Annotated in this window: 58 protein-coding genes and 1 pseudogene (2 of these 59 running past the window's edge); 37 read left to right on the top strand and 22 right to left on the bottom strand. The window is 70.1% G+C overall.

Annotated features, from left to right (window positions below; translation table 11 throughout):
- From ABZU76_RS39960 to ABZU76_RS39935, 6 genes are all read right to left on the bottom strand, one after another.
- Nucleotides 1-436: the 5' portion of a hypothetical protein gene (locus ABZU76_RS39960; protein ID WP_354879936.1), read on the bottom strand. Its footprint begins 368 nt before the window's first position; the window shows 436 of its 804 coding nt (coding positions 1-436); it begins with the start codon at nt 434-436; the stop codon falls past the left edge of the window.
- A gap of 46 nt (nt 437-482) precedes the next feature.
- Complete coding sequence (locus ABZU76_RS39955) at nt 483-737, bottom strand: hypothetical protein (protein WP_354879934.1); 255 nt, start codon at nt 735-737, stop codon at nt 483-485.
- 400 nt (nt 738-1,137) lie between these two features.
- Nucleotides 1,138-1,416 (bottom strand): hypothetical protein, encoded by a 279-nt coding sequence (locus ABZU76_RS39950; protein WP_354879932.1) that lies wholly within the window; start codon nt 1,414-1,416, stop codon nt 1,138-1,140.
- 56 nt (nt 1,417-1,472) lie between these two features.
- Nucleotides 1,473-1,985, bottom strand: a complete 513-nt coding sequence (locus ABZU76_RS39945; protein WP_354879929.1) for a PaaI family thioesterase — start codon at nt 1,983-1,985, stop codon at nt 1,473-1,475.
- Nucleotides 1,982-2,917, bottom strand: a complete 936-nt coding sequence (locus tag ABZU76_RS39940) for a patatin family protein (protein WP_354879926.1) — start codon at nt 2,915-2,917, stop codon at nt 1,982-1,984. The genes ABZU76_RS39945 and ABZU76_RS39940 overlap by 4 nt, the downstream gene beginning before the upstream one ends.
- Nucleotides 2,914-3,867 (bottom strand): DMT family transporter, encoded by a 954-nt coding sequence (locus ABZU76_RS39935; protein WP_354879923.1) that lies wholly within the window; start codon nt 3,865-3,867, stop codon nt 2,914-2,916. The genes ABZU76_RS39940 and ABZU76_RS39935 overlap by 4 nt, the downstream gene beginning before the upstream one ends.
- Before the next feature lie 93 nt (nt 3,868-3,960).
- Between ABZU76_RS39935 and ABZU76_RS39930 the strand changes: the two genes are divergently transcribed.
- A complete protein-coding gene (locus ABZU76_RS39930; protein WP_354879920.1) occupies nt 3,961-4,749 on the top strand; it encodes an AraC family transcriptional regulator in 789 nt (262 codons plus the stop codon).
- An 8-nt stretch (nt 4,750-4,757) separates the two neighbouring features.
- Here the strand turns inward: ABZU76_RS39930 and ABZU76_RS39925 are convergent, their stop codons facing one another.
- Entirely contained in the window at nt 4,758-5,747 is a 990-nt protein-coding gene (locus tag ABZU76_RS39925) for a cysteine synthase family protein (RefSeq protein ID WP_354879917.1), read from the bottom strand.
- 4 nt (nt 5,748-5,751) lie between these two features.
- On the opposite strand from ABZU76_RS39925, the gene ABZU76_RS39920 reads away from it, so the two are divergent.
- Nucleotides 5,752-7,170: a PLP-dependent aminotransferase family protein gene (locus ABZU76_RS39920; protein WP_354879914.1), complete on the top strand. Its 1,419-nt coding sequence runs from the start codon at nt 5,752-5,754 to the stop codon at nt 7,168-7,170.
- Here the strand turns inward: ABZU76_RS39920 and ABZU76_RS39915 are convergent.
- The 3 genes from ABZU76_RS39915 to ABZU76_RS39905 form a co-directional block, all read right to left on the bottom strand.
- Nucleotides 7,160-8,332, bottom strand: a complete 1,173-nt coding sequence (locus ABZU76_RS39915) for an acyl-CoA dehydrogenase family protein (RefSeq protein ID WP_354879911.1) — start codon at nt 8,330-8,332, stop codon at nt 7,160-7,162. The genes ABZU76_RS39920 and ABZU76_RS39915 overlap by 11 nt on opposite strands.
- Nucleotides 8,307-9,533 (bottom strand): MFS transporter, encoded by a 1,227-nt coding sequence (locus tag ABZU76_RS39910; RefSeq protein ID WP_354879908.1) that lies wholly within the window; start codon nt 9,531-9,533, stop codon nt 8,307-8,309. The genes ABZU76_RS39915 and ABZU76_RS39910 overlap by 26 nt, the downstream gene beginning before the upstream one ends.
- 168 nt (nt 9,534-9,701) lie before the next feature.
- Nucleotides 9,702-10,691 carry an MBL fold metallo-hydrolase gene (locus ABZU76_RS39905; RefSeq protein ID WP_354879905.1) on the bottom strand — a complete coding sequence of 330 codons (990 nt, stop codon included), beginning with the start codon at nt 10,689-10,691 and terminating at the stop codon, nt 9,702-9,704.
- A gap of 228 nt (nt 10,692-10,919) precedes the next feature.
- Here ABZU76_RS39905 and ABZU76_RS39900 point away from each other — a divergent pair, with 228 nt between their 5' ends.
- From ABZU76_RS39900 to ABZU76_RS39885, 4 genes and pseudogenes are all read left to right on the top strand, one after another.
- Nucleotides 10,920-12,635: an AMP-binding protein gene (locus tag ABZU76_RS39900; protein WP_354879902.1), complete on the top strand. Its 1,716-nt coding sequence runs from the start codon at nt 10,920-10,922 to the stop codon at nt 12,633-12,635.
- A gap of 34 nt (nt 12,636-12,669) precedes the next feature.
- Nucleotides 12,670-13,491, top strand: coding sequence for an isocitrate lyase/phosphoenolpyruvate mutase family protein (locus ABZU76_RS39895; RefSeq protein ID WP_354879899.1), 822 nt, complete (start codon nt 12,670-12,672; stop codon nt 13,489-13,491).
- Nucleotides 13,488-14,618, top strand: a pseudogene (locus tag ABZU76_RS39890) (bifunctional 3,4-dihydroxy-2-butanone-4-phosphate synthase/GTP cyclohydrolase II); the annotation flags it as partial. The gene ABZU76_RS39895 and the pseudogene ABZU76_RS39890, both read left to right, overlap by 4 nt.
- Before the next feature lie 83 nt (nt 14,619-14,701).
- On the top strand, nt 14,702-15,364 hold the full coding sequence (locus tag ABZU76_RS39885; protein WP_354879896.1) for an acetate uptake transporter: 663 nt from the start codon (nt 14,702-14,704) through the stop codon (nt 15,362-15,364).
- A gap of 39 nt (nt 15,365-15,403) precedes the next feature.
- On the opposite strand, the gene ABZU76_RS39880 is transcribed toward ABZU76_RS39885, so the two are convergent.
- The 3 genes from ABZU76_RS39880 to ABZU76_RS39870 all read right to left on the bottom strand — a co-directional run bounded on the left by ABZU76_RS39880 (nt 15,404) and on the right by ABZU76_RS39870 (nt 18,045).
- Nucleotides 15,404-16,276 (bottom strand): LuxR C-terminal-related transcriptional regulator, encoded by an 873-nt coding sequence (locus ABZU76_RS39880; protein ID WP_354879893.1) that lies wholly within the window; start codon nt 16,274-16,276, stop codon nt 15,404-15,406.
- A gap of 16 nt (nt 16,277-16,292) precedes the next feature.
- Nucleotides 16,293-16,787: a PaaI family thioesterase gene (locus tag ABZU76_RS39875; RefSeq protein ID WP_354879890.1), complete on the bottom strand. Its 495-nt coding sequence runs from the start codon at nt 16,785-16,787 to the stop codon at nt 16,293-16,295.
- Nucleotides 16,788-16,893: 106 nt separating this feature from the next.
- On the bottom strand, nt 16,894-18,045 hold the full coding sequence (locus tag ABZU76_RS39870; protein WP_354879887.1) for an acyl-CoA dehydrogenase family protein: 1,152 nt from the start codon (nt 18,043-18,045) through the stop codon (nt 16,894-16,896).
- Between the two features lie 441 nt (nt 18,046-18,486).
- On the opposite strand from ABZU76_RS39870, the gene ABZU76_RS39865 reads away from it, so the two are divergent.
- From ABZU76_RS39865 to ABZU76_RS39835, 7 genes are all read left to right on the top strand, one after another.
- A complete protein-coding gene (locus tag ABZU76_RS39865) occupies nt 18,487-19,125 on the top strand; it encodes a TetR/AcrR family transcriptional regulator (protein WP_354879884.1) in 639 nt (212 codons plus the stop codon).
- A gap of 78 nt (nt 19,126-19,203) precedes the next feature.
- Entirely contained in the window at nt 19,204-20,346 is a 1,143-nt protein-coding gene (locus ABZU76_RS39860) for an acyl-CoA dehydrogenase family protein (protein WP_354879881.1), read from the top strand.
- A gap of 23 nt (nt 20,347-20,369) precedes the next feature.
- The gene (locus ABZU76_RS39855; RefSeq protein WP_354879878.1) at nt 20,370-21,545 is read left to right on the top strand and encodes an acyl-CoA dehydrogenase family protein; all 1,176 of its coding nucleotides are present in this window, start codon (nt 20,370-20,372) and stop codon (nt 21,543-21,545) included.
- A gap of 12 nt (nt 21,546-21,557) precedes the next feature.
- Complete coding sequence (locus ABZU76_RS39850; protein WP_354879875.1) at nt 21,558-23,177, top strand: AMP-binding protein; 1,620 nt, start codon at nt 21,558-21,560, stop codon at nt 23,175-23,177.
- Nucleotides 23,178-23,183: 6 nt separating this feature from the next.
- Entirely contained in the window at nt 23,184-23,693 is a 510-nt protein-coding gene (locus tag ABZU76_RS39845; protein WP_354879872.1) for a GNAT family N-acetyltransferase, read from the top strand.
- A 97-nt stretch (nt 23,694-23,790) separates the two neighbouring features.
- Complete coding sequence (locus ABZU76_RS39840) at nt 23,791-24,819, top strand: alpha/beta hydrolase (protein WP_354879869.1); 1,029 nt, start codon at nt 23,791-23,793, stop codon at nt 24,817-24,819.
- A 456-nt stretch (nt 24,820-25,275) separates the two neighbouring features.
- Nucleotides 25,276-26,490 carry an MFS transporter gene (locus tag ABZU76_RS39835; protein ID WP_354879866.1) on the top strand — a complete coding sequence of 405 codons (1,215 nt, stop codon included), beginning with the start codon at nt 25,276-25,278 and terminating at the stop codon, nt 26,488-26,490.
- 274 nt (nt 26,491-26,764) lie between these two features.
- On the opposite strand, the gene ABZU76_RS39830 is transcribed toward ABZU76_RS39835, so the two are convergent.
- Nucleotides 26,765-27,538 carry a maleylpyruvate isomerase family mycothiol-dependent enzyme gene (locus ABZU76_RS39830; protein WP_354879863.1) on the bottom strand — a complete coding sequence of 258 codons (774 nt, stop codon included), beginning with the start codon at nt 27,536-27,538 and terminating at the stop codon, nt 26,765-26,767.
- Nucleotides 27,539-27,578: 40 nt separating this feature from the next.
- Nucleotides 27,579-28,163, bottom strand: coding sequence for a CGNR zinc finger domain-containing protein (locus ABZU76_RS39825; RefSeq protein WP_354879860.1), 585 nt, complete (start codon nt 28,161-28,163; stop codon nt 27,579-27,581).
- Between the two features lie 178 nt (nt 28,164-28,341).
- Between ABZU76_RS39825 and ABZU76_RS39820 the strand changes: the two genes are divergently transcribed.
- Together ABZU76_RS39820 and ABZU76_RS39815 are read left to right on the top strand one after the other, a co-directional pair.
- Entirely contained in the window at nt 28,342-29,055 is a 714-nt protein-coding gene (locus ABZU76_RS39820; RefSeq protein ID WP_354879857.1) for a type 1 glutamine amidotransferase domain-containing protein, read from the top strand.
- A 152-nt stretch (nt 29,056-29,207) separates the two neighbouring features.
- Nucleotides 29,208-30,620, top strand: a complete 1,413-nt coding sequence (locus ABZU76_RS39815) for a pyridoxal-dependent decarboxylase (protein WP_354879854.1) — start codon at nt 29,208-29,210, stop codon at nt 30,618-30,620.
- A gap of 3 nt (nt 30,621-30,623) precedes the next feature.
- Here ABZU76_RS39815 and ABZU76_RS39810 read toward each other — a convergent pair whose 3' ends face one another.
- Nucleotides 30,624-31,223, bottom strand: coding sequence for a TetR/AcrR family transcriptional regulator (locus ABZU76_RS39810; RefSeq protein WP_354879851.1), 600 nt, complete (start codon nt 31,221-31,223; stop codon nt 30,624-30,626).
- A 144-nt stretch (nt 31,224-31,367) separates the two neighbouring features.
- Between ABZU76_RS39810 and ABZU76_RS39805 the strand changes: the two genes are divergently transcribed.
- The 6 genes from ABZU76_RS39805 (at nt 31,368) to ABZU76_RS39780 (ending at nt 36,486) form a co-directional block, all read left to right on the top strand.
- Nucleotides 31,368-32,009, top strand: coding sequence for a dienelactone hydrolase family protein (locus ABZU76_RS39805; RefSeq protein WP_354879848.1), 642 nt, complete (start codon nt 31,368-31,370; stop codon nt 32,007-32,009).
- A gap of 46 nt (nt 32,010-32,055) precedes the next feature.
- Nucleotides 32,056-32,967 (top strand): alpha/beta fold hydrolase, encoded by a 912-nt coding sequence (locus tag ABZU76_RS39800; protein ID WP_354879845.1) that lies wholly within the window; start codon nt 32,056-32,058, stop codon nt 32,965-32,967.
- A gap of 100 nt (nt 32,968-33,067) precedes the next feature.
- Entirely contained in the window at nt 33,068-33,916 is an 849-nt protein-coding gene (locus ABZU76_RS39795; RefSeq protein WP_354879842.1) for an NAD-dependent epimerase/dehydratase family protein, read from the top strand.
- Nucleotides 33,917-34,027: 111 nt separating this feature from the next.
- Nucleotides 34,028-34,930 carry an AraC family transcriptional regulator gene (locus ABZU76_RS39790; protein WP_354879839.1) on the top strand — a complete coding sequence of 301 codons (903 nt, stop codon included), beginning with the start codon at nt 34,028-34,030 and terminating at the stop codon, nt 34,928-34,930.
- 113 nt (nt 34,931-35,043) lie between these two features.
- Nucleotides 35,044-35,844 carry an alpha/beta fold hydrolase gene (locus tag ABZU76_RS39785; protein ID WP_354879836.1) on the top strand — a complete coding sequence of 267 codons (801 nt, stop codon included), beginning with the start codon at nt 35,044-35,046 and terminating at the stop codon, nt 35,842-35,844.
- Between the two features lie 69 nt (nt 35,845-35,913).
- Nucleotides 35,914-36,486 carry a TetR/AcrR family transcriptional regulator gene (locus ABZU76_RS39780; RefSeq protein ID WP_354879833.1) on the top strand — a complete coding sequence of 191 codons (573 nt, stop codon included), beginning with the start codon at nt 35,914-35,916 and terminating at the stop codon, nt 36,484-36,486.
- Nucleotides 36,487-36,521: 35 nt separating this feature from the next.
- On the opposite strand, the gene ABZU76_RS39775 is transcribed toward ABZU76_RS39780, so the two are convergent.
- From ABZU76_RS39775 to ABZU76_RS39765, 3 genes are read right to left on the bottom strand one after another with little or no spacing between them, the layout of a single operon-like run.
- Nucleotides 36,522-37,397, bottom strand: coding sequence for an alpha/beta hydrolase (locus ABZU76_RS39775; RefSeq protein WP_354879830.1), 876 nt, complete (start codon nt 37,395-37,397; stop codon nt 36,522-36,524).
- Nucleotides 37,397-38,677, bottom strand: coding sequence for a cystathionine gamma-synthase family protein (locus tag ABZU76_RS39770; RefSeq protein WP_354879827.1), 1,281 nt, complete (start codon nt 38,675-38,677; stop codon nt 37,397-37,399). The genes ABZU76_RS39775 and ABZU76_RS39770 overlap by 1 nt, the downstream gene beginning before the upstream one ends.
- On the bottom strand, nt 38,674-39,534 hold the full coding sequence (locus ABZU76_RS39765; protein WP_354879824.1) for a VOC family protein: 861 nt from the start codon (nt 39,532-39,534) through the stop codon (nt 38,674-38,676). Before ABZU76_RS39765 ends, ABZU76_RS39770 begins: the two co-directional genes overlap by 4 nt.
- Nucleotides 39,535-39,702: 168 nt before the next feature.
- On the opposite strand from ABZU76_RS39765, the gene ABZU76_RS39760 reads away from it, so the two are divergent.
- A complete protein-coding gene (locus tag ABZU76_RS39760) occupies nt 39,703-40,416 on the top strand; it encodes a Crp/Fnr family transcriptional regulator (protein WP_354879821.1) in 714 nt (237 codons plus the stop codon).
- A 55-nt stretch (nt 40,417-40,471) separates the two neighbouring features.
- On the opposite strand, the gene ABZU76_RS39755 is transcribed toward ABZU76_RS39760, so the two are convergent.
- Complete coding sequence (locus tag ABZU76_RS39755) at nt 40,472-41,485, bottom strand: NADP-dependent oxidoreductase (RefSeq protein WP_354879818.1); 1,014 nt, start codon at nt 41,483-41,485, stop codon at nt 40,472-40,474.
- Nucleotides 41,486-41,721: 236 nt separating this feature from the next.
- Here ABZU76_RS39755 and ABZU76_RS39750 point away from each other — a divergent pair, with 236 nt between their 5' ends.
- The 8 genes from ABZU76_RS39750 to ABZU76_RS39715 all read left to right on the top strand — a co-directional run bounded on the left by ABZU76_RS39750 (nt 41,722) and on the right by ABZU76_RS39715 (nt 48,020).
- A complete protein-coding gene (locus tag ABZU76_RS39750) occupies nt 41,722-42,588 on the top strand; it encodes an alpha/beta hydrolase (RefSeq protein WP_354879815.1) in 867 nt (288 codons plus the stop codon).
- Between the two features lie 171 nt (nt 42,589-42,759).
- Nucleotides 42,760-44,151, top strand: a complete 1,392-nt coding sequence (locus tag ABZU76_RS39745; protein ID WP_354879812.1) for a Rieske 2Fe-2S domain-containing protein — start codon at nt 42,760-42,762, stop codon at nt 44,149-44,151.
- Nucleotides 44,148-44,729 (top strand): 3-phenylpropionate/cinnamic acid dioxygenase subunit beta, encoded by a 582-nt coding sequence (locus tag ABZU76_RS39740; RefSeq protein ID WP_354879809.1) that lies wholly within the window; start codon nt 44,148-44,150, stop codon nt 44,727-44,729. Before ABZU76_RS39745 ends, ABZU76_RS39740 begins: the two co-directional genes overlap by 4 nt.
- The gene (locus ABZU76_RS39735) at nt 44,726-45,052 is read left to right on the top strand and encodes a hypothetical protein (RefSeq protein WP_354879806.1); all 327 of its coding nucleotides are present in this window, start codon (nt 44,726-44,728) and stop codon (nt 45,050-45,052) included. Before ABZU76_RS39740 ends, ABZU76_RS39735 begins: the two co-directional genes overlap by 4 nt.
- Nucleotides 45,049-45,852: a 3-(cis-5,6-dihydroxycyclohexa-1,3-dien-1-yl)propanoate dehydrogenase gene (gene hcaB, locus ABZU76_RS39730; protein ID WP_354879803.1), complete on the top strand. Its 804-nt coding sequence runs from the start codon at nt 45,049-45,051 to the stop codon at nt 45,850-45,852. Before ABZU76_RS39735 ends, hcaB begins: the two co-directional genes overlap by 4 nt.
- Before the next feature lie 19 nt (nt 45,853-45,871).
- Nucleotides 45,872-46,069 (top strand): ferredoxin, encoded by a 198-nt coding sequence (locus ABZU76_RS39725; RefSeq protein ID WP_354879801.1) that lies wholly within the window; start codon nt 45,872-45,874, stop codon nt 46,067-46,069.
- Nucleotides 46,066-47,292, top strand: a complete 1,227-nt coding sequence (locus tag ABZU76_RS39720; protein ID WP_354879798.1) for an FAD-dependent oxidoreductase — start codon at nt 46,066-46,068, stop codon at nt 47,290-47,292. Before ABZU76_RS39725 ends, ABZU76_RS39720 begins: the two co-directional genes overlap by 4 nt.
- Complete coding sequence (locus ABZU76_RS39715) at nt 47,289-48,020, top strand: class II aldolase/adducin family protein (RefSeq protein ID WP_354879795.1); 732 nt, start codon at nt 47,289-47,291, stop codon at nt 48,018-48,020. Before ABZU76_RS39720 ends, ABZU76_RS39715 begins: the two co-directional genes overlap by 4 nt.
- On the opposite strand, the gene ABZU76_RS39710 is transcribed toward ABZU76_RS39715, so the two are convergent.
- On the bottom strand, nt 48,017-48,811 hold the full coding sequence (locus ABZU76_RS39710; protein WP_220243263.1) for an IclR family transcriptional regulator: 795 nt from the start codon (nt 48,809-48,811) through the stop codon (nt 48,017-48,019). The genes ABZU76_RS39715 and ABZU76_RS39710 overlap by 4 nt on opposite strands.
- Nucleotides 48,812-49,057: 246 nt before the next feature.
- Here ABZU76_RS39710 and ABZU76_RS39705 point away from each other — a divergent pair, with 246 nt between their 5' ends.
- Genes ABZU76_RS39705 through ABZU76_RS39675 form a run of 7 tightly spaced genes read left to right on the top strand, consistent with a single transcriptional unit; the run spans nt 49,058 to nt 55,297 of the window.
- A complete protein-coding gene (locus ABZU76_RS39705; protein ID WP_354879792.1) occupies nt 49,058-50,245 on the top strand; it encodes an ABC transporter substrate-binding protein in 1,188 nt (395 codons plus the stop codon).
- 8 nt (nt 50,246-50,253) lie between these two features.
- Nucleotides 50,254-51,132, top strand: coding sequence for a branched-chain amino acid ABC transporter permease (locus tag ABZU76_RS39700; protein ID WP_220243261.1), 879 nt, complete (start codon nt 50,254-50,256; stop codon nt 51,130-51,132).
- Entirely contained in the window at nt 51,129-52,112 is a 984-nt protein-coding gene (locus tag ABZU76_RS39695) for a branched-chain amino acid ABC transporter permease (protein ID WP_354879789.1), read from the top strand. The genes ABZU76_RS39700 and ABZU76_RS39695 overlap by 4 nt, the downstream gene beginning before the upstream one ends.
- Nucleotides 52,109-52,882, top strand: coding sequence for an ABC transporter ATP-binding protein (locus tag ABZU76_RS39690; protein ID WP_220243259.1), 774 nt, complete (start codon nt 52,109-52,111; stop codon nt 52,880-52,882). Before ABZU76_RS39695 ends, ABZU76_RS39690 begins: the two co-directional genes overlap by 4 nt.
- A complete protein-coding gene (locus ABZU76_RS39685; RefSeq protein WP_354879786.1) occupies nt 52,879-53,661 on the top strand; it encodes an ABC transporter ATP-binding protein in 783 nt (260 codons plus the stop codon). The genes ABZU76_RS39690 and ABZU76_RS39685 overlap by 4 nt, the downstream gene beginning before the upstream one ends.
- 35 nt (nt 53,662-53,696) lie before the next feature.
- Nucleotides 53,697-54,413: an alpha/beta hydrolase gene (locus ABZU76_RS39680; protein WP_354879783.1), complete on the top strand. Its 717-nt coding sequence runs from the start codon at nt 53,697-53,699 to the stop codon at nt 54,411-54,413.
- Nucleotides 54,410-55,297 carry an alpha/beta fold hydrolase gene (locus ABZU76_RS39675; protein ID WP_354879780.1) on the top strand — a complete coding sequence of 296 codons (888 nt, stop codon included), beginning with the start codon at nt 54,410-54,412 and terminating at the stop codon, nt 55,295-55,297. Before ABZU76_RS39680 ends, ABZU76_RS39675 begins: the two co-directional genes overlap by 4 nt.
- A 12-nt stretch (nt 55,298-55,309) precedes the next feature.
- Here ABZU76_RS39675 and ABZU76_RS39670 read toward each other — a convergent pair whose 3' ends face one another.
- On the bottom strand, nt 55,310-55,747 hold the 3' portion of the coding sequence (locus tag ABZU76_RS39670) for a DUF169 domain-containing protein (protein ID WP_354879777.1). 363 nt of this gene lie beyond the right edge of the window; 438 of the gene's 801 nt are visible here — the last part of the coding sequence; the start codon falls outside the window, past its right edge; the stop codon is at nt 55,310-55,312.

Raw genomic sequence — 55,747 nt, 5'->3', positions numbered from 1 at the left:
CGACAAGCAGTTCATTGAGCAGCGAACGCGCGGCGACCTGGTTGCGCCAGACCGTGCCTTCGTCCGGGTTCATCAGGCGTTCGCCGAACCGCGAGTCCGGCGTGGTGCCGATGGCGAGGTCGCCGGGATCGCCTGCCCCGGGGGCGTACCGCGGCGGCCGGCCCAGCGGCCCGCCGACTGCGTCCTGCGCGGCCGGCCCGAACAGCCGCAGCGACTGGCCGGTCGGAACGAGCCGCGCGGCCGCCACCGCGTCAACGAGCGGAGACTGCGCGATCGCGCCGGCGATCAGCCGGTCCGTGACGGCGAGATCCACCACGTGCAGCCCGGCGAAAGACGTGCCCCACACGACGATCCGGCTCGCGTCGAGCGTCGGCTGGGCCGCTGCCCAGCCGACGACCGTGCGGTAGTCCTCGCGCTGGCGCGGCAAGGAAACCACTTCGTCGCGTCCTGCCCTCGCCGATCGAGGACAAGGAGAACCGCGTCTACCGCGAACCGGTGGGTGTCGCGCGTCTGCTGCTCGGAGCCGCCGAAGCCGCGGTAGTCGAACACGACACTCGCGACCCGGTTCCGGCGCGCCGGAACCGGGTCGCGAACGCGGCGAGGCCGCCGGCCTTGATCGCGCCGACCAGGCCGGTCTCGAACGTGGCCTTCAGGCGGGTGCCGCCGAGTTCGTCGATGATCACCTCGGTGATCTCGCCTCCGTGGTCCTCGACGTACCGGATCGCCTGCTCGAACACCGTCCGCCGGTGGCCGCCGGAACCCGGTGCAGCTCGGCCGACGGCGCGGTGGCCGCGAGGCGCAGAGCCGGGGCGATCGGCGCCATCGAGTCGTGTTCGAGAACCACCAGCAGCAACGGCACCGCCACCATCGCCGCGCGCCGGACCGGGCGGCGCCAGGCCAAGCTTGCGGGCGAGTGGGTAGCAGCGGCAAACAGCTGCGCGACTCGAACCCGCACGACGGCTCCGCGGTCGCGGAGTTCACCGTCACCGACTCCACGGACATCGACCGCGCCTACCTCGCCGCGAAAGAAAACCAACACGCGTGGGGGAAAACAAACGCCTACCGACTACGACGTCTACGAGGGCGGCGTGAGCTTCGCGGACACGGGCGCCGCGGACGTCGCCTTTCTGGGTCGCGTCACCGCACGCTGAGCTTCCTCCTCCGGGTCATGAGCAGGCGCGCGTAGATCAGCCCGAGGAGCCCGACGTGCGCGAGGACGAGGGCGAACGCCGGGCTTTGCCGCTCCACGGGGAAGCAGTCGCCGAGTGAGTAGTCCTGCCACGCGATCGCGGGGTCACACGCCGCGCCGGCGGGGGTCACGAAGTCGGGGCCTCCGATGAGGCCGCGCAACGAGAGGAACACCCCGATGACGATGGCCGCGACGCTGACGAACGCGACGATGGCGCGTGGTGACACAGGCTGCTCCTCGGATCCGCTGGACGATCACTCGATCGCGGCATTCGTCTCCTTCGTTACGTACCGGACGCTCGGGACACGAAGCAGTTCGCCGTCGCCGTGGCCAGGAGCGTGCCGGAGGTGTCCTCCAGGCGTGCTTCAGCCAGCACGACCTGGGGTCCGGAATGCAGGACGCGACCGGTGGCCGTGATCGGGCCCGTGTCGATGCGGACGGCCTTGAGGAAGCGGACGGAGAGGTCCAGGGTGCTGAACCCGCTGCCGACGGGGAGGGTCGTGTGCACGGCGCACGCGGCCGCCGAGTCGAGCATCGTGGCGTAGAGGCCGCCGTGGACGGTCCACATCGGGTTGTAGTGGTATTCGCCCGGGGTGAGGCGGAAGACGGTCTCGCCGGGTGACGCCGAGATCAGGCGGAGGCCGACGAGGTCCATCATCGGCGCGGAGGGGAGGTCGCCGCGGGCCATGGCCCGGAGGAAGTCCAGGCCGCTGAGCTCGGTGGCCGCGGTGGCGAACGCGAGGTGGTCGGCCCAGGAGACGACGCGCACGCGTTCGGCATCGGTGGTGTTGGTCATGGTGTTTCCTTCACAGCGGAGAGTTCGTTCAGCGCCGCTTGGAGTCCGGTGTCCACCGCGGCGCGCATCAGGTGCGGGCGGCGCTCGGTGCGGCCGATGTGGGCGCTGCCGACGGGCGGGCGGACTTGCAGCGTCGCGGGATGCGATGCCAGCAGTCGTTCCTCTTCGGCCCTGAGCGCCGCGCGGTCCAGCCACGTCTCGAGTGCTCCCGGTGCGTGGCGGGCGAACCAGCGCGACGCGACCAGCCGCTCCCCGCGCGACGGTGCCGTCGCCGCGCCCTCGTCCAACCGTCGCGTGCGAAACGCGACGAGGTGTGTTGCTTTCTGCGCAAGCGCTGTTCGCACGGGAACGGATTCGCTCACCCCGGCGTCCACGAAATGTCGTCCGCCGATCACGATCGGTTCGCCCGCGAGCAGGGGCATGGCCGTCGACGCACGCAGCGCGGCCTGCAAGCCGGCCTGGTCGTGGAGGTGCTCGTGCAGGTCCGCGGACTCGCCGGTCATCGCGTCGGTGGCCGTGGGGTGGAACTCGACGGGGTTGTCGAGGATCTCCCGGAACCCCATCGGCACGATCTGGGTGTAGAGGGTGTGGACGAGGAACTCCGTGTCCACCACCGGCCGCCGGCTCAGGATTCGCTTGGGGTCGATGGTCCGGCCCATGATCCTCGGGTCCCACCACGCGTGCTGGGTGCTTTCCGCGCGTCCGCACAGCAGCCACGCACCGTTGAGCGCGCCCGCCGAGCTGCCGTAGACCGCGTCGAACATCGGCAGCAACCCGAGCTGTTCGATGGCGATCGTCATGCCGCTCGAATACGCACCTCGCGAGCTCCCGCCCTCGATCAGCAACACCAGGCGAGCGCCGTCATCGCGGTTTCCGGGAGTGCTCCCGCTGCGCCTGCGTTCTCTCAGCAACTCCACGACGGCGTCGGTCACCGTTGCACCTTCTTTCGTTCGGAGGTTTTTCGATCAGAGGAGGTGAAGATTTTTCCCTGGGTGACGGCGAGCAGTGCCCCGACGACGGTGATCACCGCACCCGCGATCTGCACGGTCGTGAACGACTCACCCAGGAACACCACGGAAGTCACCGTGCCGAACAAGGGCACCGCGAACATGGTGATCGTCGCGGTCACGGGACTGACAGCCCGCAATCCCCGGTAGTAGAACAGGTACGCGATGGCTGTCGGGCCGATCGCGAGGAACACGAGGTTCCCCCAGGTGAGCGTGGAGACCGATGTCCACTCAGTACCAGAAAACGAGGGAATTGCGACAAGCACCAATGCCAGCGCACCCACACCCGTGGCATACGTCGTGGCCCGCAACGGTTCCATCCCGCTCAGCACCTTCTTCGACGCGATGCTGTAGGACGCCCAGCACGCCGCGCCCGCCAGGTAGACGAAGTCACCGGCGAGGCGGGTTCCGCTGAACCCCGTGCCACCCCCACCGACACCGACGAAGAAAACGACCGAGCCCGCGATCCCCAGGACCAGCCCGGCGATCCGCGCACCGGACGCCGATTCTTTGCGGGTCACGAGGAAGTACAGCGTGGTCAGCACGGGACTGAGCACGGGCACGATGATGGTGCCGTCGATCGCGGGGGCGAGGGAAAGCCCCCAGAAGAAAAAGAAGTTGTACGCGAACACCCCGACGAGCCCGACCAGCCCGGCTCGGGCGAGGTCACGCCACGAAAAGCGCGCCGAACCCGGCCGCACGCACAACAACACCACCAGGATCACCGCCCCCGCCCCGAAGCGCAGGCACGCGGCGACCTCGTGCGGCAGCTCACCCACCACGACCTTCGAGCTGGTGAAAGCCGCCCCGAACAACACCATCGTGATAAGCAGGTACGAGTACGGAGCGACGCCACCGTCGTGTTGTTCGGGCATGAGTTCGGTCCACTTCGTTGCGGGTACGGGAAGAAACTGGGGATCACACCGATCCTCGCCGCCCCGCGCGCGGATTTCTTGTACGTTCCTTGCATGGCAGGCGAATCCGAGATCACCGCTTGGAGCCCCGGCGTTCCCGGCATCAGCGAGGTGTTCCACGCGCACTTCGTGCAGCACGCCTACCCCGTGCACACGCACACCGTGTGGACGCTGCTGATCCTCGATGACGGCGTGCTCCAGTACGACCTCGATCGCCACGAGCACGGCACCCTGCGTTCTCAGGTCGTGCTCCTGCCGCCGCACGTGCCGCACAACGGCCGCACCGCGGCGCCGCACGGGTTCCGCAAGCGCGTGCTCTACCTGCCCGAGGACGCGCTTGACGCGCGCTTGATCGGCCCGGCGACCGACCAGCCGAACCTGCGGGATCCGAAGCTGGCGAACCGGATCAGCCGGCTGCACGACACGCTCGCCGCGCCGGGCGACGAGTTCGAGGCGCAGAGCCGGCTCGCGTTCATTTTCGAACGTCTCGGCACACACCTGCGCCACGACGTGGTCCGCCGCGAGCCCGACCGCGGGCTGGCCGACGACCTGCGCGATCTGCTGGACTCGCGGGTAGTCCCCGCGCTGCCGCTCGACGAGGCGGCGCGCTTGCTGCACGCGGACCCGACGCACTTGGTCCGCGCGTTCTCCCGGCGGTTTTCGCTGCCGCCGCACCTGTACCTCACCGGCCGTCGCGTGGAACTGGCGCGGCGGCTGCTGCTGGCCGGTGTGCCGGCCGCGGCGGTCGCCACCGAGGTCGGCTTCTACGACCAGTCGCACCTGACCCGGCACTTCAAGCGCATGCTGGGCGTGAGTCCGGCGCGGTTCGCCGGACGGCGATGAGGCCACGGCTACTCCCACAGGTCCGTCGACAGGTACTTCAGGCCCGAGTCGGGGATCACGACGGCGACCGTGGCGCCGGCGAGCTCGTGCCGCAGGAGGCGGAGGGCCGCGGCGACGTTGGCACCGGCGGAGAAGCCGGCGAAGATGCCTTCGCGGGTGGCGAGCAGGCGGGAGGTCCGGCGGGCTTCGTCGCCGGTGACCTGGAGGTAGCCGTCGAGGGGCACGTCACGCAGATGTGTGAGGTCGCCGTGACCGAAGCCGCCGCCCTGGATGGGGTGGTGGGATTCGAACACCTCGTGTCCGGCGAGCACCGCGGCGCCCTCGGGTTCGACGGCGAAGCACCGGATGGCCGGGTCCCGCTCCTTCAGCGCCCGCGTCACGCCCGCCAGGCAGCCGCCGGTGCCGACGAAATCGGCGAACGCGTCGAGCCGGCCGCCGGTCTGCGCCCAGATCTCAGGGCCGGTGCCGGTGTAGTGGGCCTCGACGTTGTGGTGGTTTTCGAACTGATCGGAACGGAACGCTCCGCGTGACTGGGTGATCAACCGGGCTTGCTTTTCCACCAGCGCCAGGTCCGCGCCCGAAACGCGGCCAGGCACGGAACCGGGGGCCTGGTCGACGAGCACGACCTCGGCGCCGAGCGCGGCGATCATGCGCGCGCGTTCGGTCGAGCTCCCGCGCGACAGGACGGCGACGAACGGGTGGCCGGTCACCGCGCACGCGATGGCGAGGCCGGCACCGGTGTTGCCGCTGGTGAGCTCGACCACGGGCTGGCCGGGCCGCAGCGCCCCGGTTTCCTCGGCGGCCTGGATGATCCGTTTCGCGACACGGTCCTTTTTGGACCCGCCGGGGTTGAGGTACTCGAGCTTGGCCAACAGGGTCCCGTCGACGCCGTCGGTGACGCGGTCGAGCTGGACCATCGGGGTGTTGCCGATCGCGTCGAGCGCCGAGGGCAGGACGCCGACTGCTACGCCCGTGCGAACGATAGCGCTATCATTCACCTTCATGTCCCAGGATAGCAGTGCGCGAAACGTGGCCAATGTGCTGCGAAATGAGCTCAATCACTACTCGCCGGGTGAGAAACTGCCGTCGAGCCGGGCTCTGGTCGAACGCTTCGGGGTCAGTCCCGTGACGGTGTCGCGCGCGCTCGCCGTGCTCGCGGCAGAGGGGCTGGTGGTGACACGGCCGGGGGCCGGTGCGTATCGCGCGGAGACGGTTGTCCTCGAGAAGCCGGTCGTCGACACGTCGTGGCAGGAGATCGCGCTCACGGCGGATGACCAGGGTGGCGAGCGGGTGGTCGACGCGTCCGGGTTGAGCGCCAACCTGGCTGTGCCGCCGCCGGACGTGATCGCGTTCAACGGTGGTTATCTCCACGCTTCTCTGCAGCCGGAACGCGCGATGGCCACCGCGTTGGCTTCGGCGGCCCGCCGCCCAGGAGCGTGGGAGCGGCCGCCGCTGGCCGGGCTGACGGCGTTGCGGGCGTGGTTCGCGCGGGAGCTGGGGCTCACTCCGGCCGAGGTGCTGATCAGTGGTGGTGGCCAGGCGGCGCTGAGTACCGCGTTGCGCGCGCTCGCGCCGCCGGGATCCGCGGTCCTGGTCGAGTCGCCGACGTATCCCGGGGTGCTCGCCGCCGCTCGCGCGGCCGGGTTGCGCCCGGTGCCCGTTCCGGTGGACGACGGTGGGGTGCGGCTCGAACTCCTGCAGGAGGTGCTCGCGGCGACCGGGGCGAAGGTGTTCTACTGCCAGCCGCTGTTCCAGAACCCGACCGGGGCCGTGCTCGCGCCGGAGCGGAGGCGTGAGCTGTTGGAGATCGTGCACGCGGCCGGTGCGTTCCTGCTCGAGGACGACTGGGCGCGCCACCTCGGGCACGGTGGGCCGGTGCCGGCTCCGTTGGTCGCGGACGATCCCCACGGTTCGGTGGTCCACTTGGGATCGTTGACGAAAGCCACGTCGCCCAACCTGCGCGTCGCAGCGCTCGCCGCGCGGGGACCGGTGCTGGAACGCCTGCGCGCCATCCAGGTGGTGGACAGCTTCTTCGTGCCGAGGCCGTTCCAGGAGGCCACTTTGGACCTCGTGGCGGCGCCGTCGTGGCCGCGGCACCTGCGTGCGCTCGCGGCGGGGCTGCGGGAGCGCCGTGACGCGATGGTGGGCGCGCTCCAGCGGGAGCTGCCTTCGCTTGCTCCGCCGAGGGTGCCGACGGGTGGCCACTACCTGTGGTTGCGCCTGCCGGCCGGGACGGATGAAACTGCCCTCACCTCCGCAGCTCTGCGTGCCGGGGTGGCGGTGTCGCCCGGCCGTGGGTACTTCGCCGCCGAGGCCCCGGCTCCGCACCTGCGGCTGGGGTTCGCCGACACCTCGGGTGCGCAGGAAATCACCGAAGGTGTTCGCCGTCTCGCAACGGCGTGTGCGGAAGTCAACCTTTGAGCAGCGCACGCGCCATCACCATTCGCTGGATCTGGTTGGTGCCCTCGTAGATCTGCGTGATCTTCGCGTCGCGCATCATGCGTTCCACCGGGAAGTCGCGGGTGTAGCCGGCGCCGCCGAACAGCTGGACGGCGTCGGTGGTCACCTGCATGGCCACGTCGGACGCGAAACATTTCGCGCTGCTGGCGAAAAAGGTCTTGTCGGGCTCACCCCGCTCGACCTTCGCTGCGGCCAGGTACACGAGGCTGCGGGCGGCCTCGATCTTCATGGCCATGTCGGCGAGCATGAACTGCACACCCTGGAACTCGGCGATCGTCTTGCCGAACTGTGTGCGTTCTTTGACATACGCGCGTGAAGCATCGAGCGCGCCCTGTGCGATTCCCACCGCTTGGGCGCCGATGGTGGGTCGGGTGTGATCGAAAGTGCGCATCGCGGTCTTGAAACCCGTGCCGGGTTCACCGACGATCCGGTCGGCCGGGACGGTGCAGTCGGTGAAGTAGAGCTCGCACGTCGGGGAACCCTTGATGCCGAGCTTGCGTTCCTTCGCGCCGACCTCGAAGCCCGGGTCGTCGGCGTGGACCACGAAGGCCGAGATGCCGGCCGCGCCCTGGTCAGCGTCGGTCACGGCGAACACGGTGTACCAGGTCGCCACGCCGGAGTTGCTGATCCACGCTTTGGCGCCGTTGAGGACCCAGTGGTCGCCGTCGAGCCGGGCCTTTGTTTTCATCGCAACAGCGTCTGAGCCGGATTCTCGCTCGGAAAGTCCGTAGGCGAACAACGCCTGTCCGTTTGCCAACGTCGGCAGGACCTGCTTCTTGAGGTCCTCGGACGCCGACAGCAGCACGGGCATGCTGCCCAGCTTGTTGACCGCCGGGATCAGCGACGAGCTGACGCACACCCGGGCGACCTCCTCGATCACGAGGCAGGCGGCCAGGCCGTCCGCGCCTTCGCCGCCGTACTGCTCGGGGACGTGGATCGCGTGGAACCCGGCCGCCGTCAGCGCGGCGCGAGCTTCTTCGGGGAAGCGCGAGTTCTCGTCGACGTCCGCGGCGTGGGGGGTGATTTGTTTTTCGCACAGGGAACGTACGGTTGCTCGCAGTTCGTGGTGTTCTTCGGACATGCGGAAGGCTGCGAAGTCAGGGTTCGCGAACGGCTGGTTCATGTCGGTCTCCATCTGCCGAGGGGAGGGTCAGGGGTTGGCCGCCGAGCATCATGAGGGGGATGGTGGCGAGGGTGGCCAGCGCGGCGATCACGAGCCACAGCGCGTAGGAGGCGCCGCCGGCGAGCGCGGCGAGCAGGTACGGCGCGGCGAACCCGAGGTAGGCCAGCGCGTAGAAGATGCTGACGAGCCCTGCGAACTCGTGCTGCTCGGCCATGCGTTCCACTTTGTCCAGGCCGGTGACCATGAGGATGCCGTAGCCGGTGCCGAGGACCACGGCCGTCACGAGGACCAGCGGGGTGACCGGGTGCCACGCGACGAGTGCCGTGCCGGCCAGGCCGAGTGCGGTGACGAGCAGCCCGGCCACGGGCGCGTGCAGGTGCCCGGCGTGCGCGAGCCGGCGCGCGATCGGCTGGACGAGCGCGCCGAGCGGCAGCGTCAGCCCGCCGACCAGCCCGCTGAACGCGACGGGTGTGCTGATCGCGCTCGCCGTGTGGCTGGGTAACAACGCGGGCAGCGTCGCGATGCTGATCGCGACCGTCCCGAACACCCACGGCGCCCACGGCACCACGCCGAGCAGGAAGTGACGCGACACCGCCGGCCGTGGCAGCCACTGCGCACGCTCGGCCCGCGCGAGCGCCGGCGCGGTTTCCGGCACCCGCCAAGCGAGCACGAGCACTCCGGCCATCAACGCCAGGTGCACGACATACGGCAGCTCCACCGGCCACGGCAACCACTGCGCGAGCGCGCCCGCCAGCAACGGCCCGATCCCGAACCCCAGCGACAACGCGGCGGCCGAGCGGCGGGCCCCACGGCCGGGCGTGGACAGCTCGGTCACCCACGCGGTGCCCGCGCTGTAGGCCGCGCCGGACGCGACGCCGGCCAGGAACCGCCCGACGTACAGCGACGGCCACCACACCGGGCCGAGCATCAGCACGAGCGTGGCCAGCACCGAGACGAGCATCGCCGGCCGCAACACGGCGCGCCGCCCGTACCGGTCCGCCGCCCGCCCGCTGAAGATCAACGCCGGCACCAGCCCCACGGCGTAAATGCCGAAAATGCTCGTCACCGCCGACTCCGGCAACCCGAGCTCACCCCGGTAGACCAGCAACAGCGGCGTGAAGTGGTTGGCCCCCCACGCAACGCCGAACAACGCGGCCGCCGCCCGCACCCAGGCGACCCGACTCTGCGTGGACTCGTGCACGTTCAGCTCCCAAGCGAGATTTCCGTTGTGGTGACAGGGATGTCAGTACCGCGCGGCTCTTCGACGGCCGTTGAGGATTTCGGCGGCTGCGGCGCCTGGAGTGGGCCGATGCGCGCTTCGCGGCAGGCGGCCAGCGGGTGTTTGGGTTGTGCGGATTCGCACACGGAGTCACGGCAGGCGGGCGGCTTCGACGGCCGGCCAGGTCGCCGGTGGGGGTTGCTGCAGCGACGAGGGTGGGACGGGTGTGTGTTCGGCGGCGGCGTGGAGTTTGCCGTCGCGGGAAAGGATGGAGCCGGCGCGGAGCATGGTGGTGATGAGTTCCGTGGCGAGGGACTCGGGGGAGCGGCGCAGCAGCCAGGCGGCGTCCTTGAGCCAGGCGCGGGCGTGCAGGTAGGGCTCGACCGCGTCGGTGGGGATGCCGTCGCGGATCATGAGGGCGTAGGCGAAGACGCGGCGGGCGCCGTACCAGACGGCGCCGTCGGGGTCGTCGACGAGGCGCCGGGCGCGGCGCGCGGCGTTGGCGAGGGCGGCGCCCGTGTCGGCGGGGATGGGGCCGTGTGCGGGAAGGAGCACGCGGGGTTCGAGATCGATCAGGTGTTGTACGGAACTGAGCGCGGTGGTGGTGGCATCCGGACCGTCGAGCGCGAGGTTCACCCAGCCGACGTCGTAGTCCGACAACGCGTCCCCGACGGCGAGGAGGCGTTCGTCCGGTTGCCAGAGGGCGAGGTGGCCCGGGGTGTGGCCGGGTGTTCGGATTACCTCCCATTCGGTGTCGCCGAGTAACAACACCTGTCCGTCGTCGAGCAGTTCGTCGACGGAGTAGGGCGGCACGGGCTGGTCGAGGTATTCCGTCTGGCAGCAGCCGGGATCGCGGCGGGCGACGGCGAGTGCGTCGCGGGCGCTGGCGGCGATGCCGGCGCCGTTCTTCTGCAGCAGGGCGTTGCCGCCGACGTGGTCGCAGTGCCAGTGGGTGTTCACGACCAGGTCGAGCGACGCGGTGTGCGCGCGGACCCACTCGGCCGTCTCTTCCGCGTGCCCGACGAAGCCGCTGTCGACCAGCGCCGGCTGCCGGCCGGGCAGCAGGAGCAGGTTCGCGTCGGGGAACGGGCGCTGCTGCCAGACCAGCCACGACGGTAAGCGGTCGGTGTCGAAGGGCACGGGTCCTCCTTCGGAAGTAGCAAGAGTCCACTGTGGAATAGAAGTCCACTGTTGAACGGGAGTCACGCGCGCACGCGCGCGGGAGCGGAGCTCCGAACGTCGTGCGGCACGGGATTGATTGTCGCAAAACGAAAACCGGCCTTCAACGCGGTTACCCCCGTTCAAGGGTAGCGACGGACCGGCCGGAAAACGCATAGTCGCGGTATCACGCCGAAGGAAGGTTCGCTGTTGACGACGAGCGACGCACACCGGGCCTACAAGGCGAGCCGCGACCAGCTGCTGGCGTTGCGCGGCAAGCACGTGCGCGCGGTCGAGGAGTTCCGCTGGCCCGACCTCGGCGCGCGGTTCAACTGGGCCGTCGACTGGTTCGACGCCGTCGCCCGCGACAACGCCGACAACGACCGCCCGGCCCTCGTCATCGTCGAGGAAGACGGCTCGGAGACGCGGCGAACGTTCGGTGAGCTGTCCCGCGCGTCCGACCGATTGGCGACGTGGCTGCGAAACCGGGGTGTCCGCAAAGGACACCGCGTGCTGCTGATGCTCGGCAACCAGGTCGAGCTCTGGGAAACCATGCTCGCGATCATGAAGCTCGGCGGCGTGATCATGCCGACCACGACCGCGCTCGGGCCCGCCGACCTCACCGACCGCATCACCCGAGGCGAGCCACGGCACGTGATCTGCAACTCCGCCGACACACCCAAGTTCGCCGACGTTCCCGGCGACTACACCCGGATCAGCGTTGGCCCGGCGGAAAGCCAGGCCGATTGGGCCGATCTCCACGAAGCCGCCGACCTGCCGCACACCCCGGTCGAACACCCCGGCACCGCACCCGGCGACCCGCTGCTGCTGTACTTCACCTCCGGCACCACGACGCGGCCCAAGCTTGTGGAGCACACCCAGGTCTCCTACCCGGTCGGACACCTCGCCACGATGTACTGGCTCGGCCTGTGGCCGGGCGACGTCCACCTCAACATCTCGTCGCCGGGCTGGGCGAAACACGCGTGGTCCTGCTTCTTCGCCCCGTGGATCGCCGAGGCGACGATCTTCGTCTACAACTACAGCCGCTTCGACCCGGCCGCGCTCCTGAACCAGCTGCGTGTGCGAAAAGTGACAACGTTCTGTGCGCCGCCCACCGTCTGGCGCATGCTGATCAACACCAACCTCGGTGACCGCCCGGCGGGCCTGCGCGAGGCGATCGGCGCCGGAGAACCGCTCAACCCCGAGGTGATCGAACGCGTCCGCGCGGCGTGGGGCATCACCATCCGCGACGGTTTCGGCCAGACCGAGACCACCGCACAGGTCGGCAACACCCCCGAATCCGACGTCAAACCGGGCTCCATGGGCCGTCCGCTGCCGGGGGTTCCGGTCGTGCTGGTCGAACCCGCGAGCGGCAAAGTCGTCCCAGGACCGGGGGAGGGCGAAATCTGCCTGGACCTGGCACAGCGTCCGCTGACGTTGATGACCGGCTACCTGGCCGACGACGAACGCACCGCCGAAGCCATGGCCGGTGGCTACTACCACACCGGCGACGTCGCCTCGATCGACGAAGACGGCTACCTCACCTACATCGGCCGCACCGACGACGTCTTCAAGGCCAGCGACTACAAGATCAGCCCGTTCGAACTCGAGTCGGTGCTCATCGAACATCCCGCTGTTGCCGAGGCGGCCGTGGTGCCCGCACCGGACCCCGTCCGTCTGGCGGTGCCGAAGGCCTACATCGGACTGGCGCCCGGACACGAGCCCACCAAGGAGACGGCACTGTCCATCCTGCGCTACGCCCGGGAGAACCTCGCCCCGTACCAACGCGTGCGCCGCCTCGAGTTCGCCGACCTGCCCAAGACGATCTCGGGCAAGATCCGCCGCGTGGAGCTGCGGGCCCGCGAACTCGGCGCGGAAGCCGGCACCGAATGGCGCGACGACCAGTTCCCCGACCCGACCCGCTGAACCGCTGAACCCCGACTGCCGAAGGACCGCCGCCATGCCTGGCTCCGAGATCTACGAACACTTCCTCTCACTGCACACCCGCCCCGAAGGCCTCGTCATGCCCAACGCCTGGGACGGCCTCTCCGCCCTGCTCATGGCCGACGCCGGTTTCGAGGCGATCGGCACCAGCTCGGCCGCGTTCGCCGCGACGCTGGGCCGGTTCGACGGCCGCCACGCCGTGAGCCGAGAAGAACATCTCGACCACGCGAAACTCCTCAAGCGGCTCACCGAACTCCCGATCAACGGCGACTTCGAGGACGGCTACGGCGAGACCGCCGAGGATGTGGCCGCCACCGTCGAGGCGGCGGTCGAGGCCGGGCTGGCGGGCGTCGGTGTCGAGGACACGACCGGCACCGGCGAGAACCCGATCCGGCCGTTCGACGAGTCGGTGGACCGCGTGCGCCACGCCGTCGCGGCGGCGAAGCAGCGGATCGTCGTCACGGCCCGCGCCGACAATTTCATCCAGGGCATCAACGACCTCGACGACACCATCCGCCGCCTCAGCGCATTCGCGGAAGCCGGCGCCGATGTGCTGTTCGCGCCGCTCCCGCCCGATCTCGCGTCGGTGGAGAAAATTGTGCAGGCGGTGGCGCCCAAGCCGGTCAACGTCGTGGTGTCGCCGGCGGACAAGACGCTGACGGTGTCCGAACTCCACCAAGCCGGTGTGAAGCGGATCAGCCTCGGTTCGTCGCTTTACGCACACGTGATGTCCGTACTCGATCAGGCTGCGATCGACCTGGCCGGCGGTGACCTCGCCGCGGCGACGAGCGGCTCGCGGTTCCGGTTCCGCCGCCTGCTGCGCCAGGCCAAGGGGTGACCGTTGGCGAGGGGATCGAAGCCGCCATTGCGGACATCGCGGCGGGCAAAGCTGTGGTGGTGGTCGATGATGAGGATCGTGAGAACGAGGGCGATCTGATTTTCGCGGCGGAGAAGGCGACGCCGGAGTTGCTGGCGTTCATGGTCCGTTACACCTCGGGTTATGTGTGTGTCGCGTTGACCGAGGCCGAGGCGGATCGGCTGGATCTGCCGCCGATGTATCACACGAACCAGGACGTGCGCGGGACCGCGTACAGCGTGACGGTGGATGCTGCCGAGGGCATCACGACGGGTATTTCGGCGGCGGATCGTGCGCACACGATGCGGTTGCTGGCTGATCCGGCTGCGTCGGCGAAGGACTTCCGCCGCCCCGGGCATGTGGTGCCGCTGCGGGCGAAGGAGGGTGGGGTGTTGCGGCGCCCGGGTCACACCGAGGCCGCGGTGGACCTGGCCCGTATGGCCGGGCTCAACCCCGCCGGGGTCCTGTGCGAGATCGTGTCGCAGAAGGACGAGGGCGACATGGCGCGGCGTGACGAGCTTGAGGTTTTCGCCGCGGATCATGACCTTCGGGTGATCACGATCGCTGATCTGATCGCTTACCGTCGTCGGACGGAGAAGCAGGTGGAGCGGGTCGCCGAGGCCCGGATTCCGCTGGCCGCGGGGACGTTTCGCGCGGTGGGGTATGACAGTCTGCTGGACGGGATCGAGCACATCGCGTTCGTCTACGGCGAGATCGGCGATGGCGAGGACATCCTCGTGCGGGTGCACTCCGAGTGCCTGACCGGTGACGTCTTCGGCTCCCTGCGCTGCGACTGCGGCCCGCAGCTCGAAGCCGCGCTGCAGGCAATGGCCGACGAGGGGCGCGGAGTGGTGCTGTACATGCGCGGTCCCGCCGCCCGCGGTATCGGGCTGCTGCACAAACTCCAGGCGTACCAACTGCAAGACGCCGATCAGGACACTGTGGACGCCACCGTCTCGCTCGGCGTCGCGGCGGACGCACGGGATTACGGCACCGGCGCCCAGATCCTGCGTGATCTCGGCATCCGCAGCATGCGCCTGCTCTCCGACAACCCCGGCAAACGCGTCGGCCTGGAGGGCTACGGATTGCGTGTCACCGGACGGGTTCCCTACGGCGAAGTCACCCCCGGCCGGGGGTAGCCGCTCGGGCGTGCACGACCTTTACTGGTCGCCAACCCCCAAGGAGAACTCGTATGACCAGTGTTGTTCAGCACGACTCTCTCACCCGCGAACAGACCTTCGACCAACCGGCCGAGCGGACCGTCCCGATCGCCGACCCCGGCGCGTGGGCGATCCTGGCCTTCTCCGCAACCTCGCTCATGCTCGGCCTCTACAATGGAAGCTTCGTCAACCCAGCCGGTGCCGCCCTCGTGATCCCGGTGGCCTTCTTCTTCGGCGGCGCGATCCAGATCATCGTCGCCGTGCTCGAAGTGGTGCGCGGCAACGTGTTCGGCGCCGTGGTGTTCGGCAGCTTCGGGCCGTTCTGGGTCATCTACGGCTTCATCCAGACGACGTTCGAGGAGAAGGTCGTCGAAGCCGCGACCAAGGCGAACGTCGATCCCACCGCCGCGGTGTCGAGCGGGCTCACGGTGTTCCTCGCGATGTTCGCCGTGCTCACGTTCGTCTTCCTCGTCTCGGCGCTGCGGACGGACGCGGTGCTCGTCAGCGTGCTGGTGCTGCTGCTGGCGGCGCTGGTACTCCTCATGATCGGCGTCCACAGTGGAAGCAAGGGCTTCGTGCAGGCTTCCGGGTACGTCACGGTGGTGTTCGCCGTCCTCGGGCTCTACCGGGGCACGGCCGACATCATGACCGCGACTTACGGCCGGCAGGTCCTGCCGGTCTTCAAGCTCAGCTAGCACGGCCGGACGGGGCCACGGCAGTCGTGGCCCCGTCCCTCACAACAGACCGTTCAGCCGCGCCTGATGAGCGGCCGCTGTTCTGTTGTGGACTTCCAGCTTGCGCATCGCCGATCGGAGGTAAGCCTTGACGGTCTCCAGGCTCAACCCCAGCCGGGCGGCGATCTCCAGGTTGCTGGCCCCCACCTCCGCCAGCCGCAGGACGTCGATCTCCCGGGGCGCGAGCGACGCAGACGCCGCGATCTCGGCCCGCGCCGGTTCACTCGTGAGGTCCGCCTGGATCCGCTCCAGTCGCGCGCGCAGCTGCGGATCGCTCGTGTCGCGGATGAGCTCGGCGAGCTCGGCGAGCGCACCCCGCGAGCGGACGGCCGCATGGCCGGGATCGCGCCGCAGCTGTCCCTCCACATCGGACTGCAGCTGTTCGGCGACCACCACGGCACTGCGCACAGTCCGGTCGCCGATCGGGTTGCCTTCCCGCACCGCGCCGTACAGAACCCCGCGCACCTCACCCCGGACCAGCACGGGCACGGCGAAGACCGACGTCAATCCCTCCTGACGCACCACGACGTCGTACTCGTGGGTGATCGCCATCGTGGACGCGTAGTCGTTGACCCGGAACGGGGTCCGGCTGTGCAGCACGCACCCGCCGAGTCCTTTCCCAGGCTGCACGACGAGCCCCCGCAACGCATCGCCGGAGTTGCCCATCAGACGGTCGAGCACCAGGTGCAGGCCGCCGGTGCCACGGCGGGTGGTGCCACCGAGGGCGATCGGCAGGCCGGTCACCTTCCGCAGCCGCTCCAGCCGCTCGGGCAGCAGGTCGTCGATGATGCGCCGGATCGCGCTCCCGTCGTCCACTGTGGCCGGCGGGGTGGGCCACAGTGGACGACGGGAGCGCAGGTCGGGTCCGTTCATGTCCGCTTCGTCACCGTCACGCTTCGGTGGTGAACACCATGCACGAGCTCGTCGCGTGCGCGAGCAGCCGATCCTTCGCGTCGCGGATCTCGGCGTGCGCCAGCGCGGTCCGCCGGCCGCGGTTGATCACGTTGCCGGTCGCGCGGAGCGTGCCGATGTCCGCGGTGAGCGGCCGCAGGTAGTGCACCGAAAGGTCCAATGTGGTGTAGGTGCTCCCAACCGGCACCGTCGTCTGCACGGCGTAGCCGGCGGCGCTGTCGAGCAGCGTCGCGGCGACCCCGCCGTGGACGATGCCGATCGGGTTGTAGAGGTGCTCGCCGACCTCGCCTACGAGCACGGCGTGGCCGGACTCGATCTCGGCGAGCCGGAAGCCCAGTGTCGCGGCGATCGGCATGATCCCGGCCTCACCGGCGTCGAGCAGGTGCCGGCTGAACTCGAGCCCGTCCATCTCGCGGCTGAGTTTGGCCATCTCCTGGGGGTCCACCCAGCTGTATGTCCGAGTGCCTTCCATGGCGGGATCGTACCTCCGATTTACTAGGATGACCTACTGTTGGTCGTCATACCTTCTTCGCTGGGGCCCCGGGCGCACCCCGGGGCCCCGCCATTCGAGCGAAGCGTCAGAGCCCGAGTTCGCGGGCGATGAGCATCTTCTGCACCTCGCTCGTGCCTTCGCCGACCTCGAGGATCTTGGCGTCGCGGTAGTACCGGGCGACCGGGGCTTCGTTGATGAACCCCATACCGCCGAAGATCTGCGTGGCGTCGCGGGCGTTGTCCATCGCCGCGTTGGAAGAGATGAGCTTGGAGATGGCGGCCTCGCGCTTGAACGGCTCGCCGCGCAGCATCTTCGCGGCAGCCGCGTAGTAGGCCAGCCGCGCGGTGTGCGTGCGGGCCTCCATCTCGGCGATCTTGAACTGGATCGCCTGGTACTTGCCGATGGGTCGGCCGAAGGTCTCGCGCTCGTTGGCGTAGCGCACGCACTCGTCGACGCAGCCCTGCGCGAGCCCCGTGGCCAGCGCGGACACCGCGACCCGGCCCTCGGTGAGGATGGAGAGGAACTGCGCGTAGCCGCGGCCGAGGTCGCCGAGCAGGTTCGCGGCGGGCACGTGGACGTCGTCGAACCCGAGCTCACGCGTGTCGGAGGCGGCCCAGCCGACCTTCGAGTAGGGCTTGGACACGCTCAGGCCGGGCGTGCCCGACGGCACCATGATCGTCGAGATCTCCTTGGCGCCCTTGTCGTCCGTGCCGGTCACCGCGGCGACGGTGATCACCCCGGTGATGTCCGTGCCGGAGTTGGTGATGTAGGCCTTCGAGCCGTTGATCACCCAGTCCTCACCCTTGCGGACGGCAGTGGTCCGCGCGCCGCCGGCGTCGGAACCGGCGCCCGGCTCGGTGAGGCCGAACGCGCCGAGCATCTGCCCGGTGCACAGCTGAGGCAGCCATTCCTGCTTCTGTTCCTCGGTGCCGAACCGGTAGATCGGCATGGCGCCCAAGGACACGCCGGCTTCCAGCGTGACCGCGACCGATGAGTCGATCCGGGCCAGTTCCTCCACGGCCAGGCACATCGCGAAGTAATCGCCGCCCATGCCGCCGTACGCCTCGTCGAAGGGCAGGCCGAACAGGCCCATTTCGCCCATCTTCGCCACGATCTCGTAGGGGAACTCTTCGCGCATGTAGAACTCGCCGATCACCGGCGCGACCTCGTCGCGCGCGAACGCGGCGACCGTCTTGCGCAGTTCTTCGTATTCCTCGCTGAGCCTGTTGTCGATCACGATGACTCCCTCGAGTCCAAAGGACAGTTGTTCGTTCGGCGTCACCTGGTGGCCGAGGCGGACCGCTGAACCCGGCGATTCCCCGGGGCGGTGATCGTGTGTGCGGCACTCTCGTCGCTTCGGTCACGAGCCGCGCCTGACCGGCGCACACCTGCTCGTCGCGACCCGTTGTTAGCGGTCGTTAACACGGTCGATGTTAGCGCTCGCTAACCGGGCTGTCCAGGTGACGTACAACGCTCTCCTCGGCATTTTTCGTTGGCAGACAAGGGGAATGATCGCGATCGTGGCAGAGCCACCGGAGGCCGACAATGCGGTTACCCCCATTCAAGGGTAGCGGCGAGGCGCGGGTCGATGCATAGTGGCGGCAAGCGTAACGTTGTTCCGTATCGCCGTTCCGTAACGTCGGTTCACACCAGGGAGTCAGAGTGTTACGATCGCGCTGTGCCCCGGGTGAAGCAACGCACCGAAGCGCTGCGCGAGCGCGGGCTGGCCAGTGCGCTCGCGGTGCTCGCCGAGGAGGGCGTGGCGGGGCTGACCACGCGCACGGTCGCCCGCCGGGCCGAAGCTTCGGTCCCGGCCATCTACGAGGTGTTCGGCGACAAGGCGGGTCTCATCCGCGAGGTCTTCTTCGAGGGCTTCCGCCTGCTGGGCGACGACCTGGCGGCGCTGCCGGCCACCGACGACCCGCTGGGCGCCCTGCGGCACCTCGCCGAGGCCTTCCGCCACTTCGTGGTCGCGAACCCGGTGCTGGCCGAGATCATGTTCTCGCGCCCGTTCACCGACTTCGACCCCACGCAGGACGAGGACAGGGCCGGCGTCAAGGTGCGCAAGATCTTCGTGCACCACATCCGCACCGCCGTCGACGCTGGCCTGTTCGCCGCGGACCCGACGGACATCGCGCACGTGTTCTTCGCCTATGTCCAGGGCATCGCGGCCGCCGAGAGCGCGCACCGGCTGGGCGGCTCGAAGCAGTCGGTGGACCGCCGCTGGCGCCTCGGGCTCGACGCGTTGATCGCTGGCCTCGGCCAGGCTCCCGCCCCCGCTCGTCGTCGCGCCGGGGCTCGCGCCAAGAAGGCCTGAGCACCACCGCCTTGCCGGAGCCCGACCTCACTCTTTCCCTCGGGCCCAAGCCCGTTTCAGCACGTCAGGAGATTTGTCATGGCCAGCAGTGAACCCCGCCGGCCCGGGCTCGACACCCCGCCCGACCTGCTCGACTTCACCCCGAGCGAGGACCAGCGGCTGATCCGCGACACCGTGGCCGAGTTCGCCGCCGAGCACCTGCGCGCGCGGGCGGGTGAAGCCGACGCGGCGTGCGCGGCGCCGGACGACCTGGTCACCAAGTCCGCCGAGCTCGGTCTCAGTCTGCTCGGCGTGCCCGAGGAGCTCGGCGGGGTCGCCACCGCGCGGTCCGCGGTCACGGCGACCCTGGTCACCGAGGCCCTGGCCGCCGGCGACATGGGGCTGGCCGTGGCGTGCCTCGCGTCCTCCGCGGTCAGCACGGCGCTCGTGCTGTGGGGGAGTGGCGAGGCGCAGGCCGCGTACCTGCCCGCGTTCGTCGGCGACACCGTGCCGGCGGCGGCTCTCGCCATCCTCGAGCCGCGCGCCGTGTTCGACCCGTTCGAGCTGCGCACGGTGGCCCGCCGTACGCCGGGCGGGTTCGTCCTCGACGGCGCCAAGTCGCTGGTGCCGCGGGCCGTGCAGGCCGAGTTGTTCGTGGTCGCGGCCGAGCTGGACGGCCACGGCCCCGCGCTGTTCGTGGTCGAGGCGAATGCGCCGGGGACGAACGTCGAGCCCGAGCCCGCGATGGGACTGCGCGCGGCCGGCACGGGTCGGCTGGATCTGGCGACGGTGCACGTGCCCGAAACGGCCCTGCTGGGCGACGCCGACCCGGCCGCCTACGCGGAGTGCGTGCGGCTGTCGCGCCTGGCCTGGTGCGGGCTCGCGGTCGGCACCGCGCAGGCCGTGCTCGACTACGTGATCCCGTACGTCAACGAGCGCGTCGCCTTCGGGGAGCCGGTGAGCCACCGCCAGGGTGTCGCGTTCAAGGTCGCCGACGTCGCCATCGAGCTCGAAGGCATGCGGCTGGCCACCTACCGTGCGGCCGCTCGCGCCGACGCCGGTCTGCCGTTCGCTCGTGAGACGGAGCTCGCCCGCCGGCTGTGCGCGGCCAAGGGCATGCGCATCGGCAGCGACGGAGTTCAGCTGCTCGGCGGGCACGGCTACGTCAAGGAACACCCCGTCGAACGCTGGTACCGCGACCTGCGCGCGGTCGGCGTCGCCAGCGGTGTCGTGCTCGTCTGAACCGGTACGCAAGGAGCAAGCCAGTGATCCACCTCGAAGTGCCGGCCCGACTGTCCACAGTGGTCGACCAAGCCCATCTCACCGCGGAGAAGCTGCTCCGGCCGGGTTCCCGCCGCAACGACCGGGCCGAACACACGCGTCCGCCGGAGCTCGACGCGCTGGCGCCCCTCGCCGACGGCCTGAACGCGGCGGGTGGCGGGCAGGTGACCACCGGGGAAGTCCGGAATGGACGCAACCTCGCCAGCGTGCTCGGTATCATGGAGCTGTGCTGGGGTGACGCGGGAATGCTGTTGTCCCTGCCTCGCTTGGGCCTCGGCAACGCCGCCATCGCCTCGGTCGCGAAGGGCGAGCAGGCGAAGCGGTTCGCGGGCAAGTGGGCGGCCATGGCCATCACCGAGCCGGACACCGGTTCGGACTCGGCCGCCATCCGCACCACGGCAGTGCTCGACGGCGACGACTACGTGCTCAACGGCGAGAAGATCTTCGTGACCTCCGGCGAGCGCGCCGACGTCGTCGTGGTGTGGGCGACGCTCGACCGCGCGCTGGGCCGGGCGGCGATCAAGTCGTTCGTGGTGGAGAAGGGGACGCCGGGGTTCGAGCTCGTGCGGCTGGAGCACAAGCTCGGCATCCGCGCCTCCGACACCGCGCACCTGCGCCTGGACAACGTGCGGGTGCCGCGCGAAAACCTGCTCGGCGACCCGGAGATCGACGTCGAACGCAGCTTCGCCGGGGTGATGCAGACCTTCGACAACACCCGTCCGCTGGTCGCGGCGATGGCCGTCGGCGTGGCCCGGGCCGCGCTGGACGAGACGCGCACGCTGCTCGCCGAGGCCGGCCTGACCATCGACTACGACCGTGCCGGCCCGCGGCAACCCGCGGCCGTCGCGACGTTCGTGGACCTGGAGGCCGACTACGAGGCGGCCTACCTGCTCACCCTGGAAGCGGCGTGGCTGGCGGACAACGCCCGGCCGAACTCGATGCACGCGTCGATGGCCAAGGCGAAAGCCGGCCGCAGCGCCACGGACATCGCGCTGGGCTGTGTCGCGCTCGCCGGCAGCCTCGGCTATTCGGAGGGCTCCCTGCTGGAGAAGTGGGCGCGCGACGCGAAGATCATGGACATCTTCGAAGGCACGCAACAGATCCAGCAGCTCATCGTGGCGCGCCGGCTGCTCGGCAAGTCGTCCGCCGAACTCAAGTGATCGGAGTGGATCATGCTCTCCTACGCCCGCGGCGCCGACAGCCCGGCCCTGCTCGAAGAGACGATCGGCGCGAACTTCGAACGCACCGTCGCCGCACACGGTGACCGTGAGGGCCTCGTCGAGTTCGCGACCGGACGGCGCTGGACCTACGCCGAGCTCAACGCGGACGTCGACGCGCTCGCGCGGGCGTTGATGGCCGTCGGGGTCGAAAAGGGCGACCGCGTCGGCATCTGGGCGCCGAACTGTGCCGAGTGGACGATCACGCAGTACGCCACCGCGAAGATCGGCGCGATCCTGGTCAACATCAACCCGGCGTATCGCACACACGAGCTGGCGTACGCGCTCGAACAGTCCGGCGTCACGCTGCTGATCTCGGCGAGCACGTTCAAGACCAGCGACTACGGGGCCATGATCGACGAAGTCCGCGCCGGCACCGCGCTGCGCACCGTCGTGTACCTCGACACCGACGACTGGCAGCAGCTGCTCGACTGCGCGACGGGTGAGGAAGACCTCGCCGGACGCCTGGCCTCGCTCAGCCCGCAAGACCCGATCAACATCCAGTACACGTCGGGCACCACGGGCTTTCCCAAGGGCGCCACGCTGAGTCATCGCAACATCCTGAACAACGGCTTCTTCGTCACCGAGACGATCGGCTTCACCCACGTCGACCGGCTGGCGATCCCGGTGCCGTTCTACCACTGCTTCGGCATGGTGATGGCCAACCTCGGCTGCACCACGCACGGCGCCACGATGATCATCCCGGGCCCGGCGTTCGACCCGGCGACCACGCTGCGGTCCATTCAGGACGAACGCTGCACGGCGGTGTACGGCGTGCCCACGATGTTCATCGGCATGCAGGCACTGCCCGCGTTCGCGGAGTACGACCTGAGCACGCTGCGCACGGGGATCATGGCCGGCGCGCCGTGTCCCGTCGAGGTGATGAAGCGCTGTGTCACCGAGATGCACCTGGCGGAAGTGTCCATCGCGTACGGGATGACGGAGACTTCGCCGGTCTCCTGCCAGACGCTCGCCGACGACGACCTCGACCGGCGCACCGCGACGATCGGGCGTGTGCACCCGCACGTCGAGATCAAGATCGTCGACCCTGAGACCGGCGAGACCGTGAAACGCGGGACGCCGGGCGAGTTCTGCACGCGCGGCTATTCGGTGATGATCGGGTACTGGAACGACCCGGAGCGCACGGCGGACGCGCTCGACGCCGACGGCTGGATGCACACCGGTGACCTCGCCGTGATGCGCGAGGACGGTTACGCGCTGATCGTCGGCCGGATCAAGGACATGGTTATCCGGGGCGGGGAGAACGTGTACCCGCGGGAGATCGAGGAGTTTCTCTACACGCATCCGGACATCGAGGACGTGCAGGTGGTCGGGGTGCCCGACGACCGGTTCGGCGAGGAGCTGTGCGCCTGCATCAGGGTGCGGGCCGGCGCGGCTCCGCTCGACGCCGAGGCGATCCGCGCCTTCGCGACGGGAAAGCTGGCGCACTACAAGATCCCGCGGTACGTGCGTCTGGTGGAGCAGTTCCCCACGACCGTGACCGGCAAGATCCGCAAGGTCGAGATGCGAGCGGAATCGGCCGAGGCGCTGGGGCTTCCGGTGCCGACGCTGTGAGGTTCCATGGCGCCTGAAGCCGACCTCGCGGCGCGGATCGTCGTGCGCCAACCCGGTGCCGACGACGGTGAACCGGTCGGAAGATTCCTCATCGGACTCTCGCTCGCCAGCCGGTACCACCGGTTCTTCTCCGGCATCCGGCACATCTCGCCGGCTCTGCTCACGACGCTGACCACGGTCGCGCCCGGCCAAGTCGTCCTCCTCGCTCTCGACGGCGAGACCGTGGTCGGGCACCTGATGGCGACCGACCACGACGGTGACGGTGTGGACATCGGCATCGTCGTCGCCGAGGACTACCAGTTCCAGGGCATCGGCCGGAAACTCCTGCGGGAGATGGCGAACGCGCTTTCCGACGGCGGTTCGACGCGGGTGCGGTGCGATGTGCTCGGCGCCAACTACTTCGTCCTCGACTGGCTTCGGCGCCGGCTTCCGGACATCCGGTTCGTGCGGCACGGGGAGACGATCACCGTCCACGGAACCCTTGTCGCGCACGAAAACCGCCGACCTCAGGGGTGACGTACACCGACAGCGTCACCTGACGCTCGCGCCGAAGATCACTGTCCACATAGGTTTGCCGAGTCAACGAAAAAGCACGATCCACCAAGGAGTTCCGATGATCAACCGGAGGCAGTTCGGCCAGGCCTTCGCCGCGACGGCGGCGGCCGCGTCGCTGGCCGCGTGTTCCACCGGACAGAGCGCGCCGGCCGCCGCACCCGGCGACGACCTCAGGGCGGGCTCCGGCAAGAACACCTCGCTCAGCCCGATCAAACAGGTCAAGGCCGGGCTGCTCGACGTCGGGTACGCCGAGTGGGGCCCTGCCACCGGCAAGCCGGTGGTCCTGCTCCACGGCTGGCCGTACGACCCGCACAGTTACGTCGACGTCGGCCCGCTGCTCGCCGCGGCCGGCTACCACGTCTTCGCACCGTTCTTGCGCGGCTACGGCCCGACGACGTTCCTGTCGAAGGACACCGTCCGCAATGGACAGCAGGCGGCGGTCGCGCTCGACATCGTGGCCATGATGGACGCCCTGCACCTCGACAAGGTGATCCTCGGCGGCTACGACTGGGGGGTGCGCACCGCGGACGTCATCGCGGCGCTGTGGCCGGAGCGCGTCAAGGCGATGGTCGCGGTGAGCGGCTACGGCATCAACAACCTGGCGGCCAACAAGGAGCCGCTGGCCCCACTGGCCGAATACGGCTGGTGGTACCAGTTCTACCTCGCCACGGATCGCGGCGAGCTGGGCTACGCCAAGTACCGGCACGACTTCAACAAACTGATCTGGAAGAACGTCTCTCCGAAGTGGCACTTCGACGACGCGACCTACAACCGCACGGCGCAGTCGTTCGACAACCCCGACCACGTGGCCATCGTCGTGCACAACTACCGCTGGCGCCAAAGCCTCGCCCCGGGCGAACCGCAGTACGACGTCTACGAACAGAAACTTCAGGCTTCACCGAAGATCGGCGTTCCGACGATCACGATCGGCAGCGACTTCGACGCCGCCGCGGCCGACGGCAAGGCCTATCGCGACAAGTTCACGGGCAAGTACGAGCACCGCACGTTCACCGGGATCGGCCACAACGTTCCGCAGGAAGCCCCGCAGCCGTTCGCCAAGGCCATTGTGGACGTCGACAAGTTCTGACCGGCCCTGTCAGAAGACGGGCTGGTGGCGTTCGATCACCGCGGCGGTGGTGGGCTCGTCGGTGTCGTTCCGGAAGGTGTGCCACTCGCCGCGGGGTTTGACGATCCACTCGGCCTCCGTTGGCGTAGATCTCGGTGCCGTTGGAGATCGCGCCGATCCGGCCGCGGACGACGTAGCTCCACTCGTCCTCGTCGGCGTGGCGGTGCCGGGGGTCCCGGAAAGTCCGTTGAAGGAGAATTGTGTAGTTCTGCGGCGGGAGTTGTACTCCAGACGGTCGGCGACTGGTGTGGGACTCGCCACGAGCGAGCCGGTGAGTGGGTCGGGGTTGCGAAGATCGGCCCGTGAGCACAGGACTTCTCGCCGCCGAAATACCAAGTCGCCTCGCTCTGTGGCACTCCTGCGCTCGGAGAGCGGACGGTCCTGACCGCGACCTGGTGATCGCGGTGGTGGCCGGGCATGGCTGAGGAGTTCCGGCTGCGGTCGGTGGCCGTCGCGGTGTACGGGCCCGCCGCGTTGTTCGGGCTGGCGGAGGGCTCGATGTTGCCGGTCGTCGCGCTGAGTGCGATCGACCGCGGGGCCACGACGTCGGTGGCGGCGTTGATCGGGGCGTTGCTCGGGATCGGCTCGCTCATCACGAACATCCCGGCGGGCATCCTCGCGACCCGGGTCGGTGAGCGGAAGTCGATGTTGGTGGCGGCCGGGGTCACCGCCGTCGGGTTGGCGCTATGCCTGGTCAACATCGGTTCTGGGCAGTCCGCGTTGCTGGTCTACGGCGCCGGAGTGCTGCTGATCGGCGCCGCGAGCGCGGTGTACGGCCTGGCGCGGCAGTCGTACCTGACCGAGGCGGTGCCGCTGCACATGAGGGCGCGGGCGTTGTCGACGCTCGGCGGGACGATGCGCGTGGGGCTGTTCCTGGGTCCGTTCGCCGGGGCCGCGGCGATGCTGGTCTGGGGGCAGGCCGGCGCGTACTACCTGAGCCTCGTCGCGGTGCTCGCCGCCGGGATCGTCGTGTACCAGGTGCCGGATCTGGAGACGACCGACGAGCACCGCGCGGCCGCGGCGGCGATCACGACGTGGGGGATGGTCAAGCAGAAGTGGCGGGTGTACGCGACGCTCGGCGTCGGCATCCTGCTGCTGTCGGGGATCCGGCAGACGCGCCAGACCGTCGTTCCCCTGTGGGCGGCCCACCTCGGCCTGTCGCCCACGGTCAGCTCGGTGATCTACGGTTTCGCCGGCGCGATCGACGCGCTGGTCTTCTACCCGGCGGGCAAGGTGATGGACCGCCGCGGCCGCCGGTGGGTCGCGGTCCCTTGCACGTTCGTGCTCGGTGCTTCCTTCGTCCTCATGCCGTTGACGCACGGGCCGGTTCTGCTTGCCCTCGTGGCCATGGTGATGGGTTTCGGCAACGGCCTGGGCTCGGGCATCGTGATGACGCTCGGCGCCGACGTCTCGCCGACCGTCGGCCGCCCGACGCACATCGGCATCTGGAACGAGCTGGCCGACGTCGGCTCCGGCCTCGGCCCGCTGCTGCTGGCGGGGGTGACCGCGCTGGCCGGGCTCGGGCTGGGGATCGTCGTCAGTGGACTGGTCGGCTTCGCGGCGGCCGGGGCGCTGTGGACGTGGATCCCGAGGACAGTGCACGGGGTGCGAAGAGTCGCCGAGCGGACGTGATCGCGGCGGGGCTCAAGTGTCGAACCACGCCTCGGCGCCGTGACCGCAGGACCCGGATCATCGGTGGTTCGTCGACAGCCACTGTCCTCAACCGATCATGAAGTGGTGCAACGGCGCCAGCGCCCGTCCGAATTCGCACAACCCGTGCGGCACGCCGCACACCCCAGAACCGCTCACGTGCGAAGGTTATCGCCGGAATGACAGAAAGCGGGCTGACCGTGAGCGAAACCGGTCAGCCCGCTGTCCATTCCGTCCCAGTCGGGAACACCCCGCGTCAGAAGCCGGGGAACACCCGGCGCAGGTCGTCGAGCGAGAGGGCGCCGTCGACGGTCACACCGTTGTCGTACGGGGCCTTCAAGCGGCCGCTGACCAGACGGATGAACGCTTCGGCCGGGCCGTTGAACGTGGCTGACGGCGACTCGAGGTGGTCCACCACCGTGACGGCTTCGTCGATCACCAAGCCGGCACCCGGGATGGCGACGGACCCCGGCTTCCCGAGCTCGGCCGGCTTCGCGAGGAAGTTCAGCATGAAGCCGACCGGGCCGGCCAGCAGGTCGACGAGCACCTCGGCCGAGGCGGCTTCCACGCCGGCGTCGGGGTCGAAGGCCACGCGCACGTCCCACGAGTGGTTGGCCACCTCGTTGAGGCGCATGCCCAGGGCGGTCAGCAGGGAGACCGGCTCGGGCAGGAATCCGAGATCGACGGCCAGCGACGAGCGCTGCTCCGGCGTGAGGGCTTCGACGGTCTCGAGCCAGCGGGCGTTGTGCTCCAGGAAACCTTCGGCCTGCGCGCGCGGCGCGGACGCGTCCCAGCGAGCCCAGATCGTCGGGTTGTCTTCGGCCGCCACGGTCTCGCCGGCGGCCCGGGCGATCGGCGCGCGGCCGATTTCCGCGCCACTGCCGAGGTGGGACAGGGCTTGCGCGACGGTCCATTCGGCAGCGCCGCTGGTGGTGGCCAGCTGCTCGTCGGTGAGGGTGCGGACGAGGGCGGCGAGCGTGTCGTGCTCGGTGCGCAGGGCGGTGATCGTGCGGTCCACGAGTTGGCTCATGCCACGCTCAACTCCTGAGTGGACGGCTGTGTTCCGCTGATCACCGAGCGGCGCACTCCTTTTTTCGCTCGCGGTACGCGCGCGTCGCCATCTGGCCGCTGCACGTCGTGCTGCAGTACAGCGCCGAGGAGTTGCGCGTCTTGTCGAAGAACGCCGTGTAGCACGTGTCGTTCTTGCACACCTTCACCCGCCGCCACGCGCCCCGCGAGGCGAGGTCGGCAACGGCGCTGAGCAGGTGCGAGAACGACCGGTCGACGCCGGTGCCCGTCGGGTGCAGCTCGCACCCCTGGGCCGTGACGACCGTGGTCACCGGGAAACGCAGGGCGGCCCGCTGCAGGTGGGCTTCGGATTCGGCCACCATCGCCACGCCCTCGTCGCAGCCGACGTGCGCGCGCAGGATGCCCAGCAACGCGTCGCGCAGTTCGCGGGCAGTGGCCGCGTCGGCGTCGGTCGCGTCGGCGGAGTCACCCGCGTCGACGGCCTGGAACCACTTCGCGACCGCGGCGCCGTCGGTCAGCTGCTCCTCGGCCTGTTTGCCGTGCACGCGCGTGTTCACGAACCCGACCAGCAGGTTCGAGCTCAAACACTCGTCACCGGCGCGCGCGGGACCCAGCGTCACCTTCACAACCGCCACCTCCGGAGTCGAGTGTAGCCGACCGTGGCGTCATGACCTAAGTTGTTAAGCAAGTCACAAGAAGGCTCAAATTATTGCTACGTGACATGCATCTTGGAATAGCCTATGACATGTGATCAAGCCCGCCGCTCACTTCGGGGGGCGGGAAATCCCCAGGGAGAACGAAGACATGACCAAGCTGCTGGTGATCCTCACGTCGGCCACGAAGTGGAGCCAGAAGGACGGCACCCAGCGCCCGACCGGGTTCTGGGCCGAGGAGTTCGTGGTGCCGCACCGCATCCTGTCCGCGGCGGGCGTGGAGCTGACCATCGCGACGCCGGGCGGGCGCCCCGCCCCGGCCGACGAGATGAGCCTCAGCCCGAAGGTCAACGGCGACGACCCGGCCCGCGCCGACGAGATGCGCGCGTACCTTGAAGCCCACCGCGAGCTGCTGCAGTCGCCGGCGCGGCTCGAGGACGTGGACCCGGCCGAATTCGACGGGGTGCTGATCCCCGGCGGCCACGGCCCGATGCAGGACCTGGCCGTGAACGCCGACGTTGCCCGCGTGCTGGCCGCGCTGCTGCCGGACGAGTCCAAGGTCGTCGCGTCGCTGTGCCACGGCCCGGCGAGCTTCTTCTCCGCCGGCGACTCCGAGGGCGCCTGGCTGTTCAAGGGCCGCAAGCTCACCGCGTTCACCGACGAGGAGGAGCAGCAGGTCGGCCTCGCGCAGAACGCGCCGTGGCTGCTGGAGGAGCGGCTGCGTGGCGCCGGCGCCGAGTACTCCTCGGGCCCGGCCTGGGGTCCGTACGTGGTCGTCGACGGCAACCTGATCACCGGCCAGAACCCGGCCTCGGGTGAGCAGGCCGCCGAAGCGCTGCTGAAGGCGCTGGCCGAGCGTGGCTGAAACCGCCAGAGCGCTGACCGGAGGGCCTTGACAGTTCTGAGTTCGCCAACGCAGAATGGCCGCGATCTGAGTCGGGCGACTCAGATCGCGGCGCCGGCTGTCCTGCGTGGACGTTGTCGGTCCTCGACGTGCCGACGACCGCAGGAGGAACCGTGCAGGAGTCAGACTGGAAATCCGTGCTCGACGCGGCGAGCACGGCCGCGCTGGAGTACCTCGGCTCGTTGCCGGACCGGCCCGTGTTCCCGACCGCGGACCACGCGACGATCCGTGCGGCGCTCGACCACCCGCCGACGGCGCGAGGGATCGACGCGGTGCGCGTCGTCGACGAGCTCGCTCGTGATCTCGAGCCCTACGTGGCCGCGCAGGCGAGCGGGCGCTACTTCGGTTACGTCGTCGGTGGCCTGCACCCGGCGGCGCTCGGCGCGGACCTGCTGCTCACGGCGTGGGACCAGAACGCTTCGCTCTACCCGTCGACGCCGGGTGTCTCCGTGGCCGAGGAACTCGCGGCCGAGTGGCTGGTCGACCTGCTGGGGCTGCCCGGCGAGAGCTCGGTCGGGTTCGTCACCGGCGGGCAGATGGCCACGTTCACCTGCCTCGCGGCGGCCCGGCACCAGGTGCTGCGCGACGTCGGGTGGAACGTCGAGGCCGACGGTCTCGCCGGCGCGCCGCGGATCACGGTCGTGGTGAAGTCAGGGGCGCACTCGACCGTGCTGCGCGCGCTGCGGTTCCTCGGCCTAGGTGAGCGGGCGCTGGTCACCGTGGAGTGCGACGACGAGGACAACATGCGCCCCGACGCGCTGGAAAAGGTGCTGGCCTCCGTGCACGGGCCGACGATGATCGTTGTCGAATGCGGCAACGTGAACACCGGCAGCTTCGACGACTTCGCCGCCGTGGCGGATCTCGCCGAGGCCCACCGTGCCGCCGGCAACCCGACGTGGGTCCACGTCGACGGCGCAGTGATGCTCCTGGCCGCCGCGGCGCCGGCCATGGCGGCGCGCACCGCGGGCCTCGATCGCCTCGACTCGTGGTCGACCGACGGGCACAAGCTGCTCAACGTCTCCTACGACTGCGGAATCGCCATCTGCGCCAACGCGTCCGCGCACCGGGCGGCCATGAGCGTGCAGGCGGCCTACCTCGAACAGGGTGAAGGCGGCCGCGACCCGATGGACTGGGGGCCCGACTTTTCCCGGCGGGCCCGCGGGGTCGGCGTCTACGCGACGCTGCGGGCGCTCGGCCGCGACGGCGTCGCCGGCCTGGTCGAGCGGACGATCGGGCTGGCCCGCCGCTTCGCCGACCAGCTCGGCGCGAGTGGTCAGGCCGAGATCGTGAACGACGTCGTGTCCAACCAGGTCCTCGTGCGCTGGCTCGAGCCCGACGGCGACCACGGCCGGCTCGCGGACGCCGTCATGGCCGGGGTTCGCGCCGAGGGCAAGGCGTTCTTCACCGGCACGACCTACCGCGGCGAGCGGCTCATGCGCATCTCGGTTTCGGACTGGGCGAGCGACGAGGCCGACGTGGATCAGGCCGTCGAAGCCTTGCTGCGTCACGCGCGACTGGCCGTCTGAAGCTCAGGCGCGCCGGCTCTCCACGAACGCGCGCACCGACTTCAGCTGGGCGGCCAGCTCGCGGCCGTCGGCGTCGGCGCGTGCGATGGTGAGCGTGCCGAGCACGGTGGCGGTGAGCAGATCCGCGAGCACGGCCGGGTCGGCGGTGGATTCGCCCAGCTCACGGCCGCGTTCGAGGGCGGCAAGGAACCCCGAGCGGAGCTGCTCGCGGTAGCGCCGGGTGGCGGTGGCGACGTGCTCGTCGACCGGCTTGGACATCGCCGTGGTGGCCAGGCAGCCGAAGCCCGCGTTCGGGCCGTCGAGCACGGATTCCAGGCGGGACAACGCTTCGAGCACGTCTTCGGTGCCACGCTCGCCCTGCTGCAGTGGCGCGAGGACGGCCTGCATGAGCACGAGGTACTCGTCGACGGCTTCGCGGTAGATCTCGATCTTCGTGCCGAACGAGTTGTACAGGCTCGACGTGGACAAGCCCGTCGCCGCGGCCATCTGCTGCTGGGTGACGCCGTCGAAGCCCACGTGCCAGAACAGGGTCATCAGGCTGTTCAGGGCTTCGTGGCGGTCGAAGCCGAGCGGCCGGCCCGCGCGCGGCGATTCTGAGTTCACCCACTCAGTGTTCGTCGCCGGCGGGGGATTTTCAAGCCCACGGACCTGCGGTGGTACCCGTTGGGTATCACAGAGCGCGGAACAGGTCTTGGACGCGGCTCACGTGCCCGGCGCACAGTCGAGGTGATCGACGACGGGAGCGAGATGAGCAGGGAACCCGGGATGGACCGCGCCGCGGTGCTGTGGTCCGAAGTGGAGAGTGCGCGCGGGTCGAGGCCGCTGCTGGTGATGCTGCACGGCTGGAGCTACGACGAGACGCACTTGCACCGGCTGATCACGCCGCTGCTGCCGGCGGAAGTCGTGGTCGCGTCGGTGCGGGCGCGCATTCCGGAGGCCGGCGGGTACGCGTGGTTTCCCAGCCAGGGCAACCCGATCGGCGACCCTCAGCCGCGGGTGGCCAACGCGGCGACGCTCGATGTACTGGCGTGGCTGGAGACGCTCGACGCGCCGTCGATCGGGCTGCTCGGCTTCTCCCAGGGTGGCGCCATGGTCCACCAGCTCATGCGGCAGGCGCCCGCGCGCTTCGCGTACGGCGTGAACCTGGCGGGTTTCGTCGTACGAGACGAGCAGCCCGGTGACGAGCTCTTGAGCACCACGCGGCCGCCCGTCTTCTGGGGCCGGGGCAGGGAAGACGGTGTCATTCCGGCCGCCGCGCTCGCCCGGACGGAGCGGTGGCTGGCTTGGCACGCCACCGTCGAGAGCCACGTCTACCCCGGTCTGGGCCATGACGTCCGGGGCCGGGAGATCGAGGACGTCGCGGCTTTCGTCGGCAAGCAGATCCGTTAGACATCAAGGCTTTCCCTGTACCACCAGTGTTCGAGGAGGCACACCCATGCGTCACGACATCGAGTTCGATGCCGAAGGAGCGTTGCTGCGCGGCTGGTTCTACGAGGCCGAGGGGGTCGCCGGGCCCGCGCCGTGTGTGGTGATGGCCCACGGCTGGAGCTCGACCAAGCGGATGTACCTCGACCGGTTCGCCGAGGTCTTCGCCGCCGGCGGCCTGTCGGTGCTGCTGTACGACAACCGCGGCTGGGGTGATTCGGAGGCGGCGCCGGGACAGCCCCGGCACGAGATCGACCCGTGGGTGCAGGTCGGCGACTACCGGCACGCGATCACCCACGCGCAGAACCGGTCCGATGTGGACCCCGGTCGCGTGGGGGTGTGGGGCACCAGTTTCTCGGGCGCGCACGCCTATGTCGTCGCGGCGATGGACCGGCGGGTGAAGGCCGTGGTCACGCAGGCGCCGTTCGTCAGCGGCCGCGCGACCTACGCGAACCTCGCGCGGGTCGACAACCAGGTCGTCGGACCGGACGTGTTCACGGCCGACCGCCGGGCCCGCGCTCGCGGGGAAGCCGCCGCGACGATCCCGGTCATCGGCACCGACCCCGGACAGCTCGTGGGGCTGCCGACGCGCGACTCGCACGAGTGGTTCACCCACGCGCGTGCGGAGCTGGATCCCAGCTGGCCCAACGAGGTCACGCTGCGCAGCCTCGACAACTTCTATTGCTACGAGCCGGCGAAGTACCTGCCGGAGGTGACGCCGACGCCGCTGCTGATGATCGTCGGCAGCGAAGACGGGCTGACGGGCGGCAACCTCGCGGCCGTCGCCTATTCCGGCGCGGCCGAACCGAAGGACATCGTTTTCCTGCCGGGCGGCCATTTCGACGCGTACACGGGCGAGGGCTTCAAGGTCGCTTCACAGGCGGCGCGGGACTGGTTCGTGCGGCACCTCGCCGCGCGGTGATATCCGGAAGGTATCACAACGAACGAAAGAGGTCTTGGACGTATGTCTCGGCCTCGACGCACAGTTGTTCTGTATCCAGGGTGAGCAAAAGGGAGTTGTCATGAGGGTCTTCTTGACCGGCGGATCCGGCTACATCGGACAGGCCACGATCGCCGAGCTGGTGAAGCAGGGGCACACCGTGGAGGCGCTCGCCCGCAGCGACCGCGCGGAGGCGACCGTGGTGGCGGCCGGCGCCACCGCGGTCCGCGGCGGTCTCACCGATCTGGCCGTGCTGAAGGACTCCGCGGCCCGCGCCGACGCCGTGATCCACCTGGCGCAGGCCGAATCGGGCGACGAGGACCTCGCCGCCGCCACGGCGATGCAGGACGGCGTCGGCGCCGGCACCTACGTGCACACCGGCGGCACCTGGGTCTACGGCGACACCGACGGCGTGGCCGACGAGACCGCGCCCTGGAACCCGCCCGCCGCGGTCGCGTGGCGCAAGCCGGTGGAGGACGCGGTGCTGGCCCACGGCGGGCGCCCCGTCATCGTGCAGCCCGGCCTGCTCTACGGCGGCGACAACCGCCTGATCGACGTCTTCATCGTCCAGCCCGGCAAGAAGAACGGCGCCATTCCCTACATCGGCGACGGCGCGAACCACTGGGCGCTCGTCCACATCGACGACCTCGCCCCGCTCTACGTCGCCGCCCTCTCCGCGCCGGCCGGCTCGGTCTACGTGGGGGTCGGCGGCGTCAACCCGACCGCCAAGCAGGTCGCCGAGGCGTGCGCCCACGCCGCGGGCCTCGCCGGCAAGACCACGTCGATCCCGCTGGAACAGGCGCATGCGGCGATGGGCCCGATCGCCGACGCGTTCGCGCTCGACCAGCAGCTGACGCCGGCCAAGGCGCAGCGCGAGCTGGGCTGGCAGCCGCGGCACACCGACCCGCTGGCGGTCTTCGCCCAGGGGTGATCCCGTTAACTCCGGCGGTGGTCTTGGTCGGCCGGACCACCGCCGGGCTTGACGTGATCGGCTTAGCATGGGCCCAGTGCGTCGACGGGGATGGCGGAGGTGGGCGGGGCTGTGGGGTCGTACGAGGTGCGGGTGACGGACGCGGCCGCGGGCGCGCCGGAGGATCCGACGGGGTTCTGGGTCGAGCACGTGCGGGACAACCACGGTGCGTTGCACGTGCGGTTCGCCGAGCCGGCGGGGTTCCGCGGGGGCACGGTCGTGCAGCGCGCGGGGGAGCAACAGCTGGTCGAGTTCTGGTCCGACGCCGTGGAGTACTCGCGGACGCGCGCGGATATCCGGGCCGACGACGACAGCGGGCTGGTGCTCGTGCTCGCGGGGGCCGGTGAGCTCGTGGTCGATCAGGACGGGACGGACGTCCGGTTGCGGCCGGGGCAGGGCGTGGTTGCCGGGAAGAGCCGGCCGCTGGTCCTGCGGCACGCGGGTCGGGCGCGGGGGTGGGTGCTGAATCTGGGCGCGGGCCGGGCCGCGGGGGTGGTCGACTGCAGCCGGGGGCTGGGGGCGGTGGTGCGCACGATGGTGCGGACGCTCAGCGCCCAGCGTTCGACGCTCGACCGGGTGGAGTTCGTCCGAGCGGTGGAGTCGATCGCCGGGCTGGTTCCGTTGTGTGTGCGGCCGGATGGCCGGACCGGGTCACTGGCGGCGCTGGAGGACGCGGTTCGGGTGTATGTGGCCGAGCACGCGACGGACCCGGATCTCACACCGGCGGGGGTCGCGCGGGCGGTGGGGTGGTCGTTGCGGCAGGTGCAGCTGGCGTTGGCGCGCGCGGGGACGAGCCCCGGTCGGTTGATCCGGGAGGCGCGGCTGCGGCGGGCGATGGGGTTGCTGCGCCTGGCGCCTGGAGCCACGGTCGGCAGCGTTGCGTTCGCGTGTGGCTTTCGGTCGGCGACAAGTTTCGGGGTGGCGTTCAAGCAGCGCTACGGAATGACGCCGGGTGAAGCGCGCGAGTCCAGCTGAGCAAGAGGGGGTTTGCGTGTTCGGAGAGCGGTTGTGCGCGAATGCGAGATCCGGGCGGACGGAGTGCTCCTAGCGTCGGGAAGTCACGCCACCGCAGCCAGGGAGACCGCGCCATGCCGACCATCGACGTCAACGGGACCAGCCTTGCCTACACCGCGGCCGGCCCCGAGTCCGGGACCGCGGTCGTGTTGAGCCACTCGTTGTTCTTCGACCGCACCATGTTCGTGCCGCTGGCGGAGATCCTGGCCGGCGAGGGGTTCCGGACCGTCGCCTACGACCACCGCAACCAGGGCGGCAGCGCACCGGACCGGCGGGACCGGCTGGACATGGACACGCTCGCGGCCGACGCCGCCGCGCTGATCGAGGCGCTGGGGCTGGGGCCGTGCCATTTCGTCGGCAACTCGATGGGCGGGTTCGTCGCGCTCCGGCTCGCCGCGCGCCGGCCGGACCTGCTGCTCACCGCGGCCGCGCTGGGATCGTCGGCCGAGGCGGAGAACCGGCTGGAGGAGTACCAGCGGCTCTTCGGCGTTGTCGAGGCGCACGGGCCCGGCGTGATCATCGACGTCCTCCTGCGAGTCATGTTGGGGGCGACCAGCCTCACCTCGCGCCCGGAGCTGTGCGAGCCGTGGCGAACGTTCATGGCGCAGCTGCCGCCGGCGATCGCCGAGAGCGTGCACGGCGTGATCCACCGCACGGGCATCGAGACGGAGCTGGCCGGCTGCGCGACGCCGGTGCTGGCCGTCGCCGGCAGCGAGGACGAGACGTACCCGCAGCCGATCTCCGGCCGGACCATCGCCGAGGCCAGCGGCGGGAAGTACGTGATGGTGGAGGCCGCAGGGCATTCGGTCGCCCTGGAGCAGCCTGAGCGGGTGGCCGAGCAGCTGCTCGGCCACTTCGCCACGGTGCGGCGGTGACCACAGTGGACCACACTCGCCGGTGGCGTAAGATACGGTTCGTAACTTACTGCGGGCTGGAGGGGTTTCGTGGCCGGACGGCGGATGTCGTACGACGAGCGGCACAGCCAGCTGCTCGACACGGCCGCGGCGGTGGTGCGCGCGGAAGGGGCCGACGCGCTGACGTTGGCGCGCGTGGCCGAGCAGGCGGGCGTGACGAAGCCGATCGTCTACGGGCACTTCGAGACGCGCGCCGGGCTGGTGAAGGCGTTGTACCAGCGGGTCGACGAGCAGCAGTCCGAGGCGGTGCGGGTGGCGTTCGACACGAAGGCGCGCACGCCGGAGGAAGCGGCCGCGTTGCTGGCCGAGGCGTACGTCGGCTGTGTGCTGCACATCGGACAGGAGTACGGCGCGATCACGGCGGCGCTGTCGACCAGTCCGGACATGGAGGAAGTGCTGCACGCGGGGCGTGAGCGATATGTGGATCTGTATCTCGAAGCGCTGCACCGGTTTGTGCCGGGCGAACTGGACCGGACCGTGATGATCGGGGTCATCGGCGCGGCGGAATCCCTGTCGCGGGAAGCGATCGCGGGCCGGCTGCCGGGGCCGCAGGCGATCGACGCGGTGGGGCGCATCATCCTGGCCGTGGTGCGGGACAGCTGAAAGCGCCCGCGCGGGTGAGGTGCGCGGGCGGCTGGTCAGGCAGGTGTTGCGGCGAATCGGGCGATCGCGTCGGCTACGCGGTCGTAGAGCTCGCGGGGCAGGTTGTGGCCCATGCCGGGGATGACGAGCAGTTCGGCACCCGGCACGGTCGACGCGGTGTCTTCGGCGGCGGCTGGGGGAATGAGGGGGTCGTCGGCGCCGTGGATGACCAGCGTGGGCGCGGTGATGCGCCGGAGTTTCGCGCGGCGGTCGCCGTTGGCCAGGAGGGCGGCGAGCTGGCGTTGCGTGCCCGCCGGGTCGTGGTCGCGGTGCACTGTGGACAGCAGCGTGGCCCGGAGTTCGGCTTCGTCGTACGGATAGGCCGGGCTGCCCAAGGCTTGAGCTGCCGCCGCGACGTGGTTCAGGTAGGCCTCCCTGTCCGAGGGGTCGGGCGCCGGGGCGGTGAGCGCGGTGATGGCTTCCGGTGTCGCGGGAGGCAACGCGGGATTGCCCGTGGAGGACATGATGGACGTCAACGACCGTGTCCGATGTGGATGGTCGGCCGCGACGAGTTGTGTGATCATGCCGCCCATCGAGGCGCCGACGAGGTGCGTGCGGTCCACGCCCACCGCGTCCAGCACTGCCACGACGTCGGCGGCCATGTCCTCCAGACGGTAGGGCAGTTGCGCGGACCCGGTCGCCACCGTACCCAGGTCCGGGACGCCGGCGTCGGGAAAGTGGGTGGACAGGCCGACGTCGCGGTTGTCGAAGCGGATCACGAAGAACCCGCGCGCGGCCAGGGCCTGGGGGAAGCCGTCGTCCCGCTTGGTCAGCTGATCGCCGAGGCCCTGGACGACTACGAGCGGCTCGCCGGAGTCCGGGCCGATGGTGTCGTACTCCAGCGAGCAGCCCTCGGCTGCGGCCCGCGGCATCAGAAGTCCAGCGCTTGCGTGAGGTCGGCGATGAGGTCGTCGACGTTCTCGATGCCCACCGAGATCCGCACGAGCGAGTCCGTCAGCCCGATCTCCTCGCGCAGCGGCGCCGGCACGCCCGAATGCGTCGTGGACGCGGGGTGGCAGATCAGCGTCTCGGTGCCGCCCAGGCTCACGGCCAGCTTGCACAGCTGCAGGCGGTCGAGGAACGCGAACGCTTCGGGCTCGCCGCCCTTGACGTAGAAGGAAAACGTGGATCCCGGCGAGGTGGATTGGCGGTCGAACACGGCTTTGCGCGGGTCGTCGGCGGTGAGGAAACCGAGGTAGTCGACCTGGGCGATCTTGTCGTGGTCACGCAGGAACTCGGCCAGGCGGCGCGCGTTGGCGGCCGCTCGCTCAGCCCGGATCTGCAGTGTTTCCAACGACCGCAGCAGCATCCAGCACGTGTTCGGGTCGAGCTGGGTGCCGAGGGCGCTGCGGGTCTGCACAATGCGGCCGACGTGTTCGGCGCTGCCGGTGACGCCGCCCGCGATGAGGTCGCTGTGGCCGCCGGCGTATTTGGTCAGCGAGTAGACGGCGAGATCGGCGCCGTGGCGCAGGGGTTGCTGGAACATGGGGCCCAGCAACGTGTTGTCGACGATCACCAGCGGCCGCTTGCCCTGCCGGGTGCCGATCAGGTCGGCGACATCGGACAGCACCTTGAGGTCGATCAGGCCGCCTGTCGGGTTGGCGGGTGTTTCGGCGAAGAGCACGCTCACGGTGCCCTGCTCCATCGCCGCGTGGGCGGCGGCTTCGACGTGTTCCGGGTCGGTGCCGTCGGTGAAGCCCGCGGAACCGATCCCGAACGCGGAAAGCGTGTTGCGGATCAGTGTTTCCGTGCCGCCGTAGAGGGGGCGCGAGTGCAGCACGACGTCGCCGGGCTTGCAGAACGTGAGCAGCGTGGTGGCGATCGCCGCCATGCCCGAGGCGAAGACGGCGCCGCGTTCGGCGTCGTCCCAGACGGCGACCCGGTCCTCGAGGATCTCGAAGTTCGGATTGTTGAAGCGGGAGTAGACGAGGCCGGCCTGCTCGCCGTCGTGGGCCTGGCGCCGGCCGGACGTGAGGTCGAACTGGTCCTTGCCTTGTTGCGCGGTTTCGAAAACGAACGTGGAGGTGAGGAAAACCGGTGGTTTGAGTGCGCCTTCGGACAACGCGGGTGAGTATCCGAACCCCATCATGAGCGTTTCCGGACGCAGCGTGCGGTCGCCGACCGTGCGCTGCTTGTAGTTCGACGACTTCACGCGTCCTCCCCGGTGTGCGTGGCGGCGCGGAGCACCAGCAGGATCCCGTTCGCGTGTTCGGGTGCCACCACCAGACCGCGTTCGGTTGTCGTGAAAGGAACATTGGATGTGCGAAGGTGCGCAGCCGCGGTGTTCTCGTCGAACACCTTGACCGCCAGCACCGTGAGGCCGGTCGGCGGCCGGTCGATGCCGGGGTAGGTCGCTTTGAACGACGACGGACTCAGGTAGATGATCGGGCTGCCGCCGGTCGGTACCTCGATGGTCCCGGTCGTGTGCGCTTCGGGTTCGGTTTCGAACACGCGGGCAACATTCGCGGCGGACGTCTCGGCGTCCTCGGCGACGATCGCGATGTGGTCGATGCCCCAAGCCGTGTTGGGGTGCTTCATCAGCTCGGAGATCCACGTGTGCTCCGGCGTCAGGATCTGGCTGGAGAACAGCTGCAGGTATCCGGTGACGTCGGTGAGCCGTGCGATCGAGAAGACCGCCTCCGACTCGGTGCCGTCGGGTAGTTCGACCGGCCTTCGCACGGTCTGGGGTTCCGTCGTGGTGAGGCCCGCCGCCTGCCATTCGGCGGCCGCCGCAGCGGTGTCGTCCGTGCGCACGGCGACGGCCGCGATGCCCTCGCGCACGCTCAGCGCGTCGCGGATGTCCTCGTTGTACTCGGTGGGTTCCCGCACGCCGAGCAGCTCGAAGTAGTCCTGTTCGAACAGGACGTTGTGGTTGCCGGTGCCCATTTCGGTGGCGTGCCGGCCGAAGGGGGACACGGTGAACCCCAGGAGGGTGAACGTGTCACGCGCCCGGTCGAAATCCCGGACCAGCACGCAGCAGTGGTCGATGCCGTTGAGATGACTCCGCATGGCCTTCTTCCTGTCGGATCGCCGGATCGAACCGGCTAAGTTACGAAACGTAGCTTACCTTTCGTAACTTAGCTGTCAAGGCGGGCCGGCGACCGCGTTTGCCGTGGTCGCGGCGGCAGGTAAAGTCGAGTGGGTTCGAAGCCGACCGGCCGGCCAGGAGGTACCGGGATGTACGCGGTGCACAGCGGCGGGGCACTGGGCGGGTCGCTGGAGGCGTGGCGCCACAGCCACCTCGCCGAGCTGCCGGCGGACGTCCGCGACGCGATGCTCGCGGAGGCCTTCGTCGTCACCGTCCCGGCCGGCAACGTCATCGGCGAGAACAACCGCCCCACGCTCGCGTTGATCCACTCGGGACTCACCCGCGTGGTCCTCAGTGGACCCGACGGCCGCACGGCCACCGTGCGCTACGCCGGCGCGGGCCAGATCCTCGGCCTCACCTCGGCGATCGCCAACGGCTCGCCGTGGCTGGGCTACGCCATCACCGAATGCCGCATCACGTTCCTCAACCCCGAGACCCTGCGCCGCTTCGGCCAGACCGACGCGCGCGTCGCGTGGTCGCTGGCCCGCCAGATGGCGCGCGTCTGCTACGAAGTCATCGACACCCTGGGCGCCAACGTCTTCGGCACCATCGACCAACGCGTGAGCCGGCACCTGCTGGAGCTGGCCGTACGGCAGCCGGAGGGCCTCGTGGTGATGGCCGACCAGCACGAGCTCGCCCAGTCGGTCGGCTCGGTCCGCGAGGTGGTGGCGCGCTCGCTGCGGTCCCTGCGCGAGCGCGGCGTGTTGCGCCGGCTGCCGAAAGGCGGGCTGTTGATCGTGCGGCCCGAGGTCCTCGAGGGTGTGGCCGCGGGGTTGGACACGTCGAAGACCTCGGGCGAATAGGCCGGGCGGCTCGAAGACCTCGGGCCACTGACCCCGGGCGACCTGAGGGGATGGGTCAGTCGCCCAGTCGTACGAGGACCTTGCCGTTGTTGCTGCCATTCAGCAGGACCTGAATGCCGTCGGGTGCGGACTTCAGGCCGTCGATCACGTGTTCCTGGCAGTGCAGCTCGCCGGCGCGGACGCGGGGCAGGAGGTCGGCCTCGACTTCGTCGAAGCGGGCGGCGTGGTCCATGTAGATGAAGCCCTCCATGCGCACGCGGTTCGGCAGCAGGTGGAACCAGTTCCGCAGCGGGACGGGGCCGCCCTTGTCGTAGCGGGACACCGCGCCGCACAGGACGACGCGGGCGTTCACCGCGAGGTGGGGCAGCAGGGCGTCGAGGATCGCGCCGCCGACGTTGTCGAACACCACGTCCACGCGGTCGGGGGCGAGTTCGGTGATCGCGGCCTCGACGTCCTGCGTGCGGTAGTTCACGCAGTCGAGGGCGCCCAGTTCGCGCACGAGATCGCACTTTTCCGGCGTGCCTGCGACGCCGATCACGCGGGCGCCGGCGGCCACGGCGAGCTGCACGGCGATGGAGCCGACGGCGCCGGCCGCGGCGGTGACGACCACCGTTTCACCGGCGCGAGGCTGCCCGATGTCGTGCAGGCCGAGCCAGGCCGTCTGGCCGGAGATGCCGAGCACGTGCAGCGCGGCCTGCAGCGGCACGCCGTCGGGCACCTTTCGCAGGGTCGAGCCGTCGACCACGGCGTCCTCTTGCCAGCCCAGGAGTCCGGACACGCGGTCGCCGATTACCAGGCCCGGGTACCGCGACTCGGTGACTACGCCGGAGCCGAGCGCGCGCATCGCCTCGCCCAGGGGCGCGGGTGGCAGGTAGTTGCGCACGTCGTTCATCCAGCCGCGGGTGGCGACGTCCAGCGACAGCCACCCGACCTTCACCGACACCTGGCCGTCTCGCAACGCGGGCACGGGCACGTGGTCCTCGTAGCGCAGCACCCCGTCTTCGAGCGGCCCGGTCGTGGTGGCGGGCCGGGCGGCGAGGACATAGCGCCGGGTGTGTGTCGTCGACATGGGCTTCTCCTCAGAGCGCCCTCGCGTACGGGCGCGGATTTCAGCACGGCCGGCCCAGGGTTCACCGGCTTGATCGAAACCGCAGTGACCTGGGTCGGGTCGCGGCTGCACCCAGGTCGGGAACCCCAGGTCGAGAAGGGGACGTGTGCCTCGGGTTACACCCGGACGGAAGCCAGGTCGCTGACGAGCACAGTGCCGAACCACGATCGTCGGGGACCCACCGAAGAGGAGGACCCGTGGCCGAGCTCTCGAGCCGATTCGTCACCGTCGACGGCATGCGTACCCACTACCTCGAGGCGGGACCGGTCGACGGGCCGCCCGTGGTCCTGCTGCACTCGGGGGAGTACGGGTCGTCGGCCGAAGGCTCGTGGACGGAGACCATCCCGGGCCTGGCCGACGCCGGGTACCACGTGTACGCGCCCGACTGGCTGGGTTACGGCAAAACCGACAAGGTGATCGACTTCGCCGACCCCAAAGGCCGGCGGGTGCGGCACATCGCCGCCACCGTCCGGGCACTGGGCATCGAGTCCGCGGCCTTCGTCGGGAACTCGATGGGCGGCACCTACCTGGCCGAAGACCTCGCGACCGAGACCCCGCTGCTCCCGGCCGCCGCGGCGGTACTGGCGAGCGGCGGCGGGTTCATCCCGTTCAACGAGGCCCGCGCCGCCATCCAGGAGTACGACCTCACCGAAGCCGGGATGGCGAAGATCCTGCGCACGGCGATGTACTCCAGCCGCTGGGCCGACGATCCCGAGTACGTGCGCCGGCGCCACCGGATGAGCCTCGAACCCGGTGCGTGGGAGTGCGCCGCGTCCGCGCGGCTGCGGCCGCCGAAGCCGCTGACGCCGGACCACGGCGGCGAGAACTTCGGCAAGAAGGACCCGATCGCCTACGAACGCGTCCGCGTGCCGACGCTGGTGATCGCAGGCGCCGAGGACCCCCTGCGCGAGCGCGGGTACGCGGACGAGATCTCCGCGCGCCTCCCGGACGCCGAGCTGCGTGTGTACGCCGAATGCGGCCACCTGCCCAACATCGAGCACGCGCAGCGGTTCGTGGAAGACGTCCTGGCCTTCTTCGCGCGCCGGTACCGCAAGCCCGAGTAGCCGACCAGCCTCACCGCGAGCGCCGCCGAGCTGTCTTCGGCGGCGCTCTTCGGCGTGTCCTGGCTCGCACCTCGAGGCCTACCCCGGCGATTGACTCCCGATCTCTGCTTCTGCTCTACTGTTCAGAGATTAGTTCTGCTGTACAGAGTTTTGGTTTGAGGAGAGTCGACGATGACGGATCAGTCCGGCACCTTGTCCGACGTGCGGCGCGGGATGATCCCGGCGCACATCTACAACGACCGGGAGATCTTCGAGCTGGAGCGGGAGCGAGTCTTCGGCCGGGCGTGGCTGTTCGTGGCCCACGAGTCGGAGATCGCCAAGCCCGGCGACTACGTGGTGCGCCGCGTGCTGGACGACTCGTTCATCGTCACGCGCGACGAGAAGGGCGAGATCCGGGCCCACTTCAACATGTGTCTGCACCGCGGGATGCAGGTCTGCCGTGCGGAGATGGGCAACGCCTCGCACTTCCGGTGCCCCTACCACGGCTGGTCCTACCGCAACGACGGCCGGATCGTCGGTCTGCCGTTCCACCAGGAGGCCTACGGCGGCGAGGCCGGGTTCAAGCGCAAGGGCCAGCGGCTGCTGCCGGCGCCGAACCTCGACACCTACAACGGGCTGATCTTCGTCTCGCTGGACCCCGAAGCCCCGCCGCTGGTGGACTTCCTCGGCGATTTCCGCTTCTACCTGGACTTCTACACCAAGCAGAGCTCCAGCGGCATCGAGCTGCGCGGCCCGCAGCGCTGGCGCGTGAAGGCCAACTGGAAGATCGGCGCCGAGAACTTCGCCGGCGACATGTACCACACGCCGCAGACGCACACGTCCGTCGTGGAGATCGGCCTGTTCCGCGAGCCGAAGGCGGAGAAGCGCAAGGACGGCGCCACCTACTGGGCCGGCAACGGCGGCGGCACCACCTACAAGCTGCCGCCGGGCGGGTTCGACGAGCGCACGCGCTACGTCGGCTACCCGCAGGAGATGGTCGAGAAGATGAAGGCCACCTTCTCGCAGGCCCAGCAGCAGGTGATCGGCGAGGACGGCTTCATGATCTCTGCCGCTTCGGTGTTCCCGAACCTGTCGTTCGTCCACAACTGGCCGCGCGTCGCGGATTCCGACGACGTGCTGCCGTTCATCTCCGTCCGCCAGTGGCAGCCGATCAGCGAGAACGAGACCGAGGTGCTGTCCTGGTTCGCGGTCGACGCGGAGGCGCCCGAGGAGTACAAGGCCTTGTCCTACAAGGCTTATCTGATGTGCTTCGGGTCCACCGGCATGTTCGAGCAGGACGACGTCGAGAACTGGGTCTCGCTCACCAACACCGCCGCCGGCTCGATGGCGCGGCGCCTCAAGCTCAACAGCCGCATGGGCATCCTCGAAGACGACACCGAGGTCGTCCCCGCGCTCACCCCGGAGCAGTTCCACGGCCCGGGCGTCGCGCACACCGGTTACGGCGAGTACAACCAGCGCGAGCTGCTCAACCGCTGGGCCGACTACCTCGAACAGCCGACGAAATCGGCCACCGCCCTGGAAGTCGGCGCGCCGGCCGAGACCGCCGAGGCGGTGCAGGCATGACCACCGAGACGCACTCCAGCCGCTCGCCGCTCGGGGCGCACGCGTCCCGCATCCTGCGCACCGGCCGGCCGCTGCGCTTCGACGACGCCCGCCACCTCCAGGCCCACCAGTGGCTGGTCGACGAAGCGTGGCTGCTCGACGCGCAGGACTACGAGCAGTGGCTGACCACACTCACCGAGGACATCCACTACCTGATGCCGGTGCGCGTCACCACCGCGCTGGGCGCGGGGTTCGACACCGCACCGGGGATGGCGCACTTCGACGAGGACAAGTACTCGCTGTCGCGGCGGGTCGCGCGGTTCATGACCGAGCACGCCTGGACCGAGGACCCGCCTTCGCGCCTGCGCCACCACCTGTCCAACGTGCGCACCTTCGCGACCGAAGACGACAACCACCTCGTCGTGGAGTCCGCGACACTGCTGTTCCGCAGCCGCGGCGACGTGCTGTCCGGCTCGATCGTCTCCGCCGGGCGCGAGGATCTGCTGCGCAGCACGCCCGACGGCTGGCAGCTCGCGCGGCGCACGATCCTCGTCGACGATTCGGTGATCCGCATGCAGAACCTGGCGATCTTCCTGTGAACCTCTCCTGGGAAGGCGAGGCCGAGGACGCCCGCGCGGCGGCCGCGGCTGCCGCGGAACACGACGAACTGGTCGCCCACACCACGGGCGAGGTCATCCGGCTCGGCAACGAGTTCGCCGAGATCCAGGTGCGGCGCGTCGACACGCGCAACGGTGCCCGGCTGCTGATCGAGTCGCCGAAGTCGGGCCAGTGGGTGTCGTTGTGCCCGCTGGAGCTGGAGGCGCTGACCTGGCAGAACACCGAGACGTTCTCCGCCATGATCGGCCACCCGTTCGGCCCGCTCGTGGCGACCGAATCCACCGACGCAGGGGAGGACTCGTGACGGGCTGGCTTCAGGGCCGCCGCGCGCTCGTCGTCGGTGCCGGTTCGGGCATCGGCCGGGCCGTGGTCGACGCGTTCCGCTCGGAAGGCGCCCGCGTTGCCGTGCTCGAACGCGACGCGGGCAAGGCGGCCGCGCTGGAGGCCGAGGTCCCGGACGTGCCGGTCACGGTCGGCGACGCGACCACGCGAGCGGCCAACGACACCGCGGTGGCCGCCGCCGTCGCTGCGTTCGGCGGCCTCGACGTGCTCGTCAACTGCGTCGGTGTCTTCGACTTCTACCGCAGCATCGAAGATCTCGACGCCGACGTGCTCGACGACGCGTTCGACGAGATGTTCCGCACCAACGTCAAGAGCCACCTGCATTCGGTGAAGGCCGCGCTGCCCGAGCTGAAGCGCTCGGGTCACGGCGTGGTGCTGCTGACCGAGTCGACGTCGTCGTACTACCCGGGACGCGGCGGCGTGCTGTACCTGTCGTCGAAGTTCGCCGTGCGTGGGCTCGTCACCGCGCTCGCGCACGACCTCGCGCCGGAGATCCGCGTGAACGGCGTCGCGCCCGGCGGGACGCTGGGCACCGACCTGCGCGGCCTGCCCAGCCTCGGCACCGCCGAGCGCAGCCTCGGCGACGCGCCGCGGCGGGCCGAGGAGCTCGCCGCGCGCGTGCCCCTGCACGTGGCGCTCAGCGGCGAGGACCACGCGTGGAGCTACGTGTTCCTCGCCTCCGACCGCGCCCGCGGCATCACCGGTCAGGCCGTCCATCCCGACGGCGGCATCGGTGTTTCCGCGCCCCGCAAGCGATCCTGAACCCGAAACGGAAAGACCGATGGCCAAGCTCACCGCCGACACCGACCTCTGCCAGGGGTACGGCAACTGCCTCACCACCGCCGAAGACGTCTACGACATCGACGACGACGGCAAAGTCGTCCTGCTGACCGAAACCATCCCCGAGGCCGACCGCGCCCGCGTCGAAGCGGCCGCGCGCAGTTGCCCGGTCAAGGCACTGGGGGTGGTCGACGGATGAGCACGGTCGTGATCGTCGGCGCGTCGGTGGGCGGTGTCCGCACGGCGCAGGCGCTGCGGGCGCAGGGCCACGACGGCCGGATCGTCCTCGTCGGAGCCGAACCCCATCTGCCCTACGACAAACCGCCGCTGTCCAAGCAGTTCCTCGCCGGCGCGTGGGAGCACGACCGGCTGGCGCTGCTCACGGAGGAGGAAGCCGCCGCCGACGGCATCGAGCTGCGGCTCGGCGTCGCGGCGACGGGCGTCGACCCGGTCGCGCGTACGGTCAATCTGGCGGACGGGACCGACCTCGGCTACGACACCCTCGTGATCGCCACCGGTGCCACCGCGCGGCCGTCGCCGTGGGCCGCCGAATCCGGGGTGCACGTGCTCCGGACCCTCACCGACGGCACGGGCTTGCGGGCCGTGCTCGCCGAGCCGGGGCCGCTCGTGGTCGTCGGCGGCGGGTTCATCGGCGCCGAGGTCGCGGCCACCGCCCACGCCGCCGGCCGCGAGGTCACCGTCGTCGACCCGCTGCCGGCGCCGATCGCGCGCGTGCTCGGCGACGAGGTGGGCCGACTGGTCGGCGACGTGCACCGGCGCCACGGCGTCGAGACGCGCTTCGGCACCGGCGTCCGGGCGGTGTCCGGGCGGGTGGGCGCACTGGAGATCACGCTCACCGACGGGACGGTGCTGCCCGCGGGCACCGTGGTCGTCGGGATCGGCGCGGTGCCGGCGGTCGAATGGCTCGCCGATTCGGGGCTGGAGCTGGACAACGGCCTCGTGTGCGACGAGTTCTGCCGCGCCACCGGGCACCCGGAGATCTTCGGCGTCGGCGACGTCGCCCGCTGGTTCCACGCGGGCCACGGCGAGCACGTGCGCGTCGAGCACTGGACCAACGCGGTCGAGCAGGCGGCGTGCGTGGCGCACAACGTCGTCCACCCGGAGGATCCGGTGCAGTACCGGCCGACCGAGTACGCGTGGAGCGACCAGTACGACTGGAAGATCCAGATCGCGGGACGGCCGAACCGGGCGACCGGCTTCGAGCTGGCCGGAGATCCCACCACCGACCCACCGCGGTTCGCCGCGCTCTACCGCGACGAAACCGGCCGGCTTTCCGCGGCCGTCACGGTGAACTGGCCGAAGCTGCTCGTCGCCGCGCGCCGGCTCATCACCGCCGGAACCCCCTACGAGGAAGGACTTTCCGTGCTGGACAAGCTGATCGCCCCGGTGAGCGCGGCATGACCGAGTTGAAGCAGGAACGGCAGCTCGTCTCCGACGCCTGCCGCGTGCTCGCCGCCCGGGGACTGGCGGAAGGGTTCCTCGGCCACGTTTCCCTGCGCATCGACGACGAACGCATCCTCGTCCGCTGCCGCGGGCAGCAGGAGCGGGGCCTGGCGTGGACCACGCCCGAGGACATCCGGCTGGTCGACCTCGACGGCGCGGCTGCGGCGTCCGGGGAGCTCGACGGCTGGTCGGTCCCCAACGAGCTGCCCCTGCACACCGAGGTGCTGCGCACCGATCCCGAGGTCAAGGCCGTGGTGCACGCGCACCCGCCGTCGGTCGTCGCGGCGGACCTGGCGGGGCTGTCGATCCGGCCCATCGTGGGCGCCTACGACATCCCCGGCGCCAAGCTCGCGGCCGGCGGCGTGCCCGTGTACCCGCGTGGGGTCCTGGTCCGCAACCGCACGCTGGCCAAGGAAATGGTGGCCGCGATGGCCGGCCGGCCGGTTGTTCTGCTGCGTGGGCACGGCCTCACGAGCAGCGGCGGTTCGGTGCAGGAAGCAGTGCTGCGCGCGCTGTCCGTGGACACGCTCGCGCGGATGGCGCTGGACGTGGTGAGTGCCGGCGGCCGGCTTGCCGACCTGCCGCCCGAGGACCTGGCGGAGCTGCCCGACCTGGGGCCCGCCTTCAACGAGGGCGTGGCCTGGCGCCACGAGCTCGCCCGGCTCGGCCAGTGCACCAGCTGTTAGTGCAACAGCGGCGTGGCTTCGGCGACCGTCTCCTTGAGACGTTCGCCGATCTGCCGGACCTCGGCGCGCGACAGCCGCCCGACCGGCAGCGAGACGTTCAGCGCGAGCCGCGCGGGGAGGTTCCCGGCGGGGAAGGCGACGGCGACCGACGCCACGCCCTCTTCGCTCTCCTCGCTGCTGGTCGAGTAGCCGCGCCTGCGCACACTCTCGATCTCCAGCTCCAGCTCGCTGCGCGTGCCGATCGAGTTGGGCGTGAGCGTCTCCAGCTGCTCGTCCGGGTACATCCGGTGCAGGTCCTCGGTGGACAGCTCGGCGAGCAGCGCCTTGCCGGTCGAGGTGCAGTTGGCGGGCATCGCCTGGCCCAGCCGCGAGGCGACCCGGACCGCGCGCGGGCTTTCGATGGCCTCGATGAACCGCACCGTGGTGCCGTCGAGGATCGCGAGGTGCACGGTCTCGGCGAACTCGTTGTTGAGCTTCTCGAGGAACGGGCGCAGCGTCTCGCGCACGTCGAACCGCTGCAGGATCGCGAAGGCGACGGCCGTGAGCGAGGTGCCCGGCCGGTAGGTCTTCGTTCGCGCGTCCTGCCGGATGAAACCGCGGTACTGCAGCATCGCCAGCAGGCGGTGCGCGGTGGAAGAGGCGACACCCAGGTACTCGGCGACGTCCGTCATCCGCAGCTCGGGGCGATCCCCCAGCAGCAGGAGGATCCGAAGCGCCTTGTCGACCGAGTCGATCGGGTACTGCGGTGCGGGCGAGTGCGCGCCGGCGGGGTCGAGAGCGGGCTTCTTCATAGCAGAATCGTACGGCAAGCGGCGAAGCCGGCGGGGCGCGGTGATCACCGCGCCGCAGGCGGTCCGCGCCGGGAACGCCTGCCCGGCAGGCAAGAACTCGAGAACGACTCACCTTTGCGGGCAGCGGAAAACGCGGTCCGCAACCGTTTCGAAACGCTGGGAACGCACGGCGAACCTGTGCCTTGACCCGGTTCTCAACCTCTGTTAGACAGAGCGCACTTCTTCATCGCAGAAGACTGGTGAACCATGACCGTTGCTGTTCAGTTCTCCCCGCCGCCGAGACCGTCCCCACCACGGCGCCGCTTCGGCTTCGTGTTCGCGGCTCTCGCACTCGCCACGGCCGGCTGCTCCGCTTCAGCCGCTTCAGACGACTCCGTCTACACCCTGGGCCTCATCACCAGCCAGACCGGCACCGGCAGCCAGCTCGGCGTCGGCGAGCTGCAGGGCGCACAGCTGGCGGTGGACCAGATCAACGCGCGCGGCGGTGTCAACGGCAAGCCCCTGCGGCTGCGCACCGCCGACGACCAGAGCAATCCCGCGCAGGCCGTGCTGCAGACGCGCAAGATGCTCGGCAGCATCGACGCGCTTGTCGGACCGTCGCTGTCGGGTCCGTGCCAGGCCGTGATCCCGCTGGCGTCCAGCGCGCAGCTGATCGACTACTGCCTTTCCCCCGGTGTGAAGCCGAAACCGGGCTCGTACCAGTGGTCGGCCAGCGCGCCGACCGACACGCTCGCCGAGCGGCTGCTGGCGTACTGGAAGAGCCAGGGCATCACGCGCGTCGGGCTCATCTACACCACCGACGCGAGCGGTCTCGACGGCGCGCACGCGATCCAGTCGGCCGCCGCGCACACGGGCGTTTCCGTGGTGGGACAGGCCAGCTACAGCCCCACCGCGGTGTCGGTGACCTCGCAGCTGCAGGCCACCACCTCGGGCCAGCCGCAGGCGCTGGTGGTGTGGAGCAGCGGCGCGGCCGCGGGTGTCGCGTTCAAGGGCATCGACCAAATGGGACTCAAGCTCCCGGTCGCGACCACCGACGGCAACCTGACCTACGCGTTCCTGCGCCGCATCGCCGACTACACGCCGGACACGTTGCTCATCCCGGCCACGCGCGACTTCTGGTGGCAGCAGCAGAACCCGAGCACCCAGGTGCAGCAGCTGGAACGCGGCTACCACGACGAGTTCCGCGCCCGCTACGGCGCCGACCCCGACTTCGGCCCCGGCGTCGCCTACGACGGGGTGCTGCTCGTCGCGCAGGCGCTGGAGAAGGCGCACGGCAACGTCGCCGCAACCCGTGACGCACTGGAGAGCCTGCGCGGGGTCTCAGGTGTCATCGGCACTTATTCGTTCGCCCCGGACAACCACCGCGGGATCGGCGCCGACGACGTCGGCATCGTGCGCGCGACCGGTGGCCGGCTGACCTTCGTGGGGAGATGAGCACGGCCATGTCCGGACTGATCCAGGTCATCGTCGGCGGCCTCGCCGACGGGGGCGTGTACGCGCTGATCGCGCTCGGCGTCTCGCTCGTCTATTCGATCAGCCGCATCATCAACCTCGCCCAGGGCGGGTTCGTGGTGCTCGCGGCGTTGCTGGCCGTGTCGATCCAGCAGTGGCTCGGTGTGCCACCGCTGGTCACCGTCGTGATTGTGGTGCCTCTGTTCGCGTTGCTCATGGCGGTGGTGGAACGGCTGGTGATGGCACCGGCCGCGGCCCGCGCGACGCCGGACCGGATGCTGCTGGTGACGGTCGGGCTGTTGCAGGCCATCGGCGGGCTGCTGCTGCTCGTGTGGGGCAACCTGCCGTACACGATGCAGCCCTTCAGCGGCGACACCGCGATCACGATCGGCGGCGTCCGCATCGTGTCGCAGTACCTGTGGATCATCGGCGCGCTCGTGGTGACGGTGGCCGCCCTGTGGTTCCTGGTGCAGCGCACGAGCCTCGGGCTGACGATGCGCGCCACGGCGAGCAACCCGGAAGCCGCCGCGTTGCAAGGGATCAACGTCGGGCGCATCCGGCTGATCGCGTTCAGCCTCGCCGGCGCGATGGCGGCGCTGGCCGGCACCACGGTCATCCCGGCGACGTTCCTGCAGTTCTCCACCGTGACGCCGTACGCGGTCGCCGGGTTCATCGCGGCGGTCGCGGGCGGCCTCGGCAGCACGGCCGGTGCCGTCGTCGGCGGCCTCGTTCTCGGTCTGCTGCAAGGACTTTTCAGCCGCTACACCAGCGGTGACCTCGCGCAGGTGATCGCGATGGCCGTGCTCATCGTGCTCCTGCTCGTGCGACCGACCGGGCTGCTGGGCAAGACGAGCGAGGTGCGCCGATGACCACGCAGGAACAGACAACTCCCACCACCGCGGCCCACCCGCAGGCCGGCCGCGCTCGGTCACCGCAGCGGCTGGTCATCGCGGCCGTGGCGGTGGTCGTCGCCCTCGTGCTGCCGCTGCTGGTCCCGGGCTGGCTGGGCCTGCTCGTGATCGCCGGGATCTTCTTCCTGATCGTGCTCGGGCTCAACCTGCTCATGGGTTACGCGGGCCAGGTCTCGTTGGGACAGACGCTGTTCATGGCGATCGGCGGCTACGGCGCGGGCCTGCTCACGCTGCGCTGGCACTGGCCGACGCTGGTGGCGATGATCGTGATGGCCGTGGTCTCCGCTGCGGTCGCGGCCGGGCTGGGCACCGTGTTCCTGCGGCTGCGCGGCTACTACCTCGCGCTGGCGACGCTGGGGCTGGCCGTGATCACCGAGTCGCTCGCGTCCGGGCTCACCGGGTTCACGGGCGGGCCCTCGGGCCTGGTCGGCGTGCCGAGCCTGCGCCTGGGCACGTTCGACGTCTTCAGCGACCAGGCCAACTACTACCTGCTGCTCGTGGTGTGCGGGCTCGGCGCGTGGTTCGTCGGCAACCTGCAGCGTTCCCAGACCGGGCGGGCGCTCTCGGCCATCGCCGCCGACCCGGCGGCCGCGACGATGCTCGGCATCAACGCGGCCCGCTACAAGACCAGCGCGTTCGTGGTCTCCGCCGTCTACGCCTCGCTCGGCGGAAGCCTCTACGCGTTCTACCTGCGGTTCATCTCGCCGGAAGTGGTCGGCGTGACGGTGGCGCTGAGCATCGTGATCATGCTCGCGCTCGGCGGCGCGCGCACGATCGTCGGGCCGCTGCTGGGCGCGCTCGTGATCCAGGGGCTGCCGGAGGTGGGGCAGAGTTTCGCGTCCTGGTCGCCGTTCGTGGCCGGGGTCGTGCTCATCGTCGTGATCACCTACCTGCCGCGCGGGATCTGGGGCGCGATCAAGAAAGCGGTGCAGCGATGACCACCGAGACCCCGCTGCTGGCCGTGCACGGCCTGACCCGCCGCTTCGGCGGCGTGACCGCGGTCGACGACGTGAGCTTCACCGTCGCCCCCGGCACCGTGCGCGCGATCATCGGCCCCAACGGCGCCGGCAAGACCACGCTGCTCGACCTCATGACCGGGTTCACCGCGCCCGACGCCGGCCGCGTCGAGTTCGCCGGACAGGACATCACCGGCGTCCGCCCGCACCGGCTGCCCACGCTCGGCCTCGCGCGCACCTTCCAGTCGGCTCGGCTGGTCGGCACGCTGACCGTGCGCGAGAACGTGATGCTCGGCGGCTACCGCTTCACCCGCGCACGGTTCCTCTCCGACGGCTTGCGCCTGCCGGGCACCCGCCGCGAGGAACGCGCCCTCGGCCGCCGCGCCGACGAGCTGCTGGAGTTCCTGGAGCTCGGCGCGTACGCCGACTCCCTCGCGGGCGAGCTGCCCGCCGGTGCCCAGCGGCTGGTCGAGGTCGCGCGGGGACTCGCGGGCGGGCCGACGTTGCTGCTGCTGGACGAACCGGCGGCAGGGCTCGACGACACGGAGACCGGTGAGCTCGCGGCGGCGCTGCGCGCGGTGTGCGCGGGCGGCATCTCGCTGGTGGTGATCGAGCACAACATCGAGCTCGTGATGACCGTGAGCGACCACGTCACCGTCCTCGACGCCGGCCGCGTGATCGCCGACGACGTGCCGCAGCGCGTGCAGGCCGACCCGGCCGTGATCGAGGCCTACCTGGGAGTGAAGCCATGAATCTCACCGTCCGCGGCCTCGACGCCCGCTACGGCTCCACCCGCGTGCTGCACGAGGTCTCCTGCGAGGTCCCCGACGGCACGATGGTCGCGATGATCGGCGCCAACGGCGCGGGCAAGACCACGCTGCTCAAGTGCCTCGCCGGGCTGCACCGGCCGTCCGCGGGGGAGGTCACGTTGGGCGGCGAACCGGTCGCCGGGCTCGCCGCGCACGAGGTGGCGCGCCGCGGCGTGTGCCTCGTCCCGGCCGGGCGGCAGCTGTTCGGTGACCTGACCGTCGCGGAGAACCTGCAGGTCGGGTTGCACGGCACCGGGGTGCGCGGCACAGCGGCGACCGAGCGGCTGGAGCGCGTCTACGGCCTGTTCCCGATCCTGCGCGAGTTCGCCACCCGCCAGTCCGGGCTGCTGTCCGGCGGGCAGCAGCAGATGCTGGCCATCGCGCGGGCACTCGTGCGGGAGCCGAAGGTGCTGCTGCTCGACGAACCGTCGCTGGGCATCGCGCCCTTGCTGGTCACCGAGATCCTCGGCGTGCTGCAACAGCTCGCGCGCGACGGCGTGACGATCCTGCTCGCCGAGCAGAACGCCGCCGCCGCGCTCGGCATCGCCGACCACGGCGTGGTGATGGAGAACGGCACCATCACCCGCACCGACACCGCGGCGGCCCTGCTCGCCGACGAGGACGTGAGCCGCCATTACCTCGGCACCGCTCGCGACGCCGTCGCCGTGGGTCACGCCCGCGCGTTGCCCGCCGGGTTGCGCGAACCGCTGCAGACCACTTAAGACTGTCCACAGTAGAGACTCAACGAGGAGTTTCCATGAAGATCGTGCTCGTCCACGGCGGGTGGCAGGGCGGCTGGGCGTGGGACGGCGTGGCCGAACAGCTGAGTGCCGCCGGCCACGAGGTGTTCGCCCCGACTCTGCGCGGCCAGGAGGAGGGCGACGTCGACCGCTCAGGCGTCACGCTGACCACCATGGTCGACGACTTGATCGATCGGATCGAGCGGCACGGCTTCGACCGGTTCGTGCTCGTCGGCCACAGCGGCGGCGGCCCGGTGATCCAGCTCGTCGCGGAACAGCAGCCCGAACGCGTGGAACGCACCGTGTTCGTCGACGCGTGGGTGCTGTCGGACGGCGAGTGCATCAACGACCTCCTGCCGGACGAGCTCGTCGGCGCGGTCACCGCGCTGGCCGAGCAGAGCAGCGACAACTCCGTCACCCTGCCGCCGGAGATGTTCCTGGGCGCGTTCATGCAGGACGCCGACGAGACGCTGGCCGCGAGCGTCGCCGCACGGATCGTGCCGAGCCCGCTGGGCTGGCTCACGGAACCTGTCCGGCTGACGCGGTTCTTCACCTCGGGTGTCCCCAGCAGCTACGTCTTCCTGCAGCAGGACCAGGCCGTGCCGAAGACGGCCTACGAGCAGTCCGCCCACCGCCTGGCCGACCCGCGGATCGTCGAGTGCCCCGGCAGCCACGAGGCCATGCTCACGCATCCGGTCGAGCTCGCGAACGCGTTGCTGGAGGCCACCGCGTGAGGCACCGCACCGGTTTGCCGGCGCCGCTGTACTACGACGAGCTGCGGCCGGACCACGCCCCGGCTCGCAGTGTCGTCCTCGTGCACGGTGGCAGCGTGACCGGTGCGTGTTATCTGTCGACTCCGGACGGTCGCCCGGGCTGGGCCCACACTTTCGTCGAGCACGGCTACCGGGTGCTCGTGCCGGATTGGCCTGGCACCGGGCGCAGTACGACGCTGCCGCCGGACGAGGTCACGGGTGAGGTCGTCTGCGCGGCGCTCGGGGCGTTGCTCGAGGCGCAGGACGGGCCGGTGGTGCTCGTCGTGCACTCGATGTCGGGGCCGTTCGGGTTCCGCCTGTCGGCCACGCACGGGGACCGGATCGCCGCGCTGGTCGCGCTCGCGCCCGGCCCGCCCGGCGACATCCAGCCGGAACCGACCGTGCTGGACGAGACCGAAGACGACGTCGAGATCCAAGGCCTGGCCCTGCGTTGGCGGCTCCCGAAGCGTGGCCTGTGGTGGCCGGACGACGCGTTCGCCCGGGCCAAGATGATCGGTGCCGGCACACGGTTTCCGGCCGACGCGGTGGCGACGTACAGCCGGCAGCTCGGCCCCATCCCCGCCGGGCTGCTGGCGCAGCGCCAGAACGTCCGCGGCAGCCAGCTGCGCGGGGCCGGTCGCTTCGACGGCAAGCCCGTGCTGGTGCTCACCGGCGACCGCGACACGGACCACCCGCGCGCAGCCGACGGCGCGACGGCCGAGTGGCTGTCCGCGCACGGCGCCGACGTCACCTACCGCTTCCTCGACGATCCGGAGCACACGGGCAACGGCCACATGCTGATGAGCGAGGACAACAGCGATGCTCTGGCGGAGCTGGTCATCGCGTGGCTGGACCGGGTGTTCTGAGCGCCCTCGGTCTCAGGCGAAGCGCTGGGCGTCGGCGCCCGCGTACTGGGCCATGCGCGCGTCGAGCCTGGCGTGGAGCTCGAGTCGATCGATCAGCTCGGGCAGCAGTGAGCCGGGGAACACACACGTCGCCTCGTCGGCCCGGATTCCGGTGCGGGCGCGGCTGAGCGCGCAGCCGACACTGGCGGCGACCCGGCCCTGCTTGGCCATCGCGACGATGTGGCACTGCGGCTTGCCCTCGACCGGCAGATCCGGCACGGCGTCCTTGACCGTCATCAGGCCGCGGGCGTTGGTGCGGATCAGCACGACGTCCGGGGTCTCGGTCATCGAGCCGAGCGGCGCGTAGTGGACCGACTCGGTGCGCTCGGTGACCACGGGCAGCGTCACCACGTCGTCGTGGCCGACCCAGCCGGCCTCGAGCAGCGCTTGCACATCGTCGTTGGCCGCGAC

Source organism: Amycolatopsis sp. NPDC005232 (genome assembly GCF_040607795.1).
Lineage (GTDB): Bacteria > Actinomycetota > Actinomycetes > Mycobacteriales > Pseudonocardiaceae > Amycolatopsis.
This window is presented reverse-complemented; position numbering and strand designations above follow the sequence as displayed.

Coding starts and splice junctions, on each gene's coding strand:
- ABZU76_RS39915 (WP_354879911.1), bottom strand. CDS start 8,332: ATGAACCAGCCGTTCGCGAACCCTGACTTCGCAGCCTTCCGCATGTCC.
- ABZU76_RS39720 (WP_354879798.1), top strand. CDS start 46,066: ATGAGCACGGTCGTGATCGTCGGCGCGTCGGTGGGCGGTGTCCGCACG.
- ABZU76_RS39935 (WP_354879923.1), bottom strand. CDS start 3,867: ATGCCCGAACAACACGACGGTGGCGTCGCTCCGTACTCGTACCTGCTT.
- ABZU76_RS39840 (WP_354879869.1), top strand. CDS start 23,791: ATGATCAACCGGAGGCAGTTCGGCCAGGCCTTCGCCGCGACGGCGGCG.
- ABZU76_RS39710 (WP_220243263.1), bottom strand. CDS start 48,811: ATGAAGAAGCCCGCTCTCGACCCCGCCGGCGCGCACTCGCCCGCACCG.
- ABZU76_RS39885 (WP_354879896.1), top strand. CDS start 14,702: ATGACCAGTGTTGTTCAGCACGACTCTCTCACCCGCGAACAGACCTTC.
- ABZU76_RS39860 (WP_354879881.1), top strand. CDS start 19,204: ATGGCCAGCAGTGAACCCCGCCGGCCCGGGCTCGACACCCCGCCCGAC.
- ABZU76_RS39920 (WP_354879914.1), top strand. CDS start 5,752: ATGTCCCAGGATAGCAGTGCGCGAAACGTGGCCAATGTGCTGCGAAAT.
- ABZU76_RS39875 (WP_354879890.1), bottom strand. CDS start 16,787: ATGGAAGGCACTCGGACATACAGCTGGGTGGACCCCCAGGAGATGGCC.
- ABZU76_RS39785 (WP_354879836.1), top strand. CDS start 35,044: ATGCCGACCATCGACGTCAACGGGACCAGCCTTGCCTACACCGCGGCC.
- ABZU76_RS39845 (WP_354879872.1), top strand. CDS start 23,184: ATGGCGCCTGAAGCCGACCTCGCGGCGCGGATCGTCGTGCGCCAACCC.
- ABZU76_RS39695 (WP_354879789.1), top strand. CDS start 51,129: ATGACCACGCAGGAACAGACAACTCCCACCACCGCGGCCCACCCGCAG.
- ABZU76_RS39755 (WP_354879818.1), bottom strand. CDS start 41,485: ATGTCGACGACACACACCCGGCGCTATGTCCTCGCCGCCCGGCCCGCC.
- ABZU76_RS39835 (WP_354879866.1), top strand. CDS start 25,276: ATGGCTGAGGAGTTCCGGCTGCGGTCGGTGGCCGTCGCGGTGTACGGG.
- ABZU76_RS39690 (WP_220243259.1), top strand. CDS start 52,109: ATGACCACCGAGACCCCGCTGCTGGCCGTGCACGGCCTGACCCGCCGC.
- ABZU76_RS39680 (WP_354879783.1), top strand. CDS start 53,697: ATGAAGATCGTGCTCGTCCACGGCGGGTGGCAGGGCGGCTGGGCGTGG.
- ABZU76_RS39830 (WP_354879863.1), bottom strand. CDS start 27,538: ATGAGCCAACTCGTGGACCGCACGATCACCGCCCTGCGCACCGAGCAC.
- ABZU76_RS39685 (WP_354879786.1), top strand. CDS start 52,879: ATGAATCTCACCGTCCGCGGCCTCGACGCCCGCTACGGCTCCACCCGC.
- ABZU76_RS39880 (WP_354879893.1), bottom strand. CDS start 16,276: ATGAACGGACCCGACCTGCGCTCCCGTCGTCCACTGTGGCCCACCCCG.
- ABZU76_RS39795 (WP_354879842.1), top strand. CDS start 33,068: ATGAGGGTCTTCTTGACCGGCGGATCCGGCTACATCGGACAGGCCACG.
- ABZU76_RS39850 (WP_354879875.1), top strand. CDS start 21,558: ATGCTCTCCTACGCCCGCGGCGCCGACAGCCCGGCCCTGCTCGAAGAG.
- ABZU76_RS39945 (WP_354879929.1), bottom strand. CDS start 1,985: ATGACCAACACCACCGATGCCGAACGCGTGCGCGTCGTCTCCTGGGCC.
- ABZU76_RS39820 (WP_354879857.1), top strand. CDS start 28,342: ATGACCAAGCTGCTGGTGATCCTCACGTCGGCCACGAAGTGGAGCCAG.
- ABZU76_RS39715 (WP_354879795.1), top strand. CDS start 47,289: ATGACCGAGTTGAAGCAGGAACGGCAGCTCGTCTCCGACGCCTGCCGC.
- ABZU76_RS39800 (WP_354879845.1), top strand. CDS start 32,056: ATGCGTCACGACATCGAGTTCGATGCCGAAGGAGCGTTGCTGCGCGGC.
- ABZU76_RS39805 (WP_354879848.1), top strand. CDS start 31,368: ATGAGCAGGGAACCCGGGATGGACCGCGCCGCGGTGCTGTGGTCCGAA.
- ABZU76_RS39700 (WP_220243261.1), top strand. CDS start 50,254: ATGTCCGGACTGATCCAGGTCATCGTCGGCGGCCTCGCCGACGGGGGC.
- ABZU76_RS39705 (WP_354879792.1), top strand. CDS start 49,058: ATGACCGTTGCTGTTCAGTTCTCCCCGCCGCCGAGACCGTCCCCACCA.
- ABZU76_RS39740 (WP_354879809.1), top strand. CDS start 44,148: ATGACCACCGAGACGCACTCCAGCCGCTCGCCGCTCGGGGCGCACGCG.
- ABZU76_RS39745 (WP_354879812.1), top strand. CDS start 42,760: ATGACGGATCAGTCCGGCACCTTGTCCGACGTGCGGCGCGGGATGATC.
- ABZU76_RS39930 (WP_354879920.1), top strand. CDS start 3,961: ATGGCAGGCGAATCCGAGATCACCGCTTGGAGCCCCGGCGTTCCCGGC.
- ABZU76_RS39725 (WP_354879801.1), top strand. CDS start 45,872: ATGGCCAAGCTCACCGCCGACACCGACCTCTGCCAGGGGTACGGCAAC.
- ABZU76_RS39775 (WP_354879830.1), bottom strand. CDS start 37,397: ATGCCGCGGGCCGCAGCCGAGGGCTGCTCGCTGGAGTACGACACCATC.
- ABZU76_RS39760 (WP_354879821.1), top strand. CDS start 39,703: ATGTACGCGGTGCACAGCGGCGGGGCACTGGGCGGGTCGCTGGAGGCG.
- ABZU76_RS39895 (WP_354879899.1), top strand. CDS start 12,670: ATGCCTGGCTCCGAGATCTACGAACACTTCCTCTCACTGCACACCCGC.
- ABZU76_RS39765 (WP_354879824.1), bottom strand. CDS start 39,534: ATGCGGAGTCATCTCAACGGCATCGACCACTGCTGCGTGCTGGTCCGG.